The following is a 55,034-nucleotide window of genomic DNA, read 5'->3' on the forward strand; positions in this document are numbered from 1 at the left end:
GCGGCAGCCCATGTGAGTGGAAGGGGTCCTGCGGGTAGAGGCGCCAACGCGGCACGAAAGGGTGCCGGAAGGTCGAGCTGAGGGGGTAGCCATGGCCGACACGCTCAACGGCCGCCGGGTCGCGATCCTGGCGGCGAACGGTGTCGAGCAGGTGGAGCTCGTCAAACCGCGCGAGGCGCTGACGCAGGAGGGCGCCGACATCGACCTGGTCTCACTCGAGTCCGGGAAGATCCAGGCGATGAACGGCGACATCGAACCGGCGGACCAGTTCGCGGTGGACCGTGTGGTCTCCGAGGTCGGGGCGGGCGACTACGACGCCCTGGTGGTCCCCGGCGGGACCGTCAACCCGGACAACCTGCGCCAGGACGAGAACGCGGTGGAGTTCGTGCGCGGCTTCGTGGAGTCGGGCAAGCCCGTGGCCGCCATCTGCCACGGTCCGTGGATCCTGGTGGAGGCGGACGTGGTGCGGGGGCGCAGGGTGACCTCCTACCCCAGCCTGCGCACCGACATCCGCAACGCGGGCGGCACCACGGTGGAGGAGGAGGTGGTCACCGACCAGGGGATCACCACCAGCCGCAACCCCGACGACCTGCCCGCTTTCTGCGAGCGCATCGTGCGGGAGTTCGCCGCGAAGTAGGGCGTGTTCCCCGGACCGGGCGGAGTCACGACCGCGGTCCGGGAGGCGGCAGGGGCCCCGGGTCACCAGGCCCGGGGCCCCTGCCCTCGCGTGCGGGGCCGTGGACGCGAGCGGGGCGGTGGACACCGTGCCAGGTGTCCACCGCCCCGTGTTCCGTCCGCGTCCGCGGTGCCCCGGACTACTCGGAGCCGGGCTCCTCGGGGTGGCGGCGCAGGTGCATGACGGCCGCGACGAGGCCGCCCCACAGCAGGACGATGGAGACGACCATCATGACGATCGCGCTGGTGGACATCAGCGGTCTCCTTCCTTCTTCGTGGTCTCGGCGCCCGTGGCCGTGAGGTTCCGGGCGTCCTGGGCGGCCAGCTCGTCAGCCCGCTTCCAGGGCAGGACCGACAGGACGATGCCGAAGACGATCGCGCCGATGGCCACGCCCCATCCGGCGGTGAGCAGGAACTCGAAGGGGTAGCCGCCGTAGTCCTCGGCCAGCTCCGTGCGCAGGCTGTCCCACATCATGAAGCCGAGCAGGACGGGTGTGATGACGCCCAGGGCGATCTTCCACCACAGGCCGAGCCGGATGGTGGAGACCGTGTTGGCGTGGTTCTGGAACACCGGCAGCCTGCGCAGGGCCCATCCGAACACGAGCAGCATCACCAGGGCGGCCAGGGCGATGCCGTACTGGTTGATGAAGTGGTCGAACACGTCCAGGTAGTGCAGCCCCTGCGGTGTGGGGAAGAGCAGGATCGAGACCAGCGCGGTGAGGCCGCCCACCAGCAGCACGGCCGGGACGCGGCCCAGGCCGGTGCGGTCCCGCACGGCCGAGATGTTGACCTCCACGATGCTGATCAGCGAGCTGACTCCCGCGATGGTCAGGGAGCCGAAGAAGAGCACGCCGAACAGGGCGCCGCCGAAGGGCAGGGTGGAGATGATCTGCGGGAAGGCGACGAACGCCAGGCCGATACCGGAGGTGGCGACCTCGTCGACACCGGTGCCGGCGGTGGTGGCCATGAAGCCCAGGGCGGCGAACACGCCGATACCGGCGAGCAGCTCGAAGGAGCTGTTGGCGAAGCCCGCCGTGATCGCGGTCCCGGTCAGGTCCGTCTTGCGCCGCAGGTAGGAGGCGTAGGTGACCATGATGGCGAAGCCGATGGACAGCGAGAAGAAGATCTGCCCGTAGGCGGCCACCCACACGCTCCCGTTGAGCATGGCGCCCCAGTCGGGGGTGAACAGCGCGTCCAGGCCCGTGGCCGCTCCGTCGAGGGTGAGCGCCTGGACGACCAGGACCAGGAACAGCACCACCAGCAGCGGGATGAAGATCTTGTTGGCCTTCTCGATGCCGTTGCGGATGCCCAGCGCCAGGATCAGCAGCACCACGGCCCACACGCCGATGAGCGGCAGGGCGACTCCGGGAACATAGCCCGAGATCGCGCCCGGCGCCTCGCTCATCTGGAGGTAGTCGCCGAAGAAGAAGGCGTTGGGGGCCTCACCCCAGGACTGGCGCACGGAGAAGACCAGGTAGGCGCAGCTCCAGGCGATGATGGCCCCGTAGTAGACCGCGATCACGAAGCAGATGGCCACCTGCCACCAGCCGATGGCCTCGGCGGGCCTGGCGATGCGCCGGTAGGACAGCGGCGCGGAGGAGCGGTAGCGGTGCCCGATGCTGTATTCGAGGATCAGCAGCGGGATACCCGCGGTGATCAGGGCGACGAGGTAGGGCACCAGGAAGGCACCGCCGCCGTTCTCGTAGGCGATGTAGGGGAATCGCCAGATGTTGCCCAGGCCGACGGCGGAGCCGATCGCCGCCATCAGGAAGCCCGCGCGCGTCCCCCACTGCTCGCGAGTCTGTTGGACCATGTTCAGGTCTCCTAAATCATCCCGTAGTTCGCGATCCGCACGGTAGCAGGAGTTGGCCTGGTCAGCATCGTGGGGCGGGCCTGCTGCGCGCGGTGTCGCTTGACCATGGGCTTTTCGGTGGCTTTTGTCTTGGCTCGCACAGTGCCCCAAAGTTCCCAAGGGACACTTACCGGACACCTTCAGGCGCGCTTGCGCGTGCGCGTGGCGCCGGTGCCGAGGGCGGGGGAGGGGGCGGCGCGGAGGAGGTCCCGTGCGGCGGCGCCGCGTACCTAGGAGTGGTGGCGCGGGCGTGCCCGCTCGCCGAAAAGCGGGTGACGGCCGAGCGATGCCGTGTCACGGTGGAACTCCCCAGCGGAGGAGTCCTGCGGTGAGCGACTGCGTGTTCTGTCTGATCAGGGACGGCCGGGCCCAGGGCAGCGTCGTCTACGCCGACGACCTGGTGCTGGCCTTCATGGACCTGTATCCGGTCACGCCGGGGCACGTGCTGGTGGTGCCGCGCGAGCACCTGGTGGGGCTGGGCGAGGTCGACGACGCGCTGGGCGGGCGGTTGTGGGGGGTGGCCCGGCGTGTGGGTGAGGCCCTGCGCGCCGCCGCGCGGGGCACCGACTCTGGGAGTGTGCGCTGCGAGGGGGTCAACCTGTTCCTGGCCGACGGCGAGGCGGCGGGCCAGGAGGTCTTCCATGTGCACCTGCACGTCTTCCCGCGCTTCGCGGGCGACTCCTTCTCCGTCCAGGCGGTGTGGGAGGAGGCCGACCGCGGTGTGCTGGACGGCCACGCGGCCAGGCTGCGCTCCCTGCTGCCCTGACCCGGGCCGCCCGCGCTGACCAGCGAGGACACGCGCTCACTCGTGCACGCCCCGGGGGCCGGCCCACGCTCGGGACCCCTACGTCGGCGTCGCGTCCGGTTTCCCGCGCATCCGGTACGGACCAGTGGCGTCGTGGCTGGTCCCGGGCCCCCTCTGGTGCGAAGGAGGGGTTTGGCGTACGCTGGAAAGCGCTTTCACACGGAAGGATGGTAACAACCTATGGGTGATCACGTGCTGGGTGTCGCTATGAACGGCGTCACCGGACGCATGGGATATCGGCAGCACCTGACCCGGTCGATCCTGGCCATCCGGGAGGCGGGCGGAGTGCGCCTGCCCGACGGCTCCCGGATCATCCCCGAGCCCGTCCTGGTCGGGCGCTCCGAACGCAAACTGCGCGAGATCGCCGAACGCCACGGAATCGAGCGCTGGTCCACGGACCTGGACTCCGTACTCTCCGACGACGACGTCAAGATCTACTTCGACTCCCAGATCACACACGCCCGCGAGGCCGCCGTGCGCGCCGCCATCTCCGCGGGCAAGCACGTCTACGTCGAGAAGCCCACCGCGAGTACGCTCAGCTCCGCCCTGGAGCTGGCCAAGCTGGCCCGCGACGCGGGCGTGCGCAACGGCGTGGTCCAGGACAAGCTGTTCCTGCCCGGCCTGCTCAAACTGCGCAGGCTGGTCGACAGCGGCTTCTTCGGCCAGATCCTGTCGGTGCGCGGCGAGTTCGGCTACTGGGTCTTCGAGGGCGACTGGCAGCCCGCCCAGCGCCCGAGCTGGAACTACCGCGCCGAGGAGGGCGGCGGCATGGTGCTGGACATGTTCCCGCACTGGCACTACATCCTGGAGCACCTGTTCGGCCCGGTGCGGGCGGTCACCGCCAAGGTGGCCACCCACATCCCGCGCCGCTGGGACGAGAACGGCGAGCCCTACGAGGCCACCGCCGACGACTCCGCCTACGGCATCTTCGAGCTGGACGACGGCGTCATCGCCCAGATCAACTCCTCCTGGAACGTGCGCGTGGCGCGCGACGAGCTCGTGGAGTTCCAGGTCGACGGCACCCACGGCAGCGCCGTGGCGGGGCTGCGCTCCTGCCGCGCCCAGCACCGCTCGGCCACGCCCAAGGCGGTGTGGAACCCCGACCTGGAGGACCCGGGGCGCTACCGCGACCAGTGGGAGCCGGTGCCCGACAACGCCGAGTTCCCCAACGGATTCCGCTCCCAGTGGGAGGACTTCCTGCGCCACGTGGTCCTGGACACGCCCTTCCCGCACGACCTGCTCTCCGGGGCCCGCGGCCTGCAGATGGCCGAGGCCGGACTGCAGTCGGCGCGCACCGGGCGCACGATCGAACTGGACGAGGTCACCCTCGCATGAGCACACTCCTGCTACCCGACGCCGACGGCACCACCACCCCCTACACCCTGGTCGGCACCCCCGTAGAAACCTCACCGCTGCCCCCCGCGCGCTCGCGCACCGCCTATGCGGCGGCCCACGTGGTCGCCGACCCCCTCGCCCCCAACGCCCCGGGAGCGCCCGCCCGCCTGGACTGGGACGCCACCCTGGCCTTTCGCCACCACCTGTGGGACCAGGGGCTCGGCGTGGCCGACGCCATGGACACCGCCCAGCGCGGCATGGGCCTGGACTGGGCGGCCACGGCCGAGCTGATCCGCAGGTCGGGGGCGGAGGCCGCCGCGCGCGGCGCCGCCCTGGCCTGCGGTGTGGGCACCGATCAGCTCGAGCCTTCGCACGCCGATCTGGAAAGCGTTATCACCGCGTACGGGGAACAGCTCGACGTCGTCCAGGACGCCGGTGCCACCCCCATCCTGATGGCCTCCCGTGCCCTGGCCGCCGTCGCCTCCGGCCCCGACGACTACGCCAAGGTCTACGGCCGCCTGCTGCGCCAGGCCGACCAGCCGGTCATCCTGCACTGGCTGGGCACCGCCTTCGACCCGGCCCTGGCCGGGTACTGGGGGTACGCCGACCCGGCCGAGGCGATCGAGCCGGTGGCCGCCCTCATCGCCGAGCACGCGGCGAAGGTGGAGGGCATCAAGGTCTCCCTGCTCGACGCCTCCCTGGAGGTGCGGCTGCGCCGCCTGCTTCCCGAGGGGGTGCGCCTGTACACCGGGGACGACTTCAACTACCCGGACCTGGTCCTGGGCGACGAGCACGGCCACTCCCACGCCCTGCTGGGCGTCTTCGCCGCCATCGCCCCGGCCGCCGCCCGCGCGCTGGCGGCCCTGGACGAGGGCGACACCGGGCGCTACCGGGCCCTGATGGATCCCACGGTCCCCCTGGCCCGGCACCTGTTCACCGCGCCCACCTTCTACTACAAGACCGGTATCACCTTCCTGGCCTGGCTCAACGGCCACCAGAAGGGTTTCCACATGGTGGGCGGGCTGCACAGCGCCCGCGACCTGCCCCACCTGGCCCAGGCGGTGCGCCTGGCCGACACCGCCGGAGCCCTGAGCGACCCCGACCTGGCGGCGGCACGGATGCGGGCGCTTCTCGAGGTCTCGGGGGTGCGGCAGTGAGTACGATTCCCGACGACGCCACGGCGGCCGTGCCCACGGTGGTGGACGTGCCCTCCGGCCTGCCCGCGGCGGTACCCACCCCCCGGCCCGGTGACCCCCGGCTGTCACGGCTCTCGCTCAACCAGGCCACCGTCAAGTACTGGAGCCTGGTCCAGGCCCTGGACGGCTGCCTGCGCGCGGGGCTGCCCGCCATCGGCGTGTGGCGCGAGCCGGTCGCCGAGGTCGGCCTGGCCCGGGCCGCGCACCTGGTCCGCGAGAGCGGGCTGCGCGTGTCCTCCTACTGCCGTGCCGGATTCCTGACCGACTCCGACAGGGCCGCGGCGCTGGACGACAACCGGCGGGCGATCGACGAGGCCGCCGAGTTGGGCGCGCCCTGCCTGGTCATGGTCGTGGGCGGTATGCCCGAGGGCGACCGCGACCTGGTCGGGATCCGCGCGCGCGTGGCGGACACGCTCGCCGAACTGGTCCCCTACGCCGCCGAGCGCGGGGTCCGGCTCGCCCTGGAGGCCCTGCACCCGATGTTCTGCGCCGACCGTGCGGTGCTCTCCACGCTGGGCCAGGCGCTGGACATGGCCGAGCGCTTCGACGCCGCCGCCGTCGGCGTGGTGGTGGACGCCTACCACGTGTGGTGGGACCCCCAGGTGTGGGAGCAGATCGCCCGCGCCGGGGCGGGCGGGCGCATCGCCTCCTTCCAGGCCTGCGACTGGGAGCTGCCCATCCCCTCCGACGCCCTGTTGGGCCGGGGCATGGTCGGCGACGGCCACGCCGACGTGGGCGCCCTGCGCCGCGCGGTGGACGCCGCGGGCTATGACGGCGACATCGAGGTGGAGATCTTCAACAAGCGGGTCTGGGAGGCCGACGGCGACGACGTCATCGCCACCGTGGCCCGCCGTCACGTCCAGCACGTCCTGTGAGGTCGTCCGGGGTCGGCCGGGGCGCACCGAGCCCCCGGCCGGCCCCGGCAAGGAGCACGAGGAGCAGTATGAACTTCGACGGAATCCTGTTCTTTCCCCTGACCCCCTTCGATTCCGGGGGAGGGGTGAACGAGGCCGTGCTGGCGGAGCACGTCGCCTCGGGTGTGGAGCACGGCACGGGCGGGGTCTTCGCGGCCTGCGGCACCGGTGAGGTGCACGCCCTGTCGGCCGCCGAGCACGCCGCCGTGGTGCGGCGGTCGGTGGAGGTCACCGCGGGCCGTGTGCCGGTGGTCGCCGGTGCGGGCGGCAGCGTGGGTACCGCCATCGAGCAGGCCCGTGCGGCCAGGGAGCTGGGCGCGGACGCGGTTCTGCTGCTGCCGCCCTACCTGGTGGGCGCCCCGCAGCGGGGGCTGGTGGAGTACGTGCGCACGGTGACCTCGGCCGTGGACATCCCGGTGGTGGTCTACCAGCGCGGTTCGATGGTCTTCACCCCCCAGAGCGCGGCGGAGCTGGCCGCGATCCCCACGGTGGTGGGTATCAAGGACGGGGTCGGGGACCTGGGGCGGATGCACCAGATCGTGCTGGCGGTGCGTGAGGTGCGCGGTGAGGAGTTCACCTTCTTCAACGGGTTGCCCACGGCCGAGCTGACCGTGCCCGCCTACCGTGCGGTGGGGGTGCCGCTGTACTCCTCGGCGGCGTTCGCGTTCGTTCCCGAGGTCGCCAACGCCTTCTACACCGCCTTCCACGCCGGTGACCCGCTGGCCGAGACCCTGGTGCGCGAGTTCTTCGAGCCGCTGGTGCGTCTGCGCGACCGGGTGCCGGGGTATGCGGTGTCGCTGGTCAAGGCGGGCGCCCGGCTGCGCGGGATGGACATGGGCGGGGTGCGGGCCCCGTTCGTGGACCCCACCGCGGAGGAGGAGAGCGCCCTGGGCGAGCTGATCGAGACCGGTCTGTCCCTGGTCAAGGGAGCCTGAGCGTGCGTGTCACCGAGGTGGGCGCCCGCGCCTTCCGGCTGCCGCTGCACCGGTCCTGGGACGGCGGTGTGGACCGCAACGACGTCGTGGTGGTGCGGGTGGCCACCGACGCCGGCCTGGTCGGCACGGGTTTCTCGTGGACCCCGCTGATCGGGGCCCGGGCGGTGGCCGCCCTGGTCAACGACGACATCCGGCCCGCGCTGGTGGGCCGGCGGGCCCATCCGGCCCTGTGGGACGAGCTGCGCTGGCATCTGCGTGAGGCGGGTACCAGCGGGCTCACCCTGATGGCGCTGGCCGGGGTGGACATCGCCCTGTGGGACCTGGGTGCCCGTGCGGCGGGGATGAGCCTGGTGGACCTGGTGGGGCGGCGCCGGGAGTCGGTGCCCGCCTACGGCAGCGGGGTGAACCTGGACTATCCCCTGGAGGACCTGCTGGAGCAGGTGCGCGGGTGGGTGGAGGCCGGGCACTCGGCGGTCAAGATGAAGGTGGGCTCGTCCGACCCGGCCCGCGACGTGGAGCGGGTGGGGGCGGTGCGCGAGCTGCTGGGGCCCGAGCGTCTGCTGATGGTGGACGCCAACCAGCGCTGGGACGTGCCGCGGGCGGTGCGTGCGCTGGAGGCGTTGGAGGAGTTCGACCCGCACTTCGTGGAGGAGCCGCTTCCCGCGGAGGACCTGCGGGCACACGCCCGGCTGCGTGAGCGCACACGGGTCCCGTTCGCGATCGGGGAGAACCTGCGCACGGTCGAGGAGTTCGAGCGGGCCGTGGAGTCGGGGGTGTGCGACGTCGCCCAGCCCAACGTGGTGCGGGTCGGCGGTATCACTCCGTTCCTGCGGATCGCGGAGTCGATGGCGCGCCGGGGTGTGCCGGTGGCTCCGCACCTGTTGCCCGAGCTGTCGGGGCAGTTGGCGCTGTGTCTGCCCCGGGTGGCCATGGTCGAGGACATCGACCGGGCCTCCTTCGCCGCGCTGGGCGCGTTGGCCCGCCCCAGCGGGGTGGAGTTCGACCGGGGTCAGGTACGCGCCGAGACCGGGCACGGCCACGGCCTGGTGTTCGCCGACACGCTCACGCCGGTCGCGGACGCTTCCCCCTAGCACCGGGTGCGCGACCGGCGGGCCGGGACACCTCGTGGCGGGGGTGTCCCGGCCCCGTCGTGCGTGGGCGGGGCCGCTTATTCGTCAGGTGTGTAGCGTTCCCTCATCTCCGGCCCGGCGGCCGGTCCTGCGGTGAAGACGTAGGTGTCCGCGTCGTCCAGGCGCCGCCCGGTCACCGCGTCGACCACGATCGGTTCGACCTCCTCGCGGCTCTTCGCGTCCACCAGGATCATGCGGCGTTCCTCGGGGGCCAGCCGGGAGTTTCCCCAGGCGGCCAGGGTGACGACGACCGGGCGCAGCGAGCGGCCCAGTTCGGTGAGCACGTACTCGTGGCGAACGGGTCTGCTCTGGTAGGGCCGCCGCTCCAGGAAGCCGTCCGAGACCAGCCTCCTGAGCCGTCCGGTGAGCATGCTGGACGAGATGCCGAGGTTCCGCTGAAACTCGTCGAAGCGCGTGTAGCCGTCGAAGACGTCGTGCAGCAGCAGGAGCGTCCACCAGTCGCCGACGTACTCGATCGCCGTCGACAGCGGGCACTCGCGGTCCTCCCGGCGTATCCGACCGGTCACGGCACTCTCCTCCATAGTTGCTGCTAATATCGAAGCAAGTAACTTCCATTTTAGAAGTAACTTTGGGGTGGTCACTCCCATGACCACGTTCCGGGATGGCGCGGCCGACGAGCCGCTCACTCCCGTAATTCGGAGGATCTCATGACCAACACCCGAGCCGTCGACCTCGATCGTCTCCCCGAGACCGTCACGGCCTACCTGACCGCGCACAACGCGCGCGACGCGGCGACTGCGGCGTCCTTCTTCGCCACCGACGCCACCGTCGTCGATGACGGGCGCACCCACAAGGGCATCGGTGCCATCACCCGCTGGGCGAAGGAGGCCGGGAACGCGTTCACCTACACGGCCGTGCCGATCCGCGCCGAGACCGGCGGCGAGGACCGGTACACCGTCGTCCAGCACCTTGAGGGGGACTTTCCCGGAGGGGAGATCGACCTGCGCCACCATTTCACCCTCAGGGAGGGGTGCATCGCAAGACTGGTGATCGAGCCGTGAACGCCGCCACCTGGTTCATCACGGGAGGCACCCCGGGCGGGTTCGGTATGGCCTACGCCGAAGCCGTGCTCGCCCGGGGAGGCCGGGTCGCCCTGACCGTGCGCCGCCCCGAGGAACTCGGCGCCTGGGCGGAGGAGCACGACGGCGACACGCTCGTCCTACCGCTCGACGTCACCGAACCGGACGGTGTGCGCGCCGCCGTGGCCACTGCCGAGGAACACTTCGGCGGCATCGACGTCCTGGTCAACAATGCGGGACGCGGCTGGTACGGATCAATCGAGGGGATGGACGAGGCCGCCGTGCGGCGCACCTTCGAGGTCAACTTCTTCTCCGTCCTGCACGTCACCCGTGCCGTCCTCCCGGGCATGCGCTCCAGGGGAGGCGGGTGGATCGTCAACATGTCGTCGGTCGCAGGACTGGTCGGAACGCCCGGATTCGGCTTCTACACGGCGGCCAAGTTCGCCCTGGAAGGAATGACGGAGGTCCTCCGCCGCGAGACGGAGCCCTTCGGCATCCGGGTGATGGCGGTCGAGCCCGGAGCGTTCCGTACCCGGGCCTACGCCGGATTCGCCGACGAGCCCGTCCGAGAGGCACTGACCGCCTACCTGCCCATGCTGGAGGAGTTGCGCGCCGCCATGGTCTCCCAGGACGGCGTCCAGCCGGGTGATCCGGAGCGCGGGGTGCAGGCCGTTCTCGCCGCCATGGAGAGGCGGGAGCCGCCGCACCGCCTGGTCCTGGGCGCGGAGGGCTACGAGGCGGTCGCCGCGCGCTGGGAGGAGTCCTTGGTCGCGCTCCGCGCCGACGAGGCCCTCTCCAGGGGAGCCGACTTCCCGCCGGGCGGATGACCCCGGCCTCCCGTGCCCCAGACGGCCGCCGACCCCACGAGGGGAGTGTCCGGGGAAACCGGAATAGGACCTGACGCTGAGCGCGGTTCTTCGTTCCAACGCCAGCCGAGCGACCAGACCGAGAAGACGGAAGGTGGCCATGCCCTCGCCAAGAGGACCGTGGGCTGCCACCGCGCCGAGTGCTGCTCGGTCCTCCTGGGTGACCGGCGAGGCTGTGACCCGCGGCAGCCCTCGCGCTTCCCGGCATGACAGGGCCGGGGCGTCATCAGTGGACCTTTCCGCCCGCTGGTGCCCGGCCGTGCTCTTGGACCGGACCGTCACCGTGACTGCCCTCGCCGTTCCGCGTCCCGAGTCGGTTGGGCCGGGACGTCCAGTGACGGTGGCGTCCCGGCCCTGTCAGGCGCAGGAGTACTCAGCGGGACCGGGTGCGCGACCGGCGGGCCGGGACACCTCGTGGCGGGGGTGCCCCGGCCCCGTCGTGAGTACGGGTACTCAGGCGGTGTGGGTGCGGGTACCGATGTGCGCGGGACGGGCGCGCTCCTAGGTTCGGGGTATGGTCTCCCTCCTCGGACACACCGCGATGGTCCTGCACTTCTGCTTCCTCTGCTTCGTCGTCTTCGGCGGTTTCCTGGCCTGGCGCCGGCCCCGGCTGTTCTGGGTGCACCTGGGGGTGGCCGCCTACGCCCTGGGCATCGTGGTCATCGACTGGCCGTGTCTGCTGACCGAGGTCGAGAACTGGTCGCGGCTGGAGACCGGGCGTGCGGTGATGGAGCACGGTTTCATCGACTTCTACCTGACCGGGAACCTCTATCCGCCCGAGCACCTGCTGACCTCGCGCCTGGTCATGGCGGCGGTCGTGGCGGTCTCCTGGGCGGGCGCGGGGTGGCTGCGCCTGCGGCGGCGCCTTCCGGAGCGGGCCCGGGTGTGAGCCCCGGGCCCGGGGCGCTGGGCGGGCTGTGGCCCGGGGCCGTGCCGCGGCTACCTCCCGTTTCCCGGACGGTGTGCTCCGGCATCCCGTGGCACGGCACGAAGGAACGCTCCCCCGTCTCGTCGACCGTGTTGGCCCGCTGTCACCGTCCGTCGCGGGGTTTGGCCGTAAACGCCCACTCCCGGAGCCCGTGGGGGGCCTTCCGGAGGACCTGGCGCCGGGGCGGACCCGGCGGGCTCAGGTCAGTCCGGCGTCGTGGGCCAGCAGCGCGATCTGGGTGCGGTTGTCCAGGCCGAGCTTGGTCAGGGCGTTGGAGACGTGGGCCTTGACCGTGGCCACGCTCATGTACAGCTGCGCGGCGATCTCGGCGTTGCTGTGGCCCCTGGCCACGGCGAGGGCCACCTCGTGCTCGCGGGGGCTGAGCCGGGCCAGGGACGTGCGTGCACGCTGGTGCGCCGGCCTGGACGGCGGTGCGCTCCATCAGGCGCCGGGTGATGGACGCGGACAGGATGGGCTCCCCGGCGGCCACCCGCAGGACCGCGTCCACGATCCGTGCGGGCGGGGTGTCCTTGAGCAGGAAGCCGCTGGCGCCGGCGCGCAGGGCGTAGAGGATGTTCTCGTCGGTGTCGAAGGTGGTGAGCACGACGACCTCGGGCGGGGGCGTGCGCGCACGCAGCCTGCGGGTGGCGGTGATGCCGTCCACGCGGGGCATGCGCAGGTCCATCAGGACCACGTCGGGGGAGTGGGTGTCGGCCGCGGCCAGGACCTCGTCGCCGTCGGTGGCCTCGCCGACCACGGTGATGCCGTGGACTCCGTCGAGCATCATGGTCAGTCCGCCGCGGACGAGGGCGTCGTCGTCGACGATGAGGACGCGCGGCGGACGATTCATGCCGGCCATGGTAGCCAGGCCCGCAGGTGGAAGCCCTCCCGGGTGCGCTCGTGGTCGAGCCGTCCCCCGGCCAGGCGCACCCGCTCGGTCAGGCCGACCAGCCCGGTCCCGCCGCCCGGTGTCGGGGGAGCCGGCTCCCCGGCGGGGGCCGCCCCGCCGGAGTCCGGGACGGGGTTGAGCAGGTCGATCACCAGGCCCTCTCCAGGGCCGCCTTCCACGCGCACGCGTACCGGCTGGCCGGGAGCGTGCTTGCGGGCGTTGGTCAGACCCTCCTGGACCAGCCGGTAGGCGGTGCGGCCGGTGGCGGCGGGCAGGGCCTCGGGTGTGGCCACCGTGTCGTCGAGGTCCACGTGCTCTCCGGCGGCGCGCGCCTCCTCCAGCAGCCGGGGCAGGTCGGTCAGGACCGGCTGCGGGCGCCCCTCGTCCGCGGCGTCCTCCTCGCGCAGCACGCCGATCACCTCGCGCAGCTCCTCCAGGGCCTGGTGGACGCCGGTGCGCACCACTCCGGCGGCGCGGGAGAGCTGCTCGGGCGGGGCGTCGGGCCGGTACTCCAGCGCCCCGGCGTAGGTGGCCAGCAGGGACAGCCGGTGGGCGAGCACGTCGTGCATCTCGCGGGCGATGCGGGTGCGCTCCAGCATCCGCGCCTCGGCCACCCGGCGGCCCTGTTCGGCCTCGGCCCGCAGGGCGCGCTCGCGCAGGGACATCACCAGCGCGCAGCGGGCCCGGGTCAGGGCGCCCCAGCCGACCAGCGCGCCGGACACGGCGGTGACCAGGGCCAGCCACCAGGCGTAGGAGATGTCGGCGCTGGGTTGGAGCAGTCCCTGGAGCGCGTGTGCGGCGACCGCCGCCGCGGCGACCGCGGCGGCCGTGGGGAAGGCGCGCCGCTGGGCGACCTGGAGCACGCCCAGCGCGGCCGCCGGGGTGGCGGCGGGGGAGAGGGCGGCGAGTACGGCCGGGCCCAGCGCGCCGGGGGCCGGCCACCGCAGCATGGCGGGGGAGAGCGCGCAGGCCAAGACTCCGATGCCCAGGTCCAGCCACCGCGACCAGGAGTCGGCGTGCTGGTCCCAGCGCGCCCAGACCGTCGCCGCGACCTGGACGCCGACCACGGCGACCACCGCGGTCACGGCCCGGGGGGAGCCCCAGCGCGCGGAACGGGTGTCCATCGGGCTTCGCACCCGGTCAGCCTAGACCCGGGCGGACCGGGGCCGACACCGACCAAAGTCGGAGTCCGCCTTGTCCGGGGTCGGTACCCGGACGGCCCCGGGGCCGATGCGGCGGCCCCGGCGTGAGGGGGAGGGTGGGCGTGGGACGCCCGGGGGCCGGTGCTCCGAACCGCCCGGCCGCGGTGTCCCCCGGCAGCGGTGGGGCGCGGGTTCCCGCACCGACCCGGTATCCGTGGGGCGGTTCGCCCCGCCGGGCCGTGCGCGGGAGGGATGTGCACTCCCGTGCTCCGCGTGCGGCCGCACCCGCTTTGCGACACGACACCGACGACGGCGAGGAAGCTCCCATGACCACCACGGCCCCTGTCACTTCCGGCACCTCCTCCCGGCCCACCGCGCGGCGGGCCCTGACCGTGGCCGCCGCGGTGCTCGCGCCCCTGTTCCTGTGGGCCCTGACCGTTCCGTTGGCGGGGGTGGAGCTGACGGCCCTCCCCGGCGGAGAGCCCCGGGCCGTGGGGCCCGTGGCCGTCGCCGTGGCGGGTCTGGTCTTCGGTCTGGCCGCCTGGGCGCTGCTGGCGGTCCTGGAGCGCACCGTGCGGCGGCCCGGCAGGGTGTGGACGGTCGTCGCCTTCAGCGTGCTCGTGCTGTCCCTGGCCGGACCGGTCACCAGCGGTGCCGAGCCGGCGGCCGTGCTGGTGCTGGCGGGGATGCACGTCCTGGTCGGGGCGGTGCTGATCCTGGGTCTGGGCCGTTCGTCCCGCTCCTGAACGCCCCGCCGCCACGGTCCGGGCCGGGAGGGGAGGGGAGGGGAGGCGTTCGCGGTACCGGGGACGCCGACCAGGAGCGGTCCTCGGCTCCCCGGCTCTCCCGTCTCGGCGATCCGACGCCGATGCGGGGCGGGTGTCTCCCAGCGGTGCCGCCGAGCGTGTGCGGGCGGGACGGCTCGCCGGACCCGCCGGATCCGCCGGCCCCGAGGCTACCCCGTCTCCGACATGCGCCGCCGGGTGCGGGAGGGCGCCGACGCGGGCAGTGTGGCGAGGACGTCGGCGACGGTGGTCCCGGCGAGGCTGTGCCGCCACGCCTGGTGCGCCTCGGCCATCTTCTCCGCGAGGACGCAGGTACGGCGGCACTCCTCGGGGGGCAGGGCTCCTTGCCCCTGTTGGCGGATCTCGCGACACTCGTACGGCGGGGACGCGCCGTCGACGGCCTCGACGATCTGCAGGAGCGTGATCTCGGAGGCGGGTCGCGCGAGTTGGAACCCTCCGCGCGGGCCCGTGGTCGCGGCCAGCAGTCCGGCTCTGACGAGCTGCTTCAACTGCTTGGTGAGATAGGCCGCCGGCAGGTCGTAGTACTGGGCGAGCTGCGCCGCCGAAGCGCTGGTTCCCGGGTCGAGCTGTGCCAGCGTCGTGGTGCAGTGCAGAACCCATTCCGTGCTCACAGGTAGTTTCACGGCTTCGATCCTATCGAAGATATTACGGATCTATTTAGTCCTTGATAGGGTTCGTGCGGCAACGAGAGAGGAGATCATCATGCGGATCGCGGTTGCCGGAGCGACCGGGAACATCGGAACCCTCACGGTCGCAGCCCTCGAACGGGAGGGGCACGAGGTCGTGCGCATCAGCCGTTCGCTCGGCGTGGACCTGTCCACGGGCGACGGGCTCGACACCGCCCTGTCCGGTGTCGACGCGGTCGTCGACGCCACCAACGGCCCCGTGACCGACAGGGAGCGCACGACGGCCTATCTCAGCACCACCACACGGAACCTGCTCGCCGCCGAGGAGCGGGCAGGCGTCCGGCACCACGTGCTGCTCTCGATCGTCGGGATCCACCGCGTGGAGGGCAACGCCCACTACGCCGGCAAGCGGGAGCAGGAGCGTCTCGTGGCCGCGGGACCGGTGCCGTGGACGATCGTCCCGGCCACACAGTTCCACGACTTCGCCGCGATGGTGGCGGGCTGGACCGAGCGGGACGGGGCCGCCACGATCGCACCGCTGCTCGTGCAGCCGGTCGCCCCCGCGGACGTGGCCGACGTCCTCGCCGAGATCGCGGCGGGCGAGCCGCGGGGGCGTTACGCCGATGTCGCCGGACCCGAGACGCAGGACCTGGTGGACATGGCCCGACGCACCAACGAAGCGCGCGGTCGCGCGGTGAGGCTCGTGCCGACCTGGTCGACGGCCCTCGGCCCGGAGATGGCCGGAGACGTACTCCTGCCGGGCGAGGGCGCCCGCATCGCACCGACCACCTTCGACGAGTGGCTGGAGGCTCTCTTGGGTCGTGGGGAGTGACGGGGGCGGCGTTCCGCTCTCGGGAGGGATACCGCCTCGTGAGGGAGCCCGCCCGTTCGCCCGGCCCGGGAGCGGGGTCAGCGGGTGGGCGGCGCGGTGCTCTCGCGCTCGACGACCTCGCCCCGCACGGTGATCACGCGGGGCCGGTCCTCGGGCTCGCCGTCCAGGGCGAGCATGGCGGCCCGCTCGCCCATCTCCTCCAGGGGCAGGCGCACCGTGGTCAGCGCGGGGGTCAGGTCGCGCAGGGTGGGGATGTCGTCGAACCCGGCCACCGACAGGTCGGCGGGCACCCGCAGCCCCAGGTCGCGCAGGGCCGCCATCGCCCCGGTGGCCATGACGTCGTTGACCGCGAACAGGCAGGTGGCGTCGGTGCCCACCGCCATCAGGCGGCGGGTGGACTCATAGCCGCCGTCGCGGGTGAAGGCGCCGTGCACCACGTTGTGGTGGGCCAGTTCCAGACCGGCCCCCGAGAGCGCGGAGTGGAAGCCGTCCAGGCGTTCGCGGGCGGTCTGGAGGTCGGTGGGGCCGGCCAGGATGGCGAACTCGCGGTGCCCCTGGGCGATGAGCCGGCGGGCCAGCTCGGCTGCTCCGGTGTGGTTGTCGGGGGTGACCGTGTCGGCGGGAAGGCCCTCCTGGGACACGCACGCCACCTGTCCGCCCTGGCGGCGGAACATGCGGATCTCCTCGGACAGGCGCCGGTTGCTCTCCTCGTCGGTGGAGCGCGACCCGACCAGCACCACCGCGCGGGCCCGGTGCGCGCGCAGTGTGGCCAGGATGCGGCCCTCCTGCTGTGCGGAGCGGCCGGTGGTGCCCAGGACCAGGACCAGGCCCTGTTCCTCGGTGTGGCGGGTGACCCCGGCCGCGATCGAGGAGAAGTAGGGGTCGGAGATGTCGTGGACGAGCAGGCCGACCAGGGAACTGCTGTTGCGGGCCAGGGTCTGGGCCGAGGCGTTGGCCAGGTAGCCGAGTTCCCGGGCGCTGGCGGTCACCTTGTCGCGCAGGCGCTGGCTCACCTGACGGGTGCTGCCGTTGATCACCCTGGACGCCGTCGCCAAGGACACCCCGGCGTGCTCGGCGACCTGTTCAAGGGTCACGTAACCGGACTCCACGCCGCTCCCTCTCCTGCCTCGGCCCACGGGAAAACTCTTTCCTAGCCTAGCGGAGCCCTCAGCCCGCTCACGTATGCTCCGATGTCCCCTTCATCCCGTCAGTCCCCGCGACCTCCGGATGAGTCGTCGGACCCGTCGACCCGGGTGCGCAGCTGCTCGCGCCAGGTCCGTGTGGGGCTCCAGCCCAGGGCGGTGCGGGCCGCCTCCGAGGAGAACACCGCGCGGCCGTCGGACAGGGCGGCGGCCACCGCCGCGGTGGTGGGGTGGTGCTGAGGCAGCAGGGTGTCGACCGGACCGGTGGCCAGGGGGTCGGGGGCCATGGCGTTGAACACCTGCCCTCCACGGACCTTGTCGGGGTTCTCCACCACCAGCGCGAACAGTTCGGCGGCGTCGCGTGCGTCCACGTAGTTGAACAGGGAGGTGGCGGCCAGCGCCGGGTCGGCCAGCCGTTCGGCCATGGTGTGCCCGAGCTGGGTGGGGGCGCCCTCCCACTCCTCGGGGGCCACCACGTACCCCGGCCGCACGCACGACAGGACGCAGGTGCGGGAGGTGCGTGCCAGGGCGCGAGCGGTGTCCTCGATGATCGTCTTGCTCAGCCCGTAGGCGTGCCAGGGCGCGACCGGGTGCTCCTCGTCCAGCGGCAGGTAGCGGGGCGTCCAGGAGGGGGTGTTGTACCCGTACACGGTGGGGCTGGAGGCGGCCACCGCGGAGCGCGCGCCGTGGGCCACGGCCGCGGAGAGCACGGCCCAGGCCAGCCCGGTGTTGACCTGGAGGGTCTCCACGTCGGGGCGGGCGAAGGGCACGGCGATCCCGGCCAGGTGGACGACCGCCTCGGGGCGGGCGCGGGTGAAGGCCTCCTCCAGTGCTGCGGGGTCCAGGAGGTCGGCGGTGATGCCGTCCACGTCCTGGGGCAGGCTTGCCTGAGCGGTGTCCACGGAGGTCACCTGGTGTCCGCGGGCTGCCAGGACGGACACGACGCTGCGGCCGAGCCGTCCGGAGCCGCCGGTGACGAGAACGCGCATGGGTGTTGTCTTCCTTTCGTGCCCCGGTGGTCCGGGGCGGTCGTCCACAGGTCGGACCGGGTACTGGTGCCGCCTGGTCGAGCGGGCCCGGGGTCGGTGCCGGGGGACCCCGAGGGCGTCCGGCCTCGTGCTGCTCCGGCCCGCCCGGCGCTGCCGCCCCGTCCTCTGTCGGCCCCGCCCCGGCCGTGTGCTCTTCGTCGTCCGCCGTCTCTCTGCTCCGCCTGTCCGCTGCCCCGCCGGCCCGTCGGCTCGCGGACCCCGCGACCGCGACCCGTAGTCCGGCCCGTCTGTTCTCCGCCCCGCCGGACGGGGACGGCGGCGCGTCCGCGGGGCCGGGCGGTGCGCGCCCCGCCTCAGGGGCTCAGGACAGCTCCGACGCGGAGGCGGCCAGCTCCCGCAGGGCCCCGTCGCCGTCGGGGTGCCCGTCGCGCACCGCCACGCGCAGGCGCCGCTGCAGTCGCCCGCCCTCGGGCAGGGGCAGGCGCGTGTCCCAGGCCAGTGAGGGACCCACCCCGGGGTACTCCTCCGCGCGCAGGAACCAGGGGTCGGTGTGCTCACCGGGCTGGAGGAAGAGCAGGGTCCACCGCCCACCGTCCCGGTTCGTCCCGGCCATGGCCAGCCACGCGGCGCGCGAGCCGTGCAGGGCCTCCTCGCCCCGCAGCCCGCCGTCGCCGGTCACGGCGGGAGGGGTGTCGGTGACGGGCGCGCGCCAGAACAGGCCTCCGTATCCGGCACCGGGGCGGCCGTTGGTGGCGGGGCTGCCGATACTCAGCTCGCGCCCGGAGGTGTTGCGCAGATCCGTGCGCACGTCCAGCACCCAGGTGTGCTCGTCCAGGCCCGCGGCGCGCACGGTGCGCTCCTCGCGCAGCAGCTCGGCCCCGTCCGGGCCGGTCCACGACAGGAGCTCGACGCGGCGGTCCTCTCCCAGCTCCAGCCAGGACAGGTGCCGTTGGCGGCCGTGGTTGTCCAGGAGCACCGATCCCCGGTCGCGGGTGAAGGTGCGCCCGCCCCAGAAACTGACCCCCGACACGTCGGGCACGGCCACGCTCAGCCCGAAGTGGTGCAGGTGGTCGGCGGGCCGCTGCTCGGTGACCTCCGTGCCCGAACGGGTGCGTACCGGGTGCAGGTAGGGGCGCGGGGACAGGGTCTGTTCGATGTCGGTTCCGTCGTGCAGGACGGCCAGGGCGCGACCGTCCAGGGTCAGCGTGTTCACGGTGTGGCCTTCGCGTCGGCCGACCCCGGCCGGGAGGCGGGAGACCAGGCGGGGTCGAGTTCGGAGAACAGCGCCAGGTGCTCGGCGCTGCGGTGGATGAGGGTGTCGATGCCGGGGATGATCCGGCGCACGCCCTCCTCGGTGCGGTGGACCCGCTGCATGTGCCCCGGGACCGCGACGGGGTCGGGCGCGGTGCGCACCGCTTCGAGCACGTGCATGAACGCGCGGGTGGCCGGGGGCGGCACCAGCAAGGGCTCCTCCCCGCGCACGTGGGCGACGAGGTTGGCCAGCAGGTGGGTGCGCGTGTGGGTGGTGGTGACCGGGGTGCGGCCGGGCCGGTGCAGGGTGACGCGGTCCAGGGTGTACTCCAGCTCGATGCGCCCGAGCTCGCCGTGCACCACCAGGCGCGGCGGCAGGTGCTCGGGCGCGCACAGGGTCACCGCCAGGGTGATGGGCAGGCCCTCGGTGGTGTGTACGCGCACGCAGGAGGTGTCGTCGGCCTCGATGGGGTGGGCGTGGAACATCTCCAACTCCACCCGGTCCGGCGCGTCGGCCTGGGCCCCGGCCACGGCCAGGGCGGTGGCCAGCGCGTGGGCGAAGGGGTTGGTCAGCGCGCCGTCCACCACGTCGCGTCCCTCGATGCGGCGCCGGCCGGCCCAGGGGGCGCGGTCGTAGTAGGCCGAGGTGCGCACCCAGGTGCCCGCGCCGCCGATACCGCGCAGGCGGCCCACCGCCCCCTCGCGCACGAGCGAGCGCACGGCCTCCACGGCGGTCGATCCCAGGCTCTGAAAGCCCACCTGGCAGGCCAGGCCGGAGGCGTCCACGGCCGCGTTGAGCTGCTCGAACTCGTCCAGCGTCGCGGTGGTCGGCTTCTCCAGCAGCACGTGGGAGCCGTGCTCCAGCGCGGTGCGGGCCAGGGGCAGGTGCGTGTGGATGGGCGTGGACAGGATGGTGATCTGGGCGCCGGTGCGCTCGATCGCCTCGCCCAGGTCGGCGTGGCAGGGCAGCGGGCCGTGCCCCTCCAGGCCGTCGCCGTCGGGGACGGGGCGCTGGTCGCACAGGCCCACGAGCCTGACCAGGCCGCTCTCACCCATCTCGCGCAGGACCCGCAGGTGGGTGCGGCCGTGTCCGTGGACCCCGGCCAGCAGTACGGGAACGGGCGCGCCCATCAGCCGTTCCCGAGCAGGTCGGCGACGCGGACGGGGGAGCCGGAGGCGATGGAGGCGTTGGCGGCCAGTCCGGTGAGCAGGGCGTTGCCGCCGTCCGCGTGGTCGGGGCGGATGCCGTCGTCGCCTCCTCCGAAGAGGGAGTCGAGCATGAGCTGGTCTCCACCTCCGTGGGTGCCCTCGCCCACCGCGACCTGGATCTCCTCGGGCGGCTGCCAGTGGCGGCGCAGCCACATCCGTGCGGTGGTGTGCTCCTTGGGGGCGGGCATGCCGCGCACGGGCGTGGCCTCGTCCTGGTGGGGCGAGGTGTACTCGAACTCGGTCATGTCCAGTTCCAGGCGGCCCTTGCTGCCGGTGATGGCGATGCGGTAGCCCTCCCAGGGGGCGTAGGCGACCAGGTGGTAGGTGAGCCTGGCACCGGTGTCGTAGCCGACCAGCACGGACATGTCGTCCTCGATGGTGATGCCGGGGCTGAAGACGTTGAGGTCGCGGCGGTAGCCGTCCTCGTGCTCGGCCTCCAGGTACAGGGCACTCAGGTCGGGGCTGTCCTCCATGTGCAGGGCGAAGGGGTCGTGCTCGGCGGCGGCCTCGCCGTGGCCGCGCTCGTAGTCGGCGGCCAGGCCGTGGCGGCGGCCGTTCTCCTCGCCGTAGAAGAACAGGCGGCCCGAGGCGAACACGTCGGTGGGGCGCGCGCCGATCCACCAGTTGACCAGGTCGAAGTGGTGGCTGGCCTTGTGCACGAGCAGGCCGCCGGACTGGGCCTTGTCGCGGTGCCAGCGGCGGAAGTAGTCGGCGCCGTGGCGCAGGTCCAGCAGCCACTCGAAGTGCACCGAGCCGACCTCGCCGATGACCCCGGAGGCGATGAGGTCGCGCAGCTGGCGGTGGACGGGGTTGTAGCGGTAGTTGAAGCCGACGGTCACCCGCCCCCCGGTGCGGGCCTGGGCCTCGTTGATGCGCCGCAGCCCGTCCAGGTCGGCGGTCATGGGCTTTTCGGTGATGGCGTCGAGCCCGGCGTCCAGGGCGGCCACGATGTAGTCGGCGTGGGTGCGGTCGACGGTGCACACGATGACCTCGTCGACCCTCTCCTCCTTGAGCATGCGGGTGAAGTCGTCGGGGGAGTAGGTCGGCACGGGATCGAGTCCGGCGTCGGTGACGATCCTGTTGTGCACGGCCATGCGGGTGGTGTTGGTGTCGCAGAGGGCGACCAGCCGTCCCCGGTCCCGGTGGGTTCCGGCCAGTGCCCGGGTGTACATCCGGGCTCGGGATCCGGTGCCGACGATCGCGTACCTGCGTGGGGTGGTGTGGTTCACACAGGGCATGGTAAACGCTTTCCCCAGTGGGCGACAAGGGCGCGGCACCAGAAGAAGCCGCCTTGCAACCCAGAGCCCAGAGTACTTACACCGATGCTCTCGGTGATTTTTCTGCCGGAAAACCGCGTAGAAATCGAGCTTCCCGGATGCCGGTGAGGCTTCGGGAGGGTAACGATCTGGGGTGTGGATCACACTTTTCGGGAAACCCGCCGTTGACACCCATGTAACCCGGTGCTAGAAACTGAACATCTTAGTACGTGGATAGCGCTTACCAAAACGGGTTTCAGCAGTTCATCCCGTGTTCTCGAACACAGAGCGTACGCGCCCTTCCGAACGAGATTGGCAGTTTCCATGAATCCAGGACCGCACGCGTCCGCCAGCGTCCCGGCGGTGGCCCCACAGGAGGGTGGATCCCCGTGAGCGCCCTCCTGCAAAGGCGACCCCCCAAGACCCCGCAGAACACAGCCGCCCCCAAGCCGGCCAAGAGGGTCGGCAAGAGCCCGGCCCCGGGCAAGCAGCGGCGTGAGAACCTCGCCGCCTACGGTTTCCTGACACCGTGGTTCCTGGGCCTGGCGTTCATCACCGCGGGCCCCCTGCTGGCCTCCCTGTACTTCTCCTTCACCGACTACAGCCTCATCGGCGACCACAACTGGGTCGGCCTGGAGAACTACGAGCGGATGCTCACCGACGAGCGGCTGTTCAACGCACTGAAGGTCACGTTCGTCTACGTGTTCGTGTCGGTGCCGCTCCAGCTCGCCCTGGCCCTGGCCCTGGCGATGATCCTGGACCGGGGTGTGCGGGGGCTGCCCCTGTACCGGTCGGTGTACTACCTGCCCTCCCTGCTCGGCGGCAGCGTGGCCATCGCCATCCTGTGGCGCCAGGTCTTCGGCGCCAACGGCCTGATCAACCAGGTCCTGGCCTTCTTCGGCATCCAGGGCGAGGGCTGGGTCTCCCACCCCGACTACGCACTGGGCACCCTGATCGTGCTCAACGTGTGGACCTTCGGCGCGCCCATGGTGATCTTCCTGGCGGGCCTGCGGCAGATCCCCGCCATGTACTACGAGGCCGCCGCAGTGGACGGCGCGAGTCCGCTGCGCCGCTTCTGGAGCATCACCGTGCCGATGCTCACCCCGATCATCTTCTTCAACCTGGTGCTGCAGTTCATCAACGCCTTCCAGACCTTCACCCAGGCGTTCATCGTCAGCGGCGGCACCGGCGGGCCCTCCGACTCCACGCTCTTCTACACGCTCTACCTCTACCAACGCGGCTTCGGCGCCTTCGACATGGGATACGCCTCGGCGATGGCGTGGCTGCTGCTGATGATCATCGGCGGGTTCACCGCGGTGAACTTCTTCGCCTCCAAGTACTGGGTCTTCTATGGCGACTAAGACAGCGGCCCCCGCGACCTCCCAGAGGCGCACACGGGCCGAACACGTACGACGGCTGGTCACCCACATCGGACTGATCGGGTTCGGGCTGGCCATGCTCTACCCGCTGCTGTGGATGCTCTCCAGCTCCTTCAAGCCCACCGAGGAGATCTTCCGCGCCCCGGGCCTGATCCCGGAGACCTTCACCGGCGGCAACTACCCCGAGGGGTGGAGCGCCCTACAGTTCCCCTTCCACCACTACCTGCTCAACTCGGCGATCGTGGTGGGCGGGGCGATCATCGGCAACCTCGTGGGCTGCTCGATGGCGGCCTACGCCTTCGCCCGGCTGGAGTTCCGCGGCAAGCGGCTGTTCTTCGCCATCATGCTCGCCACGATCATGCTGCCGATCCACGTCGTGATCGTGCCGCAGTACATCCTGTTCTCCGAGCTGGGGTGGGTCAACACCTTCCTGCCGCTGATCGTGCCCAAGCTCCTGGCCACCGACGGGTTCTTCATCTTCCTCATGGTGCAGTTCATCCGCGGACTGCCCAAGGACCTGGACGAGGCGGCGCGCATCGACGGCTGCGGCCACGTGCGCATCTTCTGCCAACTGATCCTGCCGCTGTCCATGCCGGCCCTGGCCACCACGGCGATCTTCACCTTCATCTGGACGTGGAACGACTTCTTCAGCCAGTTGATCTTCCTCACCGACCCGGAGATGTACACCGTCCCCGTCGCCCTGCGTACCTTCGTCGACTCGACCTCGCAGACCTCCTGGGGTCCGCTGTTCGCCATGTCGATCGTCGCCCTGGGACCGGTTTTCGGGTTCTTCCTCGCGGGACAGCGATACCTGGTCAAGGGCATCGCCACCACCGGAATCAAGTAGTCGAAGGGACCAGACACATGCGTGCACACCCTGGCAACGGGCACCCCCAGGCCCGTCGCCGTAACCCCCTCCTGTCCGTGGCCGCCGGAGTGGGCGCCATCGTCATGGCGGCCACCGCCTGTGGTGGCTCCGAGTCCGAGGACGGTGTCGTCGAGCTGCGCTTCGCCTGGTGGGGAGCGGACGACCGCCACTCCACCACCCAGGAGGTCATCGAGCTGTTCGAGGCCGAGAACCCCGACATCAAGATCGTGCCGGACTACACCGACTGGGCCGGGTACTGGGACCGTCTGGCGACCAGCACCGCCGCCAACGACGCGCCCGACATCATGACCCAGGAGGAGCGCTACCTGCGCGAGTACGGCGACCGCGGCGCCCTCCTCGACCTCCACGAGGTCAGCGACCAGCTGGACCTGTCCAAGATCGACCCGCTGGTGGCCGAGAGCGGCGAACTGGACGGGCAGGCCTTCGGCGTGGCCACCGGCGTGAACGCCTACGCGATCCTGGCCGACCCGCAGGCCTTCGAGGAGGCGGGCGTGGAGATGCCCGACGACTCCACCTGGACCTGGGACGACTACGTCGAGATCTCGGCGCAGATCACCGAGGCCACCGACGGCGAGCTCGTCGGCACCCAGAGCATGTCCTACAACGAGTCGGGCTTCCAGATCTTCGCCCGCCAGCGCGGGGAGAACCTCTACAACGAGGACGGCTCGCTCGGCTTCTCCAAGGAGACGCTGGAGGAGTGGTTCTCGATCACCGAGGAGCTCCTGGAGAACGGGGGACAGCCCAGCGCCGCCGAGAGCGTGGAGATCGAGGCGGGCGGCCCCGACCAGTCGGTGCTGTCCACCGGCCAGGGCGCGATGGCCCACTTCTGGACCAACCAGCTGGGCGGGATCTCGGAGTCCGCGGACAGCGACATCGAGCTGCTGCGCTACCCCGGTGAGACCTCCAACGAGCGGACCGGCATGTACTTCAAGCCGGCCATGTTCTACTCCATCTCCGCGGGCACCGAGCACCCGGAGGAGGCGGCCCGCTTCGTGGACTTCCTGCTCAACAGCAACGAGGCGGCCGAGCTGGTCCTGGCCGACCGCGGCCTGCCCGCCAACGTGGACGTGCGCGAACACATCCTGGGCTCCCTGCCCGAGGCCGACGCCCGCAGCGCGGAGTTCCTGTCCGAGATCGAGGACACGATCGTGGACGGCAACCCGCCGCCGCCGATCGGCGCCGGCGAGGTCGTGAACATCACCAAGCGCGTCAGCGAGGAGATGGCGTTCGGCGAGCTCACCCCGGCCGAGGCCGCCGAGCAGTTCATGTCCGAGGTCAATGAGGCCACCGGCGGCTCCTGAGCCACCACCCCCTGAACCTGATCCGGAGAAGGAACCGGGCCCGGCGGGATACCACTCCCCTCCCGCCGGGCCCGGTCCTCGTGCGCCCGGGTCCGGACGCCGTGCCCCCGTCCCCTCCTGGTCCGGCCCGTGCCGTGGCCCGTTCAGAGGGAGCGGACAAGATGAGCCGGAAAGGGGCAATGGCCCGGTCAGCGGCCGACCGCCAGCACGACGGGCAGGGCGAGGACGACCACGAGGAGACGTCCCCGCTGAGCCGTTGAGTGCTGGACCCGCTGCCCCCGGATGGGCCTTCCCGGAAGCGATACGTGCCGCCTCGCCGCAGGGTACGAGCAAGTCCCGCACGGGTTCCCCGCACGGGGCCGTTCGCTGAGATGAGGGATGCGGTCAGTCGTCGTACAACGCTGGGGTGAAGATGCCGGAGAGCACGAGCGCGATGAGGGCGGGGGCGTAGAAGACACCGATCGACAGGATGCTGATGACGACCCCCACGGTCAGAAGCGCCGCGCAACTCCAGATCGCGACACCCAGATAACGACTCGGTACCGCGATTGGAATCGCGGAGACCAGGGTGGCCAGAGTGCCCCAGACCAACACCACGTCGATCTGTGGACCGAGTGCGATCAGAATCAGCGTCGCGGCCAGAGCCAGGACAGGAGCTGGTAGGAGCGTAAATCGTCCGGCAAATACTCGCTGCATCGTTGAGTCACCACCGAGTCGGGAGCTGAATATGCTCTGGGCCAGCCATTCCGGCTGTCCATAGCACATGTTGCCCAACCCTTCAGCCGGATCTGTCGGCTCACCCTCAACGACCTGGTCGAGGAGGACGGGCGGCTCAGCATCCGGTTCGGTGACCCGCCGGCTCCGATCCCCGAACCGTTCGCCGACCTGCTGCGGGCCTTCGCCGCCCGACGGCCGAACCTGACCACCGCCACCAACCCCGGGGCGCGCTGGCTCTTCCCCGGGCGCCGGGCCGACCAGCCGATGGACTTCCACTCACTCGCCGATCGGATGCGAAGGAAAGGGCTCCCGACCTTCCACGTCCGCACCGCGGACATCCGCCAGCTCACGCTCCAGGCTCCGGCCCCGGTCGTTGCCCGGATGCTCGGTTACCACCACGTTCACATCATCGGGCTGGCCGCTGAGGCGGGAAGCCCGTGGTCTCACTACGCCCCGACGACCACGCAGAGTGACGCAGGAGGCGGGGAGAGACGAATACCGAATACTCGATCACCGGCCTCCGCCAGATCCGCCCCCTCAGGGCGCGGCGGGGGTCTGGGGCCGTTCGGCCCCGGACGCGGCCCGCGGCTGCGGTGCGGGGGCGGAGGGCACGGCGGTCTGGGCGATGAGGGCGCCCGTGACGATGACGGCCGACCCCAGGACCTGCACGGGGGTGAGCGCCTCGCCCAGCAGCACCCACGCCAGCACGATCGCTGTCACCACCTCCAGATAGGCGACCCCTCCGGCGACCTGTGGGGACAGCCGCCGGATCGCCGAGATCCCGAGGAAGTAGGCGAGGGCGGTGCACACCAGGCCCAGCCACAGGGCGGCCACCCACCCGGGAAAGCCGAACCCGCCCAGCGTGACCGGGTCGGCCAGGGTCTTCCAGGGCAGTGTCCAGGGCCGGGCGAGGGCGCCCAGCAGTACCGCCGCGACCAGGGAGCCGAAGGCGACCACGGCCAGGGGGTCGGTGTCCTCGCCCATGCTGTCCGACAACAGGAAGAAGGCGGCCTGCGCGGCGGCGGCGCCCAGTGCCAGCGCCACCCCGACGGCGTCCAGGCGCATGCCCGACCACACCTCCAGCAGCAGACCCACCCCGGCCACCGCCAGGACCACGCCGACCACGGCGGCGGGGGAGACGCGGGTGCGGCGCACCACGCGCAGCCACAGCAGGACCAGGACCGGGCCGAGGAACTCGATGAGCAGCGCGATGCCCACGGGGATGCGGGCGATGGCGGCGAAGTACAGGGCCTGCACACCGGCCATGGGGAAGACGCCGTAGGCCAGGACCAGCAGCGGGCGGCGCCGGGCGGTCCGCCAGTGGGCCAGGGCCACGGGCGACAGCAGCAGCGCGGCCCCGGCCACGCGCAGCCAGGTGACGTGGAGGGGGTCCATCCCCGCCTCCAGCAGGGGGCGGGCGAGCACGCCCGAGCCGCCGAAGGCGAGCGCCGATGCGAGCGCGAAGGCCAGCCCCGAGGGGCGGTGGCGCGTGGGTGGCACGGACACGTCGGTACTCCCGTGGGATGGATGGGGACATGGGATCGCCGACGAGCATACGGGCGGTGGGGCGGGGCTCCCAGTGCGGTCGGCCCGGTCCGCTCTGTCCGCGACATGTTCCGCGCACCGGGCCCCGGTGGGCCGCCGCGTGGCCGTGGCCGGAGCACCCGGCCCCCACCCCGCATCGGAGGTCCGCGAAACCGCCTCACCGGAGGTGGGTATCTGCGACCGCCGCGGGTCACACGGGTGAGGTGCCTGCGTCATGGCGTACTGCTGCCGTGCCCCTGGGGGTGCCTCCCCCTCTACCCCGGCCGCACCGGAGAGTGCGGCCGCACGCTGTCTGCACGGGTTGCGGGTCACCGCCCCGCCCGGGAACGGGCCCCCGGCCCGCTTCCTGACACCGAGGCGCCCACGAGGCGGTGACCCTGCGCGCCGCCTACCCAGCCAGGGGACCCCGTATGTGGTCTGGTTCTCACGAAAGCCCGGCGACCCGCGCGGCACGCTGGACCCAGTCGTGGCCCTGGCGGGGTTCGTGTGTCTGAACGGCTGCGAATGCCGGTGAACCGGGTGCGGCGCTGGGTCGGGATCTGGTCGTCATCGCCCGCCCGAGCGCACACGTGCGCGGCGCGGCTGCGGGTCAGCGGTCCCTGCCGGTCCATGGTGGGCCGGCACCGGCGCCACAGGCGAGGTTATGGAGCATGCGCATGCAGAGTTCCTCCGAGTCCCTGAGCCGGACTGTGGCCAGGTGGCGCAGCCGCCCGACGCTGCCCACCCCGACGGGCAGTGAGGATCTCGAGGTCATCACCCGACGGTTTCTGCTGTACGGGGTCCTGCCGTTGTGGTTCGTCCCGGCGGTCGCCGACCACATCATGCACCGGCGCACCGATATCGAGCACACGAGCGGGACCCGCGAGTGCGCCATCCACGCGCTGATGATGGCCGAAGCCGGCGTCCCGGTCATGTTGGGCCTGTTCGCTCGCATCAATCCGCTGGTGCTGAGCACCATGTACGGTGCCGCGGCCCTCCACGCGGCGACGGCTCTGTGGGACGTGCACGTGGCTACCGAAGACCGCAAGGTACGTCCGGTGGAGCAGCACGTCCACAGCTTCCTGGAGGTGTTGCCCCTGACCGCCATCGCTTTCCTGTCCTGCCTGCACTGGGACCAGGTCCGCGCCTTCACCGGCACCGATCCCGACCGGTGGAAGCTCCAGCCCAAACGCGAGCGCTTGTCCGGCGGCTATGTCGCCGGGATCGCTGCGGCGGTGGGCTGCTTCATCGTCCTGCCCTATGGGGAGGAGCTGCTGCGCTGCGTCCGCGCCCAGCGCCGCAGGGCCTGAGCAGGCCCCGAAGAGGGTCCGCGCACCGGGAAGAAGACCTTCGGGAGGACCGGTCCGGTTCGCCACTCCTGGGGTCCTCCCGCCTTTGGGCGCGCGTGCCTCAGGCGGAGGCGCCGCCGCGCTGCGCGGCGGCCAGGGCCGCCTCGGTGTCGGCGGCGGCCAGGTCGGCGTTCATGTGGGCGCCGGCCAGGGCCCCGGCCGCGGCGGAGGCACCGACCTGGGCGGCCAGGTCGGTGGCGTTGCCGGCCGTCCACACCCCGGGCACCTCGGTGGTGCCAGCCATGCCGGAGGCGAGGCGGCGGCCCATCCCGCCGGGGAGGTCCTCCGTCGGAAGCCCCAGTCCGTCCAGGCCCTCGGTGCGGGCGCGCATGGTGGTCGCGACCGCGAGGACCCGGCGGGACACGAGGTGTCCGTCGATGAGGCGCACGCCCGCGATACCGCCGTCCTCGCCGGTCACGACCTCCTCCACCGGGGTGTCGACGACCCGGACGCCGCGGGCGGCGAAGCGCGCGCGGGTGCCCTCGTCGAGTTCGGTGCCGCGGGTGAAGTAGACGAGGTCGTCGGTCAACTGGCGAAACAGCAGGGCGTGGTGGACCGAGGCCGGGCCCACGGCCAGGATCCCGACGGGCTCGTCGCGCACCTCCCAGCCGTGGCAGTAGGGGCAGTGCACCACGCCGTGTCCCCAGTGCCCGGCGAGCCCGCGAACGTCGGGCAGGACTTCGCGCAGTCCGGTGGCGATGAGCAGGCGGCGTGCTGTCAGGGTGCCGCCGTCGGTGAGGGTGACCGTGAAGCGCGGGTCTGCCTCGGCGGAGGGGGCGGCCGGGGCGGCGGAGGCCGCTTCCCCGGCCACGACCAGGCCGCCGTAGCGGCGTACCTCCTCGCGTCCCCTTCGCAGCAGTTCGGCCGGCGGGGTGCCGTCCAGGCCGAGCAGGCCGTGCACGCCGTCGGCGGGTGCGTTGCGCGGGGTGCCGCTGTCGACCACGACGACCGAGCGGCGGGAGCGGGCGAGCATCAGCGCGCCGTTCAGGCCCGCGGCGCCGCCGCCGACCACCACGGCATCGACGGTCTCCTCGGGCAGTTCGTCGGTCTCATAAACGGCAGTGGTCACAGGCATGGCGTCGTATCCCTTCGTTCACGCGGGCCCCGTCGTTTCGGGTGTCGCGTTCACGACGATAAGCACACCTTGCGGCGAAGGCATACACTATTGCCTATGACGCAAGACGATAGTGAGTTGGACAGCCTGGTACGCAAACGGATCCGGGCCCTGCGCGTGGCGCAGGGCTGGTCCCTGGAGGAACTGGCCTCCCGCGCCCATGTCAGCCAGTCCACGCTCAGCCGCATCGAGAACGGTCAGCGCCGTCTGGCCCTGGACCAGCTCGTCATCCTCGCCCGAGCCCTGGACACCTCCCTGGACCAACTCGTCGAGACCGACACCGACGACGTCGTCACCAGCCCGATGATCGACGCGGCCCACGGGCTCATGCGCTGGCCCATGAAGGCGGACCCCGGTATGAGCGTCGTGCGCCAGCGCATGACGGACCCGCCGCCCGACAGTCCCTCACGCATGCGCGCCCACCCCGGCCGCGAGTGGCTCGTCGTCCTGTCCGGCACCGCGGTCCTGCTGCTGGGCAACCGGCGCATCCGCGTGGAGACGAACCAGGCGGTGGAGTTCCCCACGATGCTGCCGCACGCCATCGGCGCCGAGGGCGGGCCCTGCGAGATCCTGGGCATCTTCGACCGCGACGCCAGCCGCGGCCACCAGCGCGGTGACGAAGCCTGAGACAGCGGCCACGCCCGCCTACCGCACCGGGCACCCCGTTTCCGCGCGCCGGCGCCGAAAGGTGGTGGTCAGGCGTGTGCCGCTCCGGCTCCGGATGCGGTCGCTTGCGCGTTCGGCAGCTCATCCGTCCATCGTCTTGCGCACCCTGGGAACCATGGCGCCGCGGCGGCACGGGCCTCCTAGCGTGGCCGTCATGACCCACGCTTCCCCGCACGCGGCACACGATGGCGCGCACTCCGTTTCCCAGCACACCCCCGACTCCGACGTCCAGGCGGAGATCCTCGACCTGGACGCGGAGGTACTCGTCGAGCACATCGCGTCCATCACCGCATGGCTGCCCGTCGGCAGGCGGCCGCGCCACATCGTGGACCTGGGGTGCGGGACCGGGACCGGTACCTTCGCCCTGCTCACGCGCTTCCCCGATGCGGAGGTGACCGCGGTCGACACGTCGGGCGGCCATCTGCGCCGCCTGCGGGACAGGGCCGAGGAGCTCGACGCGGCCGACCGGGTGCGCACGGTGGCGGCCGACCTCGACGCGGACTGGCCCGAGCTCGGCCGGCCCGAGCTGGTGTGGGCCTCGGCGTCGATGCACCACATGGCCGACCCCGACCGCGCCCTGCGCAAGGTCCACGACCTGCTCGCGTCCGGCGGCCTGTTCGCCGTCGTCGAGCTGGCCGGCTTCCCGCGCTTCCTGCCCGAGGACGCCCCGGGGGAGCGGCCCGGCCTTGAGGATCTCTGCCACGCCGCCCTCGCGCACCACCACGCCGAGCACGTGCCGCACCGCGGTGCCGACTGGGGTCCCAAGCTGGCCGCCGCCGGGTTCACCGTCGAGGACGAGCGCACGGTCACCGTGGACGTCGACGGCTCCCGCAGCGAGGCGGTCGGCCACTACGCGCTCAGCAGCCTGAGGTTCCTGCGCGACGGCGCCGCCCACGTCCTCGCCGTTGAGGACCTCGACGCCCTCGACCGGCTACTCGACGCCGACGGCCCGTTCAGCATCCTGCGCCGCGGCGACCTGGCGGTCCGTACCGAACGCACCGTGTGGGCCGCCCGCCGCGCCTGACCCGGCGGCGGGAACGAGGGGACCCTCCTGGTTCAGGCCCGCTCGGCGTGGGCGGACAGGTCGAGCTGGGCCCAGGCGATGTCGTGCCAGGCGTCGAACTTGCGGCCCGCCTTCCGCATGACGCCGACGTCCTCGAAACCCAGGGAGCGGTGCAGGCCCTGGCTGGCGTCGTTGGGCAGGGTCATGCAGGCGATGGCGGTGTGCATGCCGCGTTCGGCCAGGCGCGGCAGCAGTGCCCGGTACAGGGCGCTGCCCGCACCGGTGCGGCGGCGGCCGGTCCGGAGGTAGACGCTGACCTCGCACGTCCACCGGTAGGCGTCCCGGGCGCGGAAGGGGCCGCCGTAGGCGTAGCCCGCGATCCCCTCCGGTTCCTGGAGGACGATCCAGGCGTGGCGCTCCTGTGCCGCGGCGATCCGGTCGGCCATCTGCCCGGCGGTGGGCGGATCGTACTCGAAGGTGATCGCGGTATCGGTGACATAGGGCGCGTAGATCGCCGCGCACGCCTCGGCGTCCGCCCGGGTCGCGTCGCGGACGGTGAGGGTCGGCATCGAACTCATGCCAACCATGGTATGCGGGTATGTCATCTATAGTGAACACATGAGCGACGACCTGGGCCCCGCCCTCGCCCTGGCCCTGCAGGAGCTGCGGCAGGCCCGAGGGATGAGCGGGGGCGCCCTGGCCGAGCGCTCCGGTGTCTCCCGGGGCATGATCAGCCGGATCGAGAACGGCGACGTCCAGCCCACCGCGGCGTTGCTGGGCCGCTTGTCCGCCGCGCTGGGCATCACCCTGTCGGAGCTGATCGCCTGCGCCGAGCAGGGCGACCGGCGTCTGGCACGCGCGCACGAGCAGCCCGTGTGGACCGACCCGGAGACGGGCTACCGGCGGCGCGCGGTCTCGCCCGAGGCCGGGGGCCCCATCGAGCTGGTGGAGGTCGAGCTGCCCCCCGGAGCGCGGGTGGCCTTCCCCGTGGAGGCCTACACCTTCACCCACCACCAGATCTGGGTGCTGGAGGGCACGCTCACCTTCCGGGAGGGAGGCGTCGAGCACGTCCTGGGCAGGGGCGACTGCCTGCGCCTGGGGCCGCCCGAGCCGTGCGAGTACCACAACCCGGCCGGTGAGCCCTGCCGCTACCTGGTGGCCATCGCCCGACGCTAGGCCTGAGAGGGCTCCGGACTCCCGGCTTCGGGGCCGCCCTCCGGTCCGGTGGGCCCGGCGCCGCCCAGATGCCACGACGGTCCCTCAGGTCCCGGGGGCGGTCAGGGAGGCCAGGAACACCGATCGCTGCTCGGCCAGCCATGCCTGGCGGCGGTCCCAGCGCTCCCAACCGCCCAGCCGTTCCAGGTCGCGGACGAAGAGCTCGTCTCCGCTCTCGACCCGCCCGGCCACGAAGGCGCGTGCGACGGCGGTGTACTGCTCGATCGTCCCGGGCAGGGAGCGGCGATCGTCCAAGGAGAGCTCGTAGGCGTCGGCGAGCACGCGCAGCCGCCTGGGGACGTCGAGCTCCTCGCGCATCGTTCCCGCCGCCGACACGGGGTCGAGCGCGGGCACCATGTAGTAGGCCAGGGCGGCCACGTCCCAGAGCGGGCGGCCCGGCGCGGCCAGGTCGAAGTCGATCAGGGCGGCGGCCCGGCCGTCGCGGAAGACGATGTTCTCCAGGCACGGGTCGTTGTGGCACAGGAGCGGGCCGCCCTCGGGGTCGGCCAGGTCGCGTGACCAGGGGGCCGTGGTGTCCACGGGTACGCGCGCGGCGGCCTGGTGGTAGCGGCGCAGCAGCCCGGCGGTCGAGCGCAGGGCCTGTTCGCCCATCGCCCATACGGGAAAGGGCGGCAGCGCCACGTCCCCCTCGACGAATCCGAGCTCCTCGCGGCCGTCGCCGCGCAGCCGGAGCGGGACGGGCGCGCCGTCGAACCCGGCCCGAGCCAGGGACCGCAGGTGGTCGTGGAGGGCGGGGAAGGCGGGAGTGGCCGTGCGCACGACGCGGTCGCCGTGGCGGTGGACGGTGTTCATCATGCCGCCGGTGAGCCGCTGGCCCTCCTCGCCCGCGGGTGCGGGGGTGTTGTCGGTCATGCCTGCCTACCTTTCTTGTGGGGGTGCGTTCCTGACCGTCTGCAAAGTCGGGAGGACCCCGGGAGCGCCAGGTAGGGCTGTCATGTCTTTGGCGCAGGTAGGGCCGAGGAGGATGGGCCGCCTGGCGCTCCGCGACGACCGTGGCCGACGCTGAGCGGATCAGCAAGGGGCGAACGGCCCCGCGTGGCGTGCGGAACGGCGGTTCGGGGCGAGGGTTGTCCTGGTCCACAGGGAATGCCGTCTCGAATATCCCCTTTGCCCGTTGTCGGGTGGATGCGGAGGGGAGTTCCTTCACAGAACGGCTCTCGCGAAAGCCCCGTTCGGCTTCGTGGGGCTTTTCGCCGAGGGAGGACCCAACCCATCCCCACCCCAGGCAGAAAAATCCTGATTTGCGCGTTTTCCCTGGTAGATCCGGCGAAAAAGCCAGAGGAGAATTCCTCTGATCCCGCACGTACCCGTGTTCGCCCCCGCTACTGTGAACGCAGAAAAGACAAGCCCGATCCGGCGCTACCAACACCGAACCGGGCTTTGGCCACCTGCCTGCGTAACCAGGAAGGCAGCTTGCCACTCCCCTGAGCACAGCAGGAAAGCAGCTCACCATCTCCCTGAACACACCAGGAAGACAGCGCATGCTCCACTCTAGCGTTTACGGCCCCGCCGCAACAGCGATATCGAACATGTCGCGCGCCGAAAGCGCGCATGAGGCACCGGCACCACATGACCCGGTCTTTCCCCCGCTCCGCAAGCGCTCCCAGGGAGCCATGCGCGGTGTCGGGTTCAGGCCCGGCCTGTGGGTCGTCGACGCCCTCAAGGCCGGTCTCCTCTCCAGTACCAGCGCGTACGCCGTGGCCACGATCATCGCCGACGCGACCGACGCCGACGGCCGCTGGTGCTTTCTGCGCCTGGGCACGATCGTCAAGCGCTGCGGTGGGACCGCCAGCCTGTCCACGGTCAAGCGGGCGATCGACGCACTCGTGCGCGAAGGGCTGGTCCGCAGGCTGTCTCCGTCGCAGACGCGGGAGTTCTTCCACGACGACATCGCCGAGGAGCTCCGCTGGGCCAAGCACCTGCCGGTGGTACTGGAACTGATGATCCCGGCCGGTGACTTCCCGCCGCCGGAGTTGGAGAAGATCAACCACAGGCGCGCGGAACTGGGGGAGGAGCCGCTGACCGAGCAGTCCCGTCCGCGCCTTCGGGCGCGGAAGAGGGTTCATTCTGAACCGGGTGCCGGCTCACAAAGAGCCACAGACCTTTCCTCTGGAGACCCTTCCCCGAGCGAGCTCTGTCCGTCCGTCCCCGGGAGCCCCACCACAGACCGCGCGCCCGCGCGCGAGGCACCGGACGGACACGGCGTCGCCGCCGGCGGCGGTGCGCGGCGGGAGCCGAGCGGTCGAGCCCTGGAGCTGCTGGCCCATGTGCCCGACGCGGCCCTGCGCAACCCGGGCCCGGACCGGGCCGCGCTGGCCCACGCCGTGGACCGGCTCATCGGACAGGGGCTGGGACAGGAGGAACTCGTCGCGCTCCTGGACGGCCTCCACGCACCACGCCGCCCCTTCGCCGCGCTCATGCGCCGCGTCGGAAGCGCCGAGGACGCACGCGCCTTCCTCGACGGGCGCCTGGGCGCGGGCGTCCACCGCCCCGGGAGGGGCGCCTCGTCCCCGGGCCTGGGCGGGGTCCCCATGCCCCGCTGCGGCGAGGTCGGATCCGAAGGGGACGGCGGGGATGACGGGGACCTGTTCGCCGGGCCCGTGGAGTTCGTGGTCGACGCGCGGGGTACGGCGCCGCGCACCTGCCCCGACCATCCGGGCGTGCGCAACGTTCCGGGCGGTATCTGCCGTGTGTGCGGTAGAGCGTGCAGGTCCGTGCCCGGGGAGATCATGCATCCGCCCGCGCCCGCCGTCACCGCACCGGCGCCGCGGGCCGAAGCACCCGCCCCCGGCTCCGCCCTGGACGTCCCCGTCGAGGAGGTGGGGGCCGATCCGGCGGTGCTGGAACTGATGCGGGCTTCCCTGGAGGGTCCCCGTCGCGAAGGCCCCCGTCGTCCCGCCCGTGCCGCCGGGCGCGCGCCCGGCGTCGTGGCGCGTGCGGCGGTGGAGGCCGTGCGCGAACGGCTGATCCGTATCCGGGGGCGGGAACCGGGGTGAGGCACGGCCGCGTCCCCGCTGTGGCCGGTGCGAACAGGACCATAACCGGAGGGCGCGGGAGGTTTCCCCCACGCACGAGTGGGGATGCGCTGGTGTGCGCGCGTCACATGACGGAAACACCAGTGCAACACGACAGCGAGGCGGGCCGCCGCACCCGGTCTCCACGCACATCCCGGGCGAACTGGGGGAATGCCCGTTCCGGCGGGCCGTGAGCCGACCCGGTGTGCGCTGGGTCGCAAGATTTATGTTCACGTCAAGGTAATACACTCCTCACACAGCCACGATCCGCGGGCCTGAGGAACTCAGGGTCTCGGATCATCCGACGTATGGCGCCAGTGCGCGTTTTTCGAGGTTCCCGACACAACGGCGTGTGGGGTGCCCGTTCCACTGAGCCGAAAGGAACGCCACCCATGCCCTTCTCCTCCGAGGCACGCCGCGACCACCACCCCGGAGTCCGGTCGGCCTATGAGCACGTGGCTCGCCGCAACCCCGACGAGCCGGAGTTCCAGCAGGCGGTCCTGGAGGTCCTCGACGACCTCTCTCCCGCCCTGACCAGGCATCCCGAGTACGCCGAGCAGCGCATCCTGGAGCGCCTGTGCGAGCCCGAGCGCCAGCTCATGTTCCGGGTTCCCTGGCGTGACGACCAGGGGCGGGTGCACGTCAACCGGGGCTTTCGGGTGGAGTTCAACAGCGCGCTGGGCCCCTACAAGGGCGGCCTGCGCTTCCACCCCAGCGTGAACCTGGGCGTGATCAAGTTCCTGGGCTTCGAGCAGATCTTCAAGAACGCGCTGACCGGTATGAACATCGGCGGCGGCAAGGGCGGCAGCGACTTCGACCCCAAGGGGCGCTCGGAGGCGGAGATCGAGCGGTTCTGCCAGTCGTTCATGACCGAGCTGCACCGCCACCTGGGTGAGCACACCGACGTCCCGGCCGGGGACATCGGTGTGGGCGCCCGCGAGATCGGCTACCTGTTCGGCCAGTACCGGCGCCTGGCCAACCGGTGGGAGGCCGGGGTGATCACCGGCAAGGGCCTGGAGTGGGGCGGCTCGCGGGTGCGTACCGAGGCCACGGGGTACGGCAGCGTGCTGTTCACCCAGCGGATGCTGGAGCGTGTGGGCAAGGCGCTGGACGGGCAGCGCGTGGTGGTCTCCGGATCGGGCAACGTGGCCATCTACTCGGTGGAGAAGGCCCAGCAGCTGGGCGCCACCGTGGTGGCCTGCTCCGACTCCGCCGGTTACGTGGTCGACGACAAGGGCCTGGACCTGGACCTGCTCAAACAGGTCAAGGAGGTCGAGCGCGAGCGGATCAGCGTCTACGCCGAACGGCGCGTCGGTGCCCGCTACGTGGAGGGCGGCAGCGTGTGGGACGTGCCCTGCGACGTGGCGCTTCCCTCGGCCACCCAGAACGAGCTGGACGCCGAGGCGGCCCGCACCCTGGTACGCAACGGGGTGACGGCGGTGGCGGAGGGCGCGAACATGCCCACCACGCCCGAGGCAGTCCAGGTGCTGCGCGAGGCGAAGGTGCTGTTCGGTCCGGGCAAGGCGGCCAACGCCGGTGGTGTGGCCACCAGCGTGCTGGAGATGCGCCAGAACGCGCGGCGGACCTCGTGGTCCTTCCAGCACGCCGAGTCCGAGCTGGCCGAGACGATGGCCGACATCCACGACCGCTGCGAGGAGGCGGCCGAGCGCTACGGGGCCCCGGGCGACTACGTGCTGGGCGCGAACGTGGCCGGGTTCGAGCGGGTGGCGGGCGCGATGCTCGCCCAGGGCCTGATCTAGCGGGACCCGGATGAGGCCCCGGCGGCCGGCCCGCGGTTCGTCCGCGGCCGGCCGCCATGGGGCTCTACGTCCTCACCACAGGTGGTGGACCTGGGGGCGGATGAGCTCGTCGTAGACCTCACGGACCCGGGCGTGTGTGTCGGCGCCCAGCGGGGGCAGATCGGCGGCGGCCGCGTTGCCGTGTGCCTGGTCGGCGTTGCGGGCGCCGGGGATGACGACGCTGACACCCTCCTGGTCCAGGATCCAGCGCAGCGCGAACTGGGCCATGGTGACGCCCTCGGGAACCAGCGGGCGCACGCGCTCGACCGCCTTCAGCCCGGTGGCGTAGTCCACTCCGGAGAAGGTCTCGCCCTTGTCGAAGGCCTGGCCCTCCCGGTTGAAGTTGCGGTGGTCGTCCTCGCCGAAGGAGGTGTCGGCGGTGAACTTGCCCGACAGCAGGCCGCTGGCCAGAGGGACGCGCGCGATGATGCCGACCCCGGCCTCGCGGGCGGCGGGCAGGACCCGCTCCAGGGGCTTGTGCCGGAAGGCGTTGAGGATGATCTGGACGGTGGCGACGCCCGGGCGGGCGATCGCGGCCAGGGCCTCCTCGCAGGTCTCCACCGAGACGCCGTAGGAGCGCATGCGCCCCTCCTCGACCATGGCGTCCAGGTCGTCGAAGACGGCGTCGGTGTCGATGACCCGCGCGGGCGGGCAGTGCAGCTGGACGAGGTCGATGGTGTCCACGCCCAGGTTCCGGCGGGAGCGGTCGTTCCAGGCGCGGAAGTTGTCGGGGTTGTAGTTGGCGGGGGTCTGGTCCGCGCGGCGGCCCATCTTGGTGGCCACGGTGATGTCCGGGCGCTCCTTGAGCAGCCGGCCCACGAGCTGCTCGCTGCGTCCGTCGCCGTAGACGTCGGCGGTGTCGAAGAAGGTGACACCGGCGTCGGCGGCCGCGTGCAGGGCGGCCAGGGCGTCGGTCTCGCTGACCTCGCCCCAGGAGGCTCCGATCTGCCAGGCGCCGAAACCGACGACGCCGACGTTCTTGCTGGTGCGGCCGAGTACGCGTGTTTCCATGGAACCGATCCTAAGCCCCTGGGAGCGTTCCCAAAGGCACGTGGTCCGATGATCCCAGCTCGGCCGCCGACCGCTCGGGCCACCCGCGATCCGGACGCGGGCGCGCATGCCCGCCGGCTGCCCGGGCGGTGCCGCCCGGGCAGCCGGCACGCGCGTGGTGCCAGAGGCCGCCCCGCGCCGGGAACCGCTCCGGCGACGTTCACCCGCCTGCTACCGATGGTCACAGTGAGTTCACAGCATGTTGCCCGTGGGCGGTTACCTTCGCTGCGTCACCTTCCCCCCGGCAGAAAGGCACCGCCTTGTCCCGCTTCGCCGCCCACCGCGCCCTCGCCCTGGTGGGCACCACCCTGCTGGCCCTGACCACCGCCGCGACCACCGCCCCGACCGCGGCCGCGGCCACCGCACCCGAGCGCGTCATCCTCTCACCCACCGCCGACCCCTCCACCTCCCAGACCCTGACCTGGCGCTCGGACACCTCGAACGACCCCACCCTGCAGATCGCGCCGGCCGCCGACCCCGGCCGGGTCACCACGGTGCAGGGCACCGACACCTCCTCGGTCGGCGGCGTCTTCCACACCGCCACCGCCACCGGCCTGAGCCCCGACACCGCCTACCGCTACCGTGTCGGCGACGGCGCCTCCTTCAGCCCCTGGCGCACCTTCACCACCGCCGCGCGGGGGGCCGAGCCCTTCACCTTCCTCTACTTCGGGGACGTCCAGAACGGCATCTCCACCGGCGGCGCCACCATGGTGCGGGCCGCTCTGGAGGCCGAACCCGACGCGGAGCTGGCCGTGCACTCCGGGGACCTGGTCAACTCCGCCAACAGTGAGTCGGAGTGGAACCAGTGGTTCGACGCCTTCGGTCCGGAGGCCACCGGCACCATGAACCACATCGCCGCACCCGGAAACCACGAGTACTCCCTGTTCTCCCTGAGCCGTTACTGGAACCCCCAGTTCCCGGGCGCGGGCAACGGCCCCGCCAGCGGCCGCCACCTGGCCCAGACCGCCTACCGCACCGACTACCAGGGCGTGCGCTTCGTCGTCCTCAACTCCAACTACCGCAACGCCGCCCCGCTGAGCGCCGACTTCTGGCTGGACACCCAGCAGCGCTGGCTGGAGGAGGCCCTGGCCACCAACCCCCACCCCTGGACGGTGGTCACCTTCCACCACCCGGTCTTCTCCAACAGCCCCAGCCGCGACAACGGCCCCCTGCGCGAGTCCTGGCTCGACACCCTGGAGGAGTACGACGTCGACCTGGTCCTCCAGGGACACGACCACTCCTACGGGCGGGGCAACCTGACCGCCAACCGCACCGAGGACCCCGGCGTGCAGACCGGGCCCGTCTACACCGTCGCGGTGACCGGCACCAAGATGTACGACGCCTCCGAGGACAACTGGACCGACAACGGCGCCGAGGTGCGCGTGCAAATGGCCGACACCCCCACCTTCCAGGCCGTGGAGGTGGAGGGCACCAGCCTGCACTACACCGCCCGCACCGCCGACGGCACCGTCGTGGACTCCTTCACCATCGACAAGAGCGGCGGCAAGAGCGTCACCGACACGTTCTGACACGGTCGCGGCGCCGCGGGTTCGCGGGTCGCGGTGGTGCCCCCGGCCTTGCGGGGGCACCACCCGTGCCTCAGCGCTCCGTTGCGGTCAACGGCCCCGGGCCGAACCGCTCCCGGTAGGCCGAGGGGCGGTTCAGGTGTTCGCGGACCACCCCGGGCCGGCCGATCAGAGGAGGAAGGCCGCAGTGCTGCACCGGTACTCGTCTCGGGTGGCGGCCCCAGCGTTGGAGGCGGGTCTTACCGATCGCCCGGGTGACGGGATCGCACGGTGGATCTTGATCGCCACGACCAGATCATGCCACGGCTCTCCACTGCCTGCTTCATCCGGTATCACGCACTGACTCGTTACTCTTGTTCGGATGGGGTACGGTGTCGCCCCGGCGGCCACGCCCGTGTTCTCGCCAATAGGCAAATCCGCCGAAGACGGCGAGAATGAATCCTAGACCGAACCAGGCGGCGGGGGGTGTCGTCCGTGCCGCGATTTGCTCGTAGTAATTTTGGTTCTCCTCCTCGGTGCCCATCAGGAAAGAGGAAGCGTGGGAGCGGGAGGAGAAAGTGCATTCCAGACCGCCGGGAAGCGACAAGGTCTCGGACTTGACCTGAACGTCGTAGATGCCGACCTGGGGATCCCAGTCCTCGTGGGCCAGCCGAACGCTCCCATGGAAGTTGTAGTGCTGGAAGGTGAGGGCGGATCCCCGCAGAGGGAGGATGAGATCCCCCGCACGCCGGACCGAATTCCCCAGGTCGGTGAGATAGGTATCGCGGACGCCCTCGCTCTCGATCCGACCGTACCGTTCGGCTGGGGCCAGGCGTAGGACAAGATCGGTGTTCACTTCCGCCACCTCCACCGAGGGGAACGAAGTGCGGTATATCACCTGTCCCAGGACGTCGATGACAACCTTCTTCTCGGGGGGCACGGTAACAATCGTCGAGACGAAGAATTTGGCTTGCTCCGCTCCCGGGCAGTGCAGCTCGACTCTCGGAGGTGCTTCCTCTGCAGCGGCGCCTGCCGGAAGCGAGAGCCCCAGGATCAGCGCGGAGCCCGCAGCGAAAAACCTGATCATTCCTACCTCCCCATCCTCTCTCGGCCAGGGTTGCCGCGGTGTGTGACCGACTGCCCGGCGACACAGGGCGTCGACGCGTATCCAGAGTGAACGTTCGCGCAGCGGCACTCAGGTTGAACCGTCAACAACGGCACGGGATTCGCCGTGCCCCATGCCGAACAAGCCTTCCAGGGCGGGATAGAGCGCGCAATCCTTTTCGTAGATTCGGTTCGACAGGGGAAGCGAGGCGCGCATGTGGGAGAGGGTCGGCGCGTTCCGGTTGAAGGAGTTCTGGGGTTGGCAGGTAGTGGCCGTGTCCCTTGCGGCCCGGCTTGGGAAGGCCCCGAGCATGTCTCCCTCGCTCCCTTTGCCCGGTGATTACCAAGCGTTGATCTTCAACTCTGTCGGTGTCCTCACTAGGGCGTCGGAAAAGGGTCAGGACGGCGCCCGCGCCGCTGGTGGCCGAGGCGGTCACGCGTGTTCTGAACGGCCGTGTTCGCTCTGCCGGGGCGGCCGTTCCCGGGGAGGCGTTCGACACCGCGGACTTCCTGGCGGCGCTGTCTTCCGAGGCGCCGGAGGTGGGGCTGCCCGGGGTGAACACGAAGAGCCGGAAAGGTGCGGTGATCAGGCCACCGAGGTGCGCGTGCAGATGGCCGTCACCTCCCGCCTTCCAGGACGTGGAGGTGGAGGGCACCAGCCTGCACGACACCACCCGTGCCTCAGCGCTCCGCTCCGGTCAACGGACCCGGGCCGAACCGCTCCCGGTAGGCCGAGGGGCTGATCCCGATCTGTGCGCGCATGCTCGCGCGCAGGTTGGCGGTACTGCCCAGGCCGCTGGCACGGGCGACCGCCTCCAGTCCCATACCGCCCACCTCGATCAGGCGGCAGGCCAGCAGCACCCGCTCCGAGCGCAGCCAGGTCAGCGGGGTCATGCCCAGTTCGGCCCGGAAGCGGCGGTGCAGGGTCGCGGAGCTGACCGCCGCTCGCGAGGCCAGGTCGGCGACGCTCAGTGGGGCGTCCAGGCGCTCACGCGCCCAGTCCAGGACGGGGGCGAGGGAGGAGTCGGCCGTCTCGGGGAGGGGACGCTGCACGAACTGGCGCTGCCCGCCCTGCCGGTGGGTGGTGAACACCAGGCGTCTGCCGACGGTGTTGGCGACCAACGCGCCGTGGTCGCGGCGGATCAGGTGCAGGCCCAGGTCCAGGGCGGCGGCGCTGCCCGCCGCGGTGAGCACGTCCCCCTCGTCCACGAAGAGCACGTCCCGCTCCAGGCGGACCTTCGGATAGGTCCGGGTGAACAGTTCCTCGAACCGCCAGTGCGTGGCGGCACGCCGACCGTCCAGGACCCCGGCCTCGGCCAGGGTGAACGCGCCGCTGCAGAAGCTGACCAGGCGGGCACCGCGTCGGGCCGCCCCGCGCACGGCCTCCACCACCTCCGGGGCGGGCGGCACCCACGGGTCGGGACGGTTGGGCACGATGACGGTGTCGGCCTCCTCCGTCGCCTCCAGCCCGGCCATGCCGGTGAGGGTGAACATGTCCCGGTGGACGCGCACCTCGTGCGCGGCCGCGCACACCCTCAGGTCGTACCAGGGGCGGTCGATCTCGGGGCGGCGCAGCCCGAACAACTCGGTGGCCACGCTCATCTCGAAGGGGTTGGAGCCCTCGTCGACGACCAGCGCCACGCGGTGCGAGGATTCTTGCGGCATGTGCGATTCCTAGCACTTCCCCGGGCGGTGCGCCATGGCCAGGATGGCTGTCATGAGCGAACAGCCGATCAACCTGAACGACGCGCTGGACTCCTTCGACCAGCTGTGGAGCCCGCGCATCGTCACCCGGGTCAACGACTACGACGTGCGCGTGGCCAAGGTTTGGGGCGAGTACGTGTGGCACGCCCACGACGACACCGACGAATTCTTCCTGCTGCTGGACGGGGACCTGCGCATCCGGCTGAGGGAGGACGCCGAGGGGCCCGAGCGCGTGGTCACCCTGGAGAGGGGATCGGTGTTCGTGGTCCCGCGCGGCACCGAGCACCGGCCCGAGTCCGACGGCGGCGCCTCGATCCTGCTTTTCGAGCCGACCGGGACGCTGACGGTGGGGGACCGCCACGGTGAGGTGCCCGACCACGTGGACCCCACCACCGGGCACGCCCTGGACGGCTGAGCCCCCGCGGCCGTGGCGTTGTTCAGGGGCGGGTCTTGGACAGATCCTGGACGATGGTCCGTTCGGGCACGAAGCGGATGAACCGTGTGTCCTCGTCGAAGTCCCTGAAGTCGGTGGGCCAGATGGACTCGTCCTCGCCGAGGTAGCGGCGAAGCTTGCGTCTGGAGCGTTCCTCGTCGTAGGGCACGACCTCGGCCTCACCGCGCATGATGACCTGGAGGAACTCCAGTTCCTCCAGGTCGCAGGCGTCCACGACCAGGGCGGCCCTGGGATCCTTCTCCAGGAACCGGGACATCTTCGCGTAGGCGCCGGTGAGCCACCACATGGCCCCCTCCTCCCACAGGAACCAGACCGGGCGCACCGTGGGCGCACCGAAGGAGTCGGAGACGGCCACCCGGGCGACCAGGGGGCGGGCGAGGAAGGCGTCGACATCGAAGGGGTGCGTCTTGTGACCGGGGGCGCCGGGGTTGTGCTCCACTCCCTCAGGCTAGGCGGCCCAGGCCGGCGGGGAAAGGCCGGTCTTCGGGCTGTGGACGACCCGTCTCGGGCGGACAGCGGACGGCTGTGGACTGTCCGAAGCGCTCGGGAGGCGCGGAAGGTGAAGCGGTAGGCGAGCGGTCCCACGCCGGCGACCCGCTGGAAGCGGCGCCGCGGCGCAGCGTGGTGGCGGCGCTGTCTTCCCAGGCGCTGGTGGTGGAGCTGCCCGGCGCGGACACGAAGAGCCGGCAAGGGGCGGCGACCCGGCCGCCGGGGTGCCAGGGAGGCAGGCGGGGAGCGTGGGCAGGCGCGCCGAGACGAGGCGGGGGCCGCCGTCTCGTCCGAGGCCTCGCCGGACGGCGGCACCACCGCGCACGGTTGCGGTCCGCGCGTTCGGCGGGACGGAAAACCCGGTGACAGCGGGAGAGCGGGCGGCCACAATGGCCCGATGGTCGATCGCCACTTCTCCCAGCCGGACATGGCCGAGCTCTACGACTACTTCAACTTCTGGCGGTGCACACCCCAGGACGACTTCTACCTCGACCTGGTGATGGACGCCCGCTCGGTACTGGACGCGGGCTGCGGTACGGGCAAGCTCCAGCGGGTGGCTCGCGAGCGCGGCCACACCGGGCGCCTGGTCGGGCTCGACCCGGCCGACGCGATGCTGGAGGTCGGGCGGCGCGACCGCGACGACATCGAGTGGACCCTGGGCGACCTGGCCCACGGCCCCTACGACGGTGAGGCGGGCGGCCCCTACGAGGACGAGTTCGACCTGATCGTCATGACCGGCCACGCCTTCCAGGAGCTCACCACCGACGATGAACTCCGGAAGGCCCTGGCCTCGGTGCGCCGGGCACTGACCGGGGACGGCCGGTTCGTGTTCGAGACCCGCAACCCGGCAGCGCGCGGCTGGGAGGCGTGGAACCCCGAGCGGGCACGCACCGTGAACGGCCCCGGAGGACGCAGGGCCACCTGTGTCCACCGGCTGGAGAGCGTGGAGGGCGACCTGGTGACCTTCACCTCCAGTTACACCGTCGAGGGGTGGGCCGAGCCGGGGCACAGCCGCAGCACGCTGCGCTTCCTGGACGCCGACACCCTGAACGGTTTCCTGGCCGAGGCCGGATTGGCGGTGAGCGCGCAGTACGGCTACTGGGACCGCGGCCCGCTCACCGAGGCCAGCCAGGAGATCATCACCTTCGCGCGTTCGCGCTGATCGCGCCCTGGATCCCGTCGAGCAGGGCCTCCAGCCCGAACCGGAAGGTCTCCCAGGCCTCCTGCTCCAGGTAGGGCTCGCTGTCGTTCTCGTTGTCGAAGGCGCCCTGTTCGGACATGAGGGTCAGGACGGGGAAGCGCTCGGAGAAGTCGGGGGCGACCCTCTCCAGCTGCGCCGAGCGCTCGTACCACCACCGGTCCTCGGGCACACCCGTGACCTCCTGGGCCCGGCGCGCCTCGGAGGCGGTCTGCGCGGGCCCGCGCACCAGGGTGAACAGGTTGCCGTAGGCGCTGCGGATCTGGGCGGGGGCCAGCCCGGCGCGGTGCAGCACCGAGGCCAGCGACTCGAACAGCCGGTACTCGTTGGGGCCCAGTACCGGGCGGGCCTGGGAGACCTCCAGCGTCCAGGGGTGGCGCAGGAAGAAGTCCCACAGCCGGGTGGCCCAGGCGGTGGTGGCCGCGCGCCAGCCGGTCTCCGCCTCGGCCTCCGCCGCCTCGGCCAACTCCTTGAACGCGTGGTCGTACATCAGCTCGACGAGCTCGTTCTTGCTGGCCACGTACGTGTACAGGGACATGGCCGTGCGGCCCAGGCGCTGGCCCACCGAGCGCATGGACAGCGCCCGCATGCCCTCGGCGTCGGCGAGGGCGACGGCGGTCTCCACCACCAGGTCCACGCTGAGCTCGGGCTTGGGGCCGGGCGCGGTACGCGCGGCCCCGCTGCCGGGGGCGCGCCACAGCAGGTCCATGGTGCGACGAGCGTCCCCCTGTCCGGCGTAGACCACCACTTGCATCTCCTTATCGCATAAACTAACCTTCGCAGGCTGTTAGTTTACCGCATAAGGAATCTCTAGGAGCAGCGTGCCCTCCGAACCCGTCACCGCGGACACCCACGACGCCATCCAGGTCAGAGGAGCCAGGGAGAACAACCTCGCCGACGTCTGCGTGGACATCCCCAAGCGGAGGCTGAGCGTCTTCACGGGCCTGTCCGGCTCGGGGAAGTCCTCCCTGGTCTTCGGCACGATCGCCGCCGAGTCCCAGCGGCTCATCAACGAGACCTACACGACCTTCGTCCAGTCGTTCATGCCGAGCCTGGGGCGGCCCGACGTGGACAGCCTGCGCAACCTGAGCGCGGCCATCATCGTCGACCAGGAGCGCATGGGCGCCAACTCCCGCTCCACCGTGGGCACCGCCACCGACGCCTCCGCCATGCTGCGCCTCGTCTTCAGCCGGGTGGGCACCCCGCGGCTGGAGCCCTCCAGCGCCTTCAGCTTCAACCACTCCGAGGGCATGTGCGGTGAGTGCGAGGGCCTGGGACGCACCAACCAGGTCGACGTGGAGGAGCTCTACGACCGCGACCTGTCCCTGAACGAGGGGGCCATCACCGTCCCCGGCTACTCCGTGGGCTCCTGGTACTGGCAGGTCATGGCGAACTCCGGGCTGCTGGACCCGGACCGCAAGCTGCGCGACTACACGCCCGAGCAGTGGCAGACCTTCCTGCACCAGCCCGCCACGCGGATCAAGCTGGAGAACAACTCCTTCTCCTACGAGGGCCTGCTGGTCAAACTCAGGCGCACCTACCTGGCCAAGGACCGCGACTCCATGCAGCCCGCGATCCGCGCGTTCGTGGACCGGGCGGTCACCTACTCCACCTGCCCCGAGTGCGGGGGCACCCGCCTCAACGCCCGGGCCCGCTCGGTCCAGGTGGCCGGACGCACCATCACCGAGTGCTCGGCCATGCAGGTCGACGAGCTCGCCGGGTTCGTGCGCTCCCTGGACGAGCCCTCGGTCAAGCCCCTGCTGGACAACCTCGGCCACACCCTGGACTCCCTGGTGCAGGTGGGCCTGGGCTACCTGAGCCTGGACCGGGAGTCGGGCACCCTCTCGGGCGGGGAGGCCCAGCGGGTCAAGATGGTGCGCCACCTGGGCTCCAGCCTCAGCGACATCACCTACGTCTTCGACGAGCCCACCGTGGGCCTGCACCCGCACGACATCGAGCGGATGAACAATCTGCTGCTGAGCCTGCGCGACAAGGGCAACACGGTGCTGGTGGTCGAGCACAAGCCCGAGACCATCGCCATCGCCGACCACGTGGTGGACCTGGGCCCCGGTGCCGGCCCCTCGGGCGGGCACGTCACCTATGCCGGGGACGTGGCCGGGCTGCGCGCCTCGGGCACGCTCACCGGGGACCACCTGGACCACCGGGCCGCCCTGCGCACGCGGGTGCGCCGACCCACGGGAGCCATCCCCATCACCGGGGCCAGCACCCACAACCTCAAGAACGTGAGCACGGACATCCCGACCGGCGTGCTCACCGTGGTCACCGGTGTGGCGGGATCGGGCAAGAGCTCGCTCATCCACGGCGCCCTGCCCGGCCGCGAGGGCGTGGTGGTGGTCGACCAGTCGCCGATCCGGGGCTCGCGCCGCTCCAACCCGGCCACCTACACCGGGCTGCTGGACCCCGTCCGCACCGCCTTCGCCCGCGCCAACGGTGTCAAGGCGTCGCTGTTCAGCGCCAACTCCGAGGGCGCCTGCCCCGAGTGCAAGGGCGCCGGGGTCGTCTACACCGACCTGGCGATGATGGCCGGGGTCGCCACCACCTGCGAACAGTGCCAGGGCAAGCGGTTCCGGCCCGAGGTGCTCACCCACGAACTGCGCGGCAGGAACATCAGCCAGGTGCTGGCGATGTCGGTGGTGGAGGCACGGGAGTTCTTCACCACCGGCAACGCCCGCACCATCCTGGACCGGCTCCACGACGTGGGCCTGGGCTACCTGGGCCTGGGACAGCCGCTGACCACCCTGTCGGGCGGCGAGCGGCAACGGCTCAAGCTGGCGATCAGCATGGCCCGGGACGGGGCGGTGTACGTGCTGGACGAGCCCACCACCGGCCTGCACCTGGCCGACGTGGACCGCCTCCTGGCGCTGTTGGACCGCCTGGTGGAGGACGGCAACACGGTCGTGGTCATCGAGCACCACCAGGCGGTGATGGCGCACGCCGACCACATCATCGACCTGGGGCCGGGCGCCGGGCACGACGGCGGGCGGATCGTCTTCGAGGGCAGTCCCGCCGACCTGGTGGCCGACGGCGACACCCTCACCGCCCGCCATCTGCGCGCCTACCTGGGGCGCTGAGCCCCGCCCCCACCGTGTCCGCCCGGACGCCTCCTTCCCGCGCGGCGCGCGAGGGGCGTCCGGGCGGACGCGGCTCCGGGCCTGGAGGGGGCCGAGGGAGCGGCGGTACGGTTCAGGCGGTGATGTCGGCCCTGACCCCGGAGGTCTCACACAGACCGCCCCAGCCGAGCAGGACACCGTCGGCGGCGGGTTCGAGGGGACCGCAGTAACCGGAGAGGCCCTCGGACTGCAGCCGGTAGGTGCCCGCCCCGGGGTTCCACATGCTGAACTCCCCGGAGAGGGTGGCGAGCAGCCCCAGCCCGTCCACGAAGCCCGTCTCCCCCGCGTCCAGGGCGCCGGTCGCCAGCGAGAACGGAGGGCGAAAGCCGGTGTGGCGGGCCTCGTCGACCAGGTCCGCCCGTCCCTGACCGTCCACCTCGTACAGTTTCGCGCCTTCCTCGGACCGGACCGCCAGGAGGACCTCACCGGCGGGGGAGGCCGCCAGCCCGACCTGGAGGTTCAGTTCCTCGCCCGTCTCCTCCAGCCCGGAGACCCTCCGCACCGACGCGTTCGCGTCGCCCGGGCCGAACGTGACCGTGAACATTCCCCCGGAGTGGCCTCCCACGGCCACCACCTCGTCATCGAGGGCCTGCATGTCGTACACGAGGAAGCCGTCGTCCACCCCGTCCAGGGCGACGGTGTCCCAGGCGTCCTCCGACGGGGAGTACACCAGGAAGCCCTTCTCGCCCTGCTCGCTGTGCCCGCCGCCGAAGACCGCGTGCCCGCCCACGGCCACCGCCTGCGCCAGGGACCTCGCACCGGGCGCCGGCGCGATCGGTTCCCAGGAGTCCGTCTCCATGTCGTAGAGGGCTCCGTCTCCGGCCAGGTGCGCTTCGGGACCGCCGGAGTGCGTCGGGGTGAACCCTCCCCATACCAGCATCCGGTCCTGCACCATGACGGCGCTGTGACGGGTCCTGGACTCCAGGTCCACCTCCGGCAGTATCCGCCAGGAACCGGTGTCGGGGGAGTAGGCGGCACCGTCGGCGTAGGAGTCGTGCTGGGTCGCGCCGTGCCCGCCCCAGACGAGGAGTTCCTCCCCCGACCAGACGAGGCTGTGGTCCTGCCTGGAGGCGAGGGGGCCGGAGGGGAGTTCGCTCACGGAGACGTCCACGTCCCATGATGGTTCCTCCTCCGGGCCGCAGGAGACGGCCAGTAGGGAGAGGGCCAGCAGGGGGACCGTCGCTCTCAGCGGGGGATTCATCAAACCACGCATTCCATGCTTTTTTTCGCCGCGGCGGGGGCGGTCCCCGCGCGGCGTGCGCAGTGTACGGGCCAAACCCGCCCGGGGTGGTCCTGTCCGGGACGCTCGGCGATCATGTGGGCCGGCAGACCCGGGGATTCCAGGGAAGGACGTCGGGGGTCGGAGCGCCCGCCTGCGGCACCGGAGGAGTCGCCCGCGCGCCGTGTTCCGCCCGGCCCGCTCGTGCACCGCGTGGAGGCCTCACCCAGCCGGGACGCGGCGAGCCGGTCGAGCGGCACACGCTGCTTTGCCGCCTCGGGAGCGGGACGTGGCCCCCGGACGGAGCCCTCCCGTCCGGGGGCACACGGTCAGCCCCGGTCCTGCTCCAACAGGTCCTTGAGCACTGCCAGTCGCTGCCTCCAGAACGCCCTGGCGGCCTCGGCGGCCTCGGCGTCGGCCAGCTTGGAGTGCTCGAAGGCGACCACGGCCTTGTTCTCGCCCTTGGCCGTGAACCCGACGGTGAGCCGGGTCGCGTGGTCGAAGTCGGCGGTCAGCCGCCGGGGCTCCGTGGCGGTGCGCACCGACAGGGTGCTTGCGGGCAGCCAGCGCTCGCGCCGGCCCTCCTCCGTGAAGGCGGCGAAGACCCGCTCCACCGGCACGTTGACGGTCTTGCTGGCGCTGACGGCGAACCCGTCCTTCTTCTGGCCCGGAACGCGCAGGCCGCGCGCCTGCTCGTAGGCGACGGTGACCGTCTGGGCCCACCAGCCGGGCATGTGCTGCTCCTCGACCAGCCATGCGGCGATCTCGGTGTGGGTACGGCCGACGGCGCCCCAGGCGTCCAGCAGCGCGAACCATCCGGCGTAGTCGCGGCCGGTGCGCTCCCTGACGGACGCATCGGGGATCCGCGTGCTCATCGCCGCGGTGGGAGCGGTGGCCCGGTCCCGGACGGCGCCCCCGGCACCGGTGCGGGCGTCTGCCGAAGCGGCGCCCGCGGTGGTGGACACGGGGGCCGCGCCGGCGGGATCGGGAGCGCTGTCGGCTCGGACGAGGAGGTGCCTGCGGGCGGCGGAGTAGCTCTCGCCGGTCCGGCCCATCCGGGCGCGCACCCGCTGCTTGAAGGACTTGTTCCTGGTCATGACGGCTCCTCGGCGACGGCGTCGAAACCCACGCTTTCGTCGCCCGCCGGATGAGGCGCATCAGACCGGCGTCCCGAGAACTCAAGGCCCCCTTTGCCCCCTCACAGCCGGCGGCGTGGGCACCGGAACCGGGGGTTGGGCGCGGGACCGCGCCACCTTTCGATGGTACTGCTCTCCTGACGGATTCTCCAGCCCCACTTTCCCGGCGCCCCGGGGGCCGGTGGGTGGCGTCCCAGGGGCGTACCAGGGTCATCCCCGATAGTTTTCTGGCCGTTCGTGCTAGATTCTGGCCATGCAGTCAAAAAATAAACCAGGCGGTCAGAGCAGGTCCTTCATCGAGGAGGCCCGCAGGGCGCAGATCATCGCGGCGGCGATCGAGGCCATCGCCGAGGTGGGCTACCCCAACGCCTCCCTGGCACGGATCGCGCGCACGGCCGGGATCAGCAAGGGCGTGATCTCCTACCACTTCGCCGGAAAGGACGAGTTGATGGACCAGGTGGTGACGAACGTCTACACCGAGATCTCCGAGACGGTCCTTCCCGGGATCCTGGAGCAGGCGAGCGCCGCCGACATGCTGCGCGCCCACGTGCGCGGCGTGGCCGAGTACGCGCTGGCCAACCAGCGGCGCATGGCCACGCTGGCGCAGATCTTCACGCACGCACGCAAGGAGGACGGCTCGCCGCGCTACGGGGCGGCGGAGGCCGACGCCCTCTACGAGGCCCTGGAGGGGCTCTACCGGAGCGGGCAGGAGAGCGGCGAGTTCCGCGGCTTCGACGTGCGGGTGATGGCGGTGACCCAGCAGTCGGCGATCGACGCGATGTTCGCCTACTGGGACGCCCACCCCGGCCACGACCTCCTGGCGCACGCACGCGAACTGGGTGAACTGCTCGTGCGCGCCACCCGCGCCGACTGACCGTCGCCCCACCCCCGAGTGACGAGGACAACATGACACAGCACGCCGTACCGCCCCTGGGCCCGGACACCGCCGCGCCACCGCCGGGAAGGCGCCTCCACCACGTCGACAACCTGCGGGCCGCGCTGACCGTGCTGGTCGTCCTGCACCACGTGGCGGTCACCTACGGCAACATCCCGGTCTGGTTCTACACCGAGTCGGCCCAGGACCCCTCCGGCGGTCTGCTCGACCTGTTCGTCATCGTCAACCAGACCTACTTCATGGGCCTGTTCTTCCTGCTCGCGGGCTACTTCGTGCCCGGAGCGGCCGACCGCAGGGGCCGACGGGGACTGGTCCGCGAACGCCTGGTACGCCTGGGCGTGCCCCTGCTGCTGTTCGTGCTGCTGCTGCGCCCGCTGGCCACGGCCCACGTGTACCCGGCCGTGGCCGAGGCAGCCGCGGCCGAGGGATCCGAACTCCCGTACTGGCTCTTCTACCTGATCAGCTTCGACCCGGGGCCGATGTGGTTCGTCGAGGTGCTGCTCGTCCTCACCCTGGCCTACGTGATGATCCGGGGCCTGCGTGAGCGCCGCGCCAGGCGGGCGGGCCTGGCGGTCGGCCCCCCGGCCCGCCCCGCCGACGGCGCGCCGCTGCGCTGGCCGTGGCCGGTCCTGGGCTTCACCCTGGGCCTGGCCCTGGCCACCTTCGTCTGGCGCTACCTGGCCCCCGCGCCGTACTGGCCCTTCGTGGGACTGCCCTCGCCCGGATACCTGCCCCAGTACCTTGCCCTGTTCACGGTGGGCGTGCTCGCCTACCGGGGCAACTGGCTGACCCGGCTGCCCGGTGCGGCCGGATGGTTCGGAGCCGCCCTGTCCGCGGCGGGACTCCTGGCGCTGCCGCTCGTCACGACCGTGCTGGGCGAGGCCGCCCTGACGCCGGGCACCTGGCAGGCCCTGGCACAGATCGTGGTGGAGACCTGCTTCGCGGTGGGCACGGTGCTCATGCTGCTGGTGTTCTTCCGGCGCTTCCTGAACCGCGGCAACCGCCTCACCCGGTTCCTGTCCGAGAACGCCTTCGCCGTGTACTTCCTGCACCCGCTGGTGCTGGTCGGCCTGGGGCTGGCCCTGAGCGGCTGGGAGGCGGTCGCGATCATCAAGTTCGCCGCGGTGGGCGCCGTCGCCCTCCCCGCCTGCTGGCTCCTGGCCGCCGCGGTCCGCGCCGTCCCGGGGGCCAGAAGGATCCTCTGACCGGTCGCCGTCCCACCGGGGCCGCCTCCCGGAGAGCGGGGGCGGCCCCTTCCGTACGGGCCCGGCGACAGGCGAGTCGCCCGCGAGCGGTTCGCCGGTGTCGCGGCCCTCGCGACCGCGCACCACCTCGCGGGGTCCGGCGGCCGGGCCTGGCCGGAGCGGCGCGAAGTACCCCTAGGGTCGTGCGCAGGTGTCCTCAGAAGGCAAACGCATGACCAGCCAGAAGGAACGCATGCTCGCCGGTGGGCTCTACCAGGCCGACGATCCCGAGCTCCAGGCCGATCTGGTCCGCGCGGAGAAGCGCGCCGAGGCGTTCAACAACTCCTCCGTCGGCGATCCGGCCCGTCGGGAGCTCCTGGCCGAGCTGGTGGGCGAGTTGGGTGAGGACACCTGGGTCCGGCCGCCCCTGCGGGTGGACTACGGGTACCGGCTCAGCATCGGGCCGCGCACGTTCGTCAACTGCGGCGCGGTGATGCTGGACGTGGCCCCGATCCGTGTCGGCGCGGACGCGCAGATCGGCCCGAACGTACAACTGCTCACTCCCGCCCACCCCGTCGACCCTGAGCAGAGGCGCGCCAAGTGGGACTCGGCCGAGCCGATCACCATCGGCGACGACGTGTGGCTGGGCGGCGGGGTCATCGTCTGCCCCGGCGTGAGCATCGGGGAGAACACCGTGGTCGGCGCCGGAGCGGTGGTCACGCGCGATCTACCCGCCAACGTGGTGGCGGTCGGCGACCCGGCCCGCGTCGTGCGCGGGGTCTGAGGGCGAGGGCGCCCCCGCGCCCCCGTCCCCGGTCCCGCGGGCGGGTGTGGCACGGCCGTCCCCCGGTGTGGCGCCACCGGGGGACGGGGTCCGGAAGGCCTACCCGGCCGTGGCGGGCTCGGGATCGCCGGCGGCGAACTGGGTCCGGTACAGCTCGGCGTAGCGGCCGCCCCGGGCGAGCAGTTCGGTGTGCGTGCCGCGCTCGACGATCCTTCCGGCCTCGACCACGAGGATGGCGTCGGCGGCGCGGACCGTGGAGAGGCGGTGGGCGATGACCAGGGCGGTCCGCCCCTCCAGTGCCTCGGCCAGGGCCGCCTGCACCGCGGCCTCGGAGGTGGAGTCCAGGGCCGAGGTCGCCTCGTCCAGGAGGACCACCTCGGGTGCGGCCAGCAGGAGTCGGGCGATGGTCAGGCGCTGGCGCTCACCACCGGAGAAGCGGTATCCGCGTTCGCCGACCACCGTGTCCAGGCCGTCGGGCAGGGAGGCGACGAGTTCGTCCAGGCGGGCGCGGCGCAGCACGTCCCACAGCTCCTCCTCGGAGGCCTCGGGGCGGGCCAGTGACAGGTTGGCGCGGATGGACTCGTGGAAGAGGTGTCCGTCCTGGGTGACCATGCCCAGGGTGGCGCGTATCGAGTCGAAGGTCAGGTCGCGCACGTCCATCCCGCCCAGGCGCACGGCCCCGGAGTCCACGTCGTACAGGCGCGGGGCCAGCTGGGCGATGGTGGACTTGCCCGCGCCGGAGGAGCCGACCAGGGCGACCGTCTGCCCGGGTTCGATCCGGAAGGACACCCCGTGCAGCACCTCGCGCTGCTCGGTGACGTCCAGGGTGGCGACCTCCTCCAGGGAGGCCAGCGAGACCCTGTCGGCGGTGGGATAGGAGAAGGTGACGTCGTCGAACTCCAGCGACACCGGCCCGGCGGGAACGGTTCCTGCTCCGGGCCGCTCGTCCACCAGCGGTTCGAGGTCCAGGACCTCGAAGACCCGGCTGAAGCTGACCAGGGCGCTCATGACCTCCACGCGGGCACTGGCCAGGGCGGTGAGCGGGGCGTACAGGCGGGTGAGCAGCATTCCCATGGACACCACGGTGCCCGCGTCGAGCTGGCCGCGCAGGGCGTAGAACCCGCCCAGTCCGTAGACCAGGGCCAGGGCGAGCGCGGAGACCAGGGTCAGCGCGGTGAAGAAGACCTCCTGGACCATGGCGGTGCGCACGCCGATGTCCCGGACCCGTCCGGCCCTGCGGGCGAACTCGGCGGACTCCTCCTGCGGGCGGCCGAAGAGTTTGACCAGGGTGGCTCCGGGCGCGGAGAAGCGCTCGGTCATCTGGGTGCCCATGGCGGCGTTGTGGATGGTGCGTTCGCGCTCGATCCTGGCC

The 55,034-nt window shown here is 71.7% G+C and carries 53 protein-coding genes and 1 pseudogene (2 of these 54 running past the window's edge); 28 read left to right on the forward strand and 26 right to left on the reverse strand.

Features of this window, described 5'->3' with window-relative positions; all coding sequences use genetic code 11:
• Positions 1 to 201: the beginning of a histidine phosphatase family protein gene (locus A6A08_RS29205; RefSeq protein WP_338013114.1), read on the reverse strand. The gene continues 690 nt to the left of window position 1, outside the view; the window shows 201 of its 891 coding nt (coding positions 1-201); its start codon is at positions 199 to 201; its stop codon lies beyond the left edge, outside the window.
• Here A6A08_RS29205 and A6A08_RS03900 point away from each other — a divergent pair.
• Positions 92 to 637, forward strand: coding sequence for a type 1 glutamine amidotransferase domain-containing protein (locus tag A6A08_RS03900; RefSeq protein WP_073701132.1), 546 nt, complete (start codon positions 92 to 94; stop codon positions 635 to 637). The two genes, A6A08_RS29205 and A6A08_RS03900, sit on opposite strands and share 110 nt — an antisense overlap.
• A 178-nt stretch (positions 638 to 815) precedes the next feature.
• On the opposite strand, the gene A6A08_RS03905 is transcribed toward A6A08_RS03900, so the two are convergent.
• Positions 816 to 929 (reverse strand): methionine/alanine import family NSS transporter small subunit, encoded by a 114-nt coding sequence (locus A6A08_RS03905; protein ID WP_073701133.1) that lies wholly within the window; start codon positions 927 to 929, stop codon positions 816 to 818.
• Positions 929 to 2,488, reverse strand: a complete 1,560-nt coding sequence (locus A6A08_RS03910) for a sodium-dependent transporter (protein WP_073701134.1) — start codon at positions 2,486 to 2,488, stop codon at positions 929 to 931. The genes A6A08_RS03905 and A6A08_RS03910 overlap by 1 nt, the downstream gene beginning before the upstream one ends.
• 367 nt (positions 2,489 to 2,855) lie before the next feature.
• On the opposite strand from A6A08_RS03910, the gene A6A08_RS03915 reads away from it, so the two are divergent.
• From A6A08_RS03915 to A6A08_RS03940, 6 genes are all read left to right on the forward strand, one after another.
• Positions 2,856 to 3,293: an HIT family protein gene (locus A6A08_RS03915; RefSeq protein WP_073701135.1), complete on the forward strand. Its 438-nt coding sequence runs from the start codon at positions 2,856 to 2,858 to the stop codon at positions 3,291 to 3,293.
• A 219-nt stretch (positions 3,294 to 3,512) separates the two neighbouring features.
• Positions 3,513 to 4,667, forward strand: a complete 1,155-nt coding sequence (locus tag A6A08_RS03920; RefSeq protein ID WP_073701136.1) for a Gfo/Idh/MocA family protein — start codon at positions 3,513 to 3,515, stop codon at positions 4,665 to 4,667.
• Positions 4,664 to 5,824, forward strand: a complete 1,161-nt coding sequence (locus A6A08_RS03925; protein ID WP_073701137.1) for a dihydrodipicolinate synthase family protein — start codon at positions 4,664 to 4,666, stop codon at positions 5,822 to 5,824. The genes A6A08_RS03920 and A6A08_RS03925 overlap by 4 nt, the downstream gene beginning before the upstream one ends.
• A complete protein-coding gene (locus tag A6A08_RS03930; RefSeq protein ID WP_242422103.1) occupies positions 5,821 to 6,738 on the forward strand; it encodes a sugar phosphate isomerase/epimerase in 918 nt (305 codons plus the stop codon). The genes A6A08_RS03925 and A6A08_RS03930 overlap by 4 nt, the downstream gene beginning before the upstream one ends.
• Before the next feature lie 68 nt (positions 6,739 to 6,806).
• A complete protein-coding gene (locus tag A6A08_RS03935) occupies positions 6,807 to 7,712 on the forward strand; it encodes a 5-dehydro-4-deoxyglucarate dehydratase (RefSeq protein WP_073701138.1) in 906 nt (301 codons plus the stop codon).
• Positions 7,713 to 7,714: 2 nt separating this feature from the next.
• On the forward strand, positions 7,715 to 8,803 hold the full coding sequence (locus A6A08_RS03940; RefSeq protein ID WP_073701139.1) for a mandelate racemase/muconate lactonizing enzyme family protein: 1,089 nt from the start codon (positions 7,715 to 7,717) through the stop codon (positions 8,801 to 8,803).
• 77 nt (positions 8,804 to 8,880) lie between these two features.
• On the opposite strand, the gene A6A08_RS03945 is transcribed toward A6A08_RS03940, so the two are convergent.
• Positions 8,881 to 9,369: a helix-turn-helix domain-containing protein gene (locus tag A6A08_RS03945; protein ID WP_199866833.1), complete on the reverse strand. Its 489-nt coding sequence runs from the start codon at positions 9,367 to 9,369 to the stop codon at positions 8,881 to 8,883.
• A 141-nt stretch (positions 9,370 to 9,510) separates the two neighbouring features.
• Between A6A08_RS03945 and A6A08_RS03950 the strand changes: the two genes are divergently transcribed.
• The 3 genes from A6A08_RS03950 to A6A08_RS03960 all read left to right on the forward strand — a co-directional run bounded on the left by A6A08_RS03950 (position 9,511) and on the right by A6A08_RS03960 (position 11,637).
• Positions 9,511 to 9,864: a nuclear transport factor 2 family protein gene (locus A6A08_RS03950; RefSeq protein WP_073701141.1), complete on the forward strand. Its 354-nt coding sequence runs from the start codon at positions 9,511 to 9,513 to the stop codon at positions 9,862 to 9,864.
• Positions 9,861 to 10,709, forward strand: a complete 849-nt coding sequence (locus A6A08_RS03955) for an SDR family NAD(P)-dependent oxidoreductase (RefSeq protein WP_242422104.1) — start codon at positions 9,861 to 9,863, stop codon at positions 10,707 to 10,709. Before A6A08_RS03950 ends, A6A08_RS03955 begins: the two co-directional genes overlap by 4 nt.
• A 553-nt stretch (positions 10,710 to 11,262) precedes the next feature.
• Entirely contained in the window at positions 11,263 to 11,637 is a 375-nt protein-coding gene (locus A6A08_RS03960) for a DUF2784 domain-containing protein (RefSeq protein WP_073701142.1), read from the forward strand.
• A gap of 237 nt (positions 11,638 to 11,874) precedes the next feature.
• Here A6A08_RS03960 and A6A08_RS03965 read toward each other — a convergent pair.
• Together A6A08_RS03965 and A6A08_RS03970 are read right to left on the reverse strand one after the other, a co-directional pair.
• Positions 11,875 to 12,535: pseudogene (locus tag A6A08_RS03965) on the reverse strand (response regulator).
• A complete protein-coding gene (locus A6A08_RS03970; protein ID WP_073701143.1) occupies positions 12,523 to 13,701 on the reverse strand; it encodes a sensor histidine kinase in 1,179 nt (392 codons plus the stop codon). The pseudogene A6A08_RS03965 and the gene A6A08_RS03970 overlap by 13 nt, the downstream one beginning before the upstream one ends.
• A gap of 332 nt (positions 13,702 to 14,033) precedes the next feature.
• Between A6A08_RS03970 and A6A08_RS03975 the strand changes: the two genes are divergently transcribed.
• On the forward strand, positions 14,034 to 14,453 hold the full coding sequence (locus A6A08_RS03975; RefSeq protein ID WP_073701144.1) for a DUF6069 family protein: 420 nt from the start codon (positions 14,034 to 14,036) through the stop codon (positions 14,451 to 14,453).
• A 209-nt stretch (positions 14,454 to 14,662) separates the two neighbouring features.
• Here A6A08_RS03975 and A6A08_RS03980 read toward each other — a convergent pair whose 3' ends face one another.
• Positions 14,663 to 15,136, reverse strand: a complete 474-nt coding sequence (locus tag A6A08_RS03980) for an Rrf2 family transcriptional regulator (RefSeq protein WP_073701145.1) — start codon at positions 15,134 to 15,136, stop codon at positions 14,663 to 14,665.
• Between the two features lie 79 nt (positions 15,137 to 15,215).
• On the opposite strand from A6A08_RS03980, the gene A6A08_RS03985 reads away from it, so the two are divergent.
• On the forward strand, positions 15,216 to 15,971 hold the full coding sequence (locus A6A08_RS03985) for an SDR family oxidoreductase (protein WP_073701146.1): 756 nt from the start codon (positions 15,216 to 15,218) through the stop codon (positions 15,969 to 15,971).
• A gap of 77 nt (positions 15,972 to 16,048) precedes the next feature.
• On the opposite strand, the gene A6A08_RS03990 is transcribed toward A6A08_RS03985, so the two are convergent.
• The 5 genes from A6A08_RS03990 to A6A08_RS04010 form a co-directional block, all read right to left on the reverse strand.
• Positions 16,049 to 17,080, reverse strand: a complete 1,032-nt coding sequence (locus A6A08_RS03990; protein WP_073701147.1) for a LacI family DNA-binding transcriptional regulator — start codon at positions 17,078 to 17,080, stop codon at positions 16,049 to 16,051.
• Between the two features lie 98 nt (positions 17,081 to 17,178).
• A complete protein-coding gene (locus A6A08_RS03995; RefSeq protein WP_073701148.1) occupies positions 17,179 to 18,102 on the reverse strand; it encodes an NAD(P)-dependent oxidoreductase in 924 nt (307 codons plus the stop codon).
• A 361-nt stretch (positions 18,103 to 18,463) separates the two neighbouring features.
• A complete protein-coding gene (locus A6A08_RS04000; protein ID WP_073701149.1) occupies positions 18,464 to 19,315 on the reverse strand; it encodes a PmoA family protein in 852 nt (283 codons plus the stop codon).
• Entirely contained in the window at positions 19,312 to 20,484 is a 1,173-nt protein-coding gene (locus tag A6A08_RS04005) for a Gfo/Idh/MocA family protein (protein ID WP_073701150.1), read from the reverse strand. Before A6A08_RS04005 ends, A6A08_RS04000 begins: the two co-directional genes overlap by 4 nt.
• Positions 20,484 to 21,800: a Gfo/Idh/MocA family protein gene (locus tag A6A08_RS04010; RefSeq protein WP_073701151.1), complete on the reverse strand. Its 1,317-nt coding sequence runs from the start codon at positions 21,798 to 21,800 to the stop codon at positions 20,484 to 20,486. The genes A6A08_RS04005 and A6A08_RS04010 overlap by 1 nt, the downstream gene beginning before the upstream one ends.
• 407 nt (positions 21,801 to 22,207) lie before the next feature.
• On the opposite strand from A6A08_RS04010, the gene A6A08_RS04015 reads away from it, so the two are divergent.
• From A6A08_RS04015 to A6A08_RS04025, 3 genes are read left to right on the forward strand one after another with little or no spacing between them, the layout of a single operon-like run.
• Positions 22,208 to 23,179 carry a carbohydrate ABC transporter permease gene (locus tag A6A08_RS04015; RefSeq protein WP_073701152.1) on the forward strand — a complete coding sequence of 324 codons (972 nt, stop codon included), beginning with the start codon at positions 22,208 to 22,210 and terminating at the stop codon, positions 23,177 to 23,179.
• A complete protein-coding gene (locus A6A08_RS04020; protein WP_073701153.1) occupies positions 23,169 to 24,044 on the forward strand; it encodes a carbohydrate ABC transporter permease in 876 nt (291 codons plus the stop codon). Before A6A08_RS04015 ends, A6A08_RS04020 begins: the two co-directional genes overlap by 11 nt.
• Before the next feature lie 17 nt (positions 24,045 to 24,061).
• Entirely contained in the window at positions 24,062 to 25,387 is a 1,326-nt protein-coding gene (locus A6A08_RS04025) for an ABC transporter substrate-binding protein (RefSeq protein WP_073701154.1), read from the forward strand.
• A gap of 384 nt (positions 25,388 to 25,771) precedes the next feature.
• On the opposite strand, the gene A6A08_RS28585 is transcribed toward A6A08_RS04025, so the two are convergent.
• Together A6A08_RS28585 and A6A08_RS04035 are read right to left on the reverse strand one after the other, a co-directional pair.
• Entirely contained in the window at positions 25,772 to 26,380 is a 609-nt protein-coding gene (locus tag A6A08_RS28585; RefSeq protein ID WP_242422105.1) for a hypothetical protein, read from the reverse strand.
• A gap of 261 nt (positions 26,381 to 26,641) precedes the next feature.
• On the reverse strand, positions 26,642 to 27,610 hold the full coding sequence (locus A6A08_RS04035) for a DMT family transporter (protein WP_083608814.1): 969 nt from the start codon (positions 27,608 to 27,610) through the stop codon (positions 26,642 to 26,644).
• Between the two features lie 695 nt (positions 27,611 to 28,305).
• Here A6A08_RS04035 and A6A08_RS04040 point away from each other — a divergent pair.
• Positions 28,306 to 28,938: a diguanylate cyclase gene (locus A6A08_RS04040; protein WP_073701156.1), complete on the forward strand. Its 633-nt coding sequence runs from the start codon at positions 28,306 to 28,308 to the stop codon at positions 28,936 to 28,938.
• Positions 28,939 to 29,038: 100 nt separating this feature from the next.
• Here the strand turns inward: A6A08_RS04040 and A6A08_RS04045 are convergent, their stop codons facing one another.
• Positions 29,039 to 30,052: an NAD(P)/FAD-dependent oxidoreductase gene (locus A6A08_RS04045; protein ID WP_073701157.1), complete on the reverse strand. Its 1,014-nt coding sequence runs from the start codon at positions 30,050 to 30,052 to the stop codon at positions 29,039 to 29,041.
• Positions 30,053 to 30,148: 96 nt separating this feature from the next.
• Between A6A08_RS04045 and A6A08_RS04050 the strand changes: the two genes are divergently transcribed.
• Complete coding sequence (locus A6A08_RS04050; RefSeq protein ID WP_073701158.1) at positions 30,149 to 30,718, forward strand: helix-turn-helix transcriptional regulator; 570 nt, start codon at positions 30,149 to 30,151, stop codon at positions 30,716 to 30,718.
• A 193-nt stretch (positions 30,719 to 30,911) separates the two neighbouring features.
• Positions 30,912 to 31,781, forward strand: a complete 870-nt coding sequence (locus tag A6A08_RS04055; RefSeq protein ID WP_073701273.1) for a trans-aconitate 2-methyltransferase — start codon at positions 30,912 to 30,914, stop codon at positions 31,779 to 31,781.
• Between the two features lie 32 nt (positions 31,782 to 31,813).
• Here the strand turns inward: A6A08_RS04055 and A6A08_RS04060 are convergent, their stop codons facing one another.
• Positions 31,814 to 32,347 (reverse strand): GNAT family N-acetyltransferase, encoded by a 534-nt coding sequence (locus tag A6A08_RS04060; RefSeq protein WP_083608816.1) that lies wholly within the window; start codon positions 32,345 to 32,347, stop codon positions 31,814 to 31,816.
• A 31-nt stretch (positions 32,348 to 32,378) separates the two neighbouring features.
• On the opposite strand from A6A08_RS04060, the gene A6A08_RS04065 reads away from it, so the two are divergent.
• Positions 32,379 to 32,936: an XRE family transcriptional regulator gene (locus A6A08_RS04065; protein ID WP_073701160.1), complete on the forward strand. Its 558-nt coding sequence runs from the start codon at positions 32,379 to 32,381 to the stop codon at positions 32,934 to 32,936.
• 84 nt (positions 32,937 to 33,020) lie between these two features.
• Here the strand turns inward: A6A08_RS04065 and A6A08_RS04070 are convergent, their stop codons facing one another.
• The gene (locus tag A6A08_RS04070) at positions 33,021 to 33,848 is read right to left on the reverse strand and encodes a phosphotransferase (RefSeq protein ID WP_073701161.1); all 828 of its coding nucleotides are present in this window, start codon (positions 33,846 to 33,848) and stop codon (positions 33,021 to 33,023) included.
• A 761-nt stretch (positions 33,849 to 34,609) separates the two neighbouring features.
• On the opposite strand from A6A08_RS04070, the gene A6A08_RS04075 reads away from it, so the two are divergent.
• Entirely contained in the window at positions 34,610 to 35,992 is a 1,383-nt protein-coding gene (locus A6A08_RS04075; protein WP_083608818.1) for a hypothetical protein, read from the forward strand.
• A gap of 410 nt (positions 35,993 to 36,402) precedes the next feature.
• Positions 36,403 to 37,770: an NADP-specific glutamate dehydrogenase gene (gdhA, locus tag A6A08_RS04080; protein ID WP_073701163.1), complete on the forward strand. Its 1,368-nt coding sequence runs from the start codon at positions 36,403 to 36,405 to the stop codon at positions 37,768 to 37,770.
• A 72-nt stretch (positions 37,771 to 37,842) separates the two neighbouring features.
• Here the strand turns inward: gdhA and A6A08_RS04085 are convergent, their stop codons facing one another.
• On the reverse strand, positions 37,843 to 38,820 hold the full coding sequence (locus A6A08_RS04085) for an aldo/keto reductase (RefSeq protein WP_073701164.1): 978 nt from the start codon (positions 38,818 to 38,820) through the stop codon (positions 37,843 to 37,845).
• Between the two features lie 299 nt (positions 38,821 to 39,119).
• On the opposite strand from A6A08_RS04085, the gene A6A08_RS04090 reads away from it, so the two are divergent.
• Complete coding sequence (locus A6A08_RS04090; protein WP_073701165.1) at positions 39,120 to 40,388, forward strand: metallophosphoesterase family protein; 1,269 nt, start codon at positions 39,120 to 39,122, stop codon at positions 40,386 to 40,388.
• A gap of 319 nt (positions 40,389 to 40,707) precedes the next feature.
• Here A6A08_RS04090 and A6A08_RS04095 read toward each other — a convergent pair whose 3' ends face one another.
• The 3 genes from A6A08_RS04095 to A6A08_RS04100 form a co-directional block, all read right to left on the reverse strand.
• The gene (locus tag A6A08_RS04095) at positions 40,708 to 41,451 is read right to left on the reverse strand and encodes a hypothetical protein (protein WP_073701166.1); all 744 of its coding nucleotides are present in this window, start codon (positions 41,449 to 41,451) and stop codon (positions 40,708 to 40,710) included.
• A gap of 108 nt (positions 41,452 to 41,559) precedes the next feature.
• Positions 41,560 to 41,685 carry a hypothetical protein gene (locus tag A6A08_RS29065; protein ID WP_274533996.1) on the reverse strand — a complete coding sequence of 42 codons (126 nt, stop codon included), beginning with the start codon at positions 41,683 to 41,685 and terminating at the stop codon, positions 41,560 to 41,562.
• 464 nt (positions 41,686 to 42,149) lie between these two features.
• Complete coding sequence (locus A6A08_RS04100; protein ID WP_199866834.1) at positions 42,150 to 43,133, reverse strand: helix-turn-helix domain-containing protein; 984 nt, start codon at positions 43,131 to 43,133, stop codon at positions 42,150 to 42,152.
• A 52-nt stretch (positions 43,134 to 43,185) separates the two neighbouring features.
• On the opposite strand from A6A08_RS04100, the gene A6A08_RS04105 reads away from it, so the two are divergent.
• Complete coding sequence (locus tag A6A08_RS04105) at positions 43,186 to 43,587, forward strand: cupin domain-containing protein (protein WP_073701168.1); 402 nt, start codon at positions 43,186 to 43,188, stop codon at positions 43,585 to 43,587.
• A gap of 22 nt (positions 43,588 to 43,609) precedes the next feature.
• On the opposite strand, the gene A6A08_RS04110 is transcribed toward A6A08_RS04105, so the two are convergent.
• The gene (locus A6A08_RS04110) at positions 43,610 to 44,065 is read right to left on the reverse strand and encodes a pyridoxamine 5'-phosphate oxidase family protein (protein ID WP_073701169.1); all 456 of its coding nucleotides are present in this window, start codon (positions 44,063 to 44,065) and stop codon (positions 43,610 to 43,612) included.
• A 447-nt stretch (positions 44,066 to 44,512) separates the two neighbouring features.
• Between A6A08_RS04110 and A6A08_RS04115 the strand changes: the two genes are divergently transcribed.
• Positions 44,513 to 45,277 (forward strand): trans-aconitate 2-methyltransferase, encoded by a 765-nt coding sequence (locus A6A08_RS04115; RefSeq protein WP_073701170.1) that lies wholly within the window; start codon positions 44,513 to 44,515, stop codon positions 45,275 to 45,277.
• On the opposite strand, the gene A6A08_RS04120 is transcribed toward A6A08_RS04115, so the two are convergent.
• Positions 45,255 to 46,061 carry a TetR/AcrR family transcriptional regulator gene (locus A6A08_RS04120; RefSeq protein WP_073701171.1) on the reverse strand — a complete coding sequence of 269 codons (807 nt, stop codon included), beginning with the start codon at positions 46,059 to 46,061 and terminating at the stop codon, positions 45,255 to 45,257. The genes A6A08_RS04115 and A6A08_RS04120 overlap by 23 nt on opposite strands.
• A 73-nt stretch (positions 46,062 to 46,134) precedes the next feature.
• Between A6A08_RS04120 and A6A08_RS04125 the strand changes: the two genes are divergently transcribed.
• Positions 46,135 to 48,405, forward strand: a complete 2,271-nt coding sequence (locus tag A6A08_RS04125; protein ID WP_073701172.1) for an excinuclease ABC subunit UvrA — start codon at positions 46,135 to 46,137, stop codon at positions 48,403 to 48,405.
• Between the two features lie 112 nt (positions 48,406 to 48,517).
• Here the strand turns inward: A6A08_RS04125 and A6A08_RS04130 are convergent, their stop codons facing one another.
• Positions 48,518 to 49,645, reverse strand: coding sequence for a kelch repeat-containing protein (locus tag A6A08_RS04130; RefSeq protein ID WP_073701173.1), 1,128 nt, complete (start codon positions 49,643 to 49,645; stop codon positions 48,518 to 48,520).
• A 347-nt stretch (positions 49,646 to 49,992) separates the two neighbouring features.
• Positions 49,993 to 50,760, reverse strand: a complete 768-nt coding sequence (locus A6A08_RS04135; RefSeq protein WP_073701174.1) for a hypothetical protein — start codon at positions 50,758 to 50,760, stop codon at positions 49,993 to 49,995.
• 292 nt (positions 50,761 to 51,052) lie between these two features.
• Here A6A08_RS04135 and A6A08_RS04140 point away from each other — a divergent pair, with 292 nt between their 5' ends.
• The 3 genes from A6A08_RS04140 (at position 51,053) to A6A08_RS04150 (ending at position 53,662) form a co-directional block, all read left to right on the forward strand.
• Entirely contained in the window at positions 51,053 to 51,673 is a 621-nt protein-coding gene (locus A6A08_RS04140) for a TetR/AcrR family transcriptional regulator (protein ID WP_073701175.1), read from the forward strand.
• Positions 51,674 to 51,705: 32 nt separating this feature from the next.
• Positions 51,706 to 52,899, forward strand: a complete 1,194-nt coding sequence (locus A6A08_RS04145) for an acyltransferase family protein (protein WP_073701176.1) — start codon at positions 51,706 to 51,708, stop codon at positions 52,897 to 52,899.
• 211 nt (positions 52,900 to 53,110) lie between these two features.
• Positions 53,111 to 53,662, forward strand: a complete 552-nt coding sequence (locus tag A6A08_RS04150; protein ID WP_073701177.1) for a sugar O-acetyltransferase — start codon at positions 53,111 to 53,113, stop codon at positions 53,660 to 53,662.
• A 99-nt stretch (positions 53,663 to 53,761) separates the two neighbouring features.
• Here A6A08_RS04150 and A6A08_RS04155 read toward each other — a convergent pair whose 3' ends face one another.
• Positions 53,762 to 55,034, reverse strand: partial view of an ABC transporter ATP-binding protein gene (locus A6A08_RS04155; protein ID WP_073701178.1) — the 3' portion only. It continues 614 nt past the right edge of the window; the window shows 1,273 of its 1,887 coding nt (coding positions 615-1,887); its start codon lies off the right edge, out of view; it ends in the stop codon at positions 53,762 to 53,764.

The organism is Nocardiopsis sp. TSRI0078, from assembly GCF_001905145.1.
GTDB lineage: Bacteria > Actinomycetota > Actinomycetes > Streptosporangiales > Streptosporangiaceae > Nocardiopsis.

What these genes read in the sequence shown, in the direction of transcription:
- A6A08_RS03900 (WP_073701132.1), top strand. Translation starts at nt 92, where the DNA reads ATGGCCGACACGCTCAACGGCCGCCGGGTCGCGATCCTGGCGGCGAAC.
- A6A08_RS03905 (WP_073701133.1), bottom strand. Translation starts at nt 929, where the DNA reads ATGTCCACCAGCGCGATCGTCATGATGGTCGTCTCCATCGTCCTGCTG.
- A6A08_RS03910 (WP_073701134.1), bottom strand. Translation starts at nt 2,488, where the DNA reads ATGGTCCAACAGACTCGCGAGCAGTGGGGGACGCGCGCGGGCTTCCTG.
- A6A08_RS03920 (WP_073701136.1), top strand. Translation starts at nt 3,513, where the DNA reads ATGGGTGATCACGTGCTGGGTGTCGCTATGAACGGCGTCACCGGACGC.
- A6A08_RS03925 (WP_073701137.1), top strand. Translation starts at nt 4,664, where the DNA reads ATGAGCACACTCCTGCTACCCGACGCCGACGGCACCACCACCCCCTAC.
- A6A08_RS03935 (WP_073701138.1), top strand. Translation starts at nt 6,807, where the DNA reads ATGAACTTCGACGGAATCCTGTTCTTTCCCCTGACCCCCTTCGATTCC.
- A6A08_RS03950 (WP_073701141.1), top strand. Translation starts at nt 9,511, where the DNA reads ATGACCAACACCCGAGCCGTCGACCTCGATCGTCTCCCCGAGACCGTC.
- A6A08_RS03960 (WP_073701142.1), top strand. Translation starts at nt 11,263, where the DNA reads ATGGTCTCCCTCCTCGGACACACCGCGATGGTCCTGCACTTCTGCTTC.
- A6A08_RS03975 (WP_073701144.1), top strand. Translation starts at nt 14,034, where the DNA reads ATGACCACCACGGCCCCTGTCACTTCCGGCACCTCCTCCCGGCCCACC.
- A6A08_RS03985 (WP_073701146.1), top strand. Translation starts at nt 15,216, where the DNA reads ATGCGGATCGCGGTTGCCGGAGCGACCGGGAACATCGGAACCCTCACG.
- A6A08_RS03995 (WP_073701148.1), bottom strand. Translation starts at nt 18,102, where the DNA reads ATGCGCGTTCTCGTCACCGGCGGCTCCGGACGGCTCGGCCGCAGCGTC.
- A6A08_RS04005 (WP_073701150.1), bottom strand. Translation starts at nt 20,484, where the DNA reads ATGGGCGCGCCCGTTCCCGTACTGCTGGCCGGGGTCCACGGACACGGC.
- A6A08_RS04010 (WP_073701151.1), bottom strand. Translation starts at nt 21,800, where the DNA reads ATGCCCTGTGTGAACCACACCACCCCACGCAGGTACGCGATCGTCGGC.
- A6A08_RS04020 (WP_073701153.1), top strand. Translation starts at nt 23,169, where the DNA reads ATGGCGACTAAGACAGCGGCCCCCGCGACCTCCCAGAGGCGCACACGG.
- A6A08_RS04025 (WP_073701154.1), top strand. Translation starts at nt 24,062, where the DNA reads ATGCGTGCACACCCTGGCAACGGGCACCCCCAGGCCCGTCGCCGTAAC.
- A6A08_RS04040 (WP_073701156.1), top strand. Translation starts at nt 28,306, where the DNA reads ATGCAGAGTTCCTCCGAGTCCCTGAGCCGGACTGTGGCCAGGTGGCGC.
- A6A08_RS04045 (WP_073701157.1), bottom strand. Translation starts at nt 30,052, where the DNA reads ATGCCTGTGACCACTGCCGTTTATGAGACCGACGAACTGCCCGAGGAG.
- A6A08_RS04050 (WP_073701158.1), top strand. Translation starts at nt 30,149, where the DNA reads ATGACGCAAGACGATAGTGAGTTGGACAGCCTGGTACGCAAACGGATC.
- A6A08_RS04055 (WP_073701273.1), top strand. Translation starts at nt 30,912, where the DNA reads ATGACCCACGCTTCCCCGCACGCGGCACACGATGGCGCGCACTCCGTT.
- A6A08_RS04060 (WP_083608816.1), bottom strand. Translation starts at nt 32,347, where the DNA reads ATGGTTGGCATGAGTTCGATGCCGACCCTCACCGTCCGCGACGCGACC.
- A6A08_RS04065 (WP_073701160.1), top strand. Translation starts at nt 32,379, where the DNA reads ATGAGCGACGACCTGGGCCCCGCCCTCGCCCTGGCCCTGCAGGAGCTG.
- A6A08_RS04070 (WP_073701161.1), bottom strand. Translation starts at nt 33,848, where the DNA reads ATGACCGACAACACCCCCGCACCCGCGGGCGAGGAGGGCCAGCGGCTC.
- A6A08_RS04075 (WP_083608818.1), top strand. Translation starts at nt 34,610, where the DNA reads ATGCGCGGTGTCGGGTTCAGGCCCGGCCTGTGGGTCGTCGACGCCCTC.
- gdhA (WP_073701163.1), top strand. Translation starts at nt 36,403, where the DNA reads ATGCCCTTCTCCTCCGAGGCACGCCGCGACCACCACCCCGGAGTCCGG.
- A6A08_RS04085 (WP_073701164.1), bottom strand. Translation starts at nt 38,820, where the DNA reads ATGGAAACACGCGTACTCGGCCGCACCAGCAAGAACGTCGGCGTCGTC.
- A6A08_RS04095 (WP_073701166.1), bottom strand. Translation starts at nt 41,451, where the DNA reads ATGATCAGGTTTTTCGCTGCGGGCTCCGCGCTGATCCTGGGGCTCTCG.
- A6A08_RS29065 (WP_274533996.1), bottom strand. Translation starts at nt 41,685, where the DNA reads ATGCGCGCCTCGCTTCCCCTGTCGAACCGAATCTACGAAAAGGATTGC.
- A6A08_RS04100 (WP_199866834.1), bottom strand. Translation starts at nt 43,133, where the DNA reads ATGCCGCAAGAATCCTCGCACCGCGTGGCGCTGGTCGTCGACGAGGGC.
- A6A08_RS04105 (WP_073701168.1), top strand. Translation starts at nt 43,186, where the DNA reads ATGAGCGAACAGCCGATCAACCTGAACGACGCGCTGGACTCCTTCGAC.
- A6A08_RS04115 (WP_073701170.1), top strand. Translation starts at nt 44,513, where the DNA reads ATGGTCGATCGCCACTTCTCCCAGCCGGACATGGCCGAGCTCTACGAC.
- A6A08_RS04130 (WP_073701173.1), bottom strand. Translation starts at nt 49,645, where the DNA reads ATGAATCCCCCGCTGAGAGCGACGGTCCCCCTGCTGGCCCTCTCCCTA.
- A6A08_RS04135 (WP_073701174.1), bottom strand. Translation starts at nt 50,760, where the DNA reads ATGACCAGGAACAAGTCCTTCAAGCAGCGGGTGCGCGCCCGGATGGGC.
- A6A08_RS04140 (WP_073701175.1), top strand. Translation starts at nt 51,053, where the DNA reads ATGCAGTCAAAAAATAAACCAGGCGGTCAGAGCAGGTCCTTCATCGAG.
- A6A08_RS04145 (WP_073701176.1), top strand. Translation starts at nt 51,706, where the DNA reads ATGACACAGCACGCCGTACCGCCCCTGGGCCCGGACACCGCCGCGCCA.
- A6A08_RS04150 (WP_073701177.1), top strand. Translation starts at nt 53,111, where the DNA reads ATGACCAGCCAGAAGGAACGCATGCTCGCCGGTGGGCTCTACCAGGCC.